This is a genomic window from Pseudomonas sp. R1-15 (assembly GCF_051132085.1).
Classification (GTDB): Bacteria; Pseudomonadota; Gammaproteobacteria; order Pseudomonadales; family Pseudomonadaceae; genus Aquipseudomonas.
The window spans coordinates 4,535,783-4,591,702 of the sequence record NZ_CP071660.1 but is presented as its reverse complement, the minus strand read 5'-3'; the positions used below and the strand labels follow the sequence as shown (position 1 = coordinate 4,591,702).

The following is a 55,920-nucleotide window of genomic DNA, read 5'->3' as shown; positions in this document are numbered from 1 at the left end:
TTTGCCGAGAGATCGACTCCATGTTTTTACAGAAATCCCTGAAAGCCCAGATTCTGGCGTTGCTGAGCGGCAGCTTGCTGGCAATGCTGCTGATCGCCCTGGCGTCCTTCCATTTCCTTTCCGATGGCATCCAGAATTATCGCAACCTGATCGACGGGCCGTTGCGTGCGTCGCAATTGATCGACGAGGCCAACCTGCAATTCAAGGTCCAAGTCCAGGAATGGAAAAACGTGCTGCTGCGTGGCAAGCAGCCGGCGGATCTGGAGAAATACTGGAAGCAATTCGAAGACCGTCAACGCGATGTCCAGGGCATCCTTGGCGACCTGATCAAACATGAGGGTGTTCCGGCGCAGATCAAGACGCGCATCGAACGCCTGCGAGGCGAACATGCTCAACTGGGCGCGGCCTATCAAAAGGGTCGTGATGCGTTTGTAACGGCCGGCGGCGACGCGGCGGCAGGTGATGCCGCGGTCAAGGGCGTGGACCGTGCGACCAGCGAGCAGATGAGCGAGCTGGTGGTCGAGCTGCATAAACTGGGCGATGAGCAGTCGGCGCTGATCAGTGCCGGTGCCGATCGCACGATCCTACTGGGGACGGTGATCATGCTCGTCTCGGGCGTGTTGATCGGATTGCTGAGTCTGTGGCTGGTCAACCGCAACCTGGTGCAGCCGATCCGTAAGCTGATCGAGTACGTGACGCAACTGAGCCGCGGGCGTTTCGCCGAGCGTGTCACCAGCACGCGCCAGGATGAACTGGGCGACCTGGCCCTGGCGGCCAACACGTTGCGCGATTTCCTTGCCGAAACCTTCACCCGCCTGCAACGCAGCGCCACCGAGCTGGACAGTGCCAGCGGCGAGTTGAATGCCATTGCCAGCCTGATGAGCCAGGGCACCAGCGAGCAATTCGAGCGTACCGATCAGGTGGCGACGGCGATGAACGAGATGTCCGCCACCGCCCAGGAAGTTGCCCGCCATGCCGCTGATGCGGCGCGCGCTGCCGATGACGCCGATCATTCGGCGCAGCAGGGCGAGAAAGTGATGCAAGGCACTATCCACACCATCACGCAGATGCGTGGCGAAATTGCCAACACGGCCACGGTGATTCGTCGTCTGGAAGCTGATAGCGGGCGCATCGGCAAGGTATTGGAAGTGATCCGCGGGATCGCCGAACAGACCAACCTGCTGGCCCTAAACGCCGCTATCGAAGCCGCACGGGCCGGTGAGGCGGGGCGTGGTTTTGCGGTAGTGGCCGATGAGGTGCGCAGCCTGGCTCAACGCACGGCGTCGTCGATCATCGAGATCAATCAGATCATCCAGACCGTCCAGACCGGGGCGGTGGACGCGGCCCAGGCCATCGAAAGCGGGCAGTCGCGCAGTGAGGAAAGTGTCGAGCAGGTGACCCAGGCCGGCGAGATGCTCGAACGCATCACCCAGGCAGTCGAAGCGATTCGCGACATGAACCGCCAAATCGCCACGGCGGCGGAAGAGCAGACCTCGGTGGCCGAGGACATCTCGCGCAACCTGACGGAAATCACCTGCATCGCCAGCACCAACCTGGACAACGTGCAGCGCACCGAAGCGGCGAGTCGGGATCTGCACGGGTTGTCCGGGCAGTTGAATGAAGTGACGGCACGGTTGAGTGCTTGAGTGCATTGACCGTTTGGAATAGGGCCTGATTGACACCTGTGGCGAGGGAGCTTGCTCCCGCTGGGCTGCGTAGCAGCCCTTTAGCCATTCAATGCGGTGCATCAGGAAAAAACTTACTGCTGCGCAGCCGAGCGGGAGCAAGCTCCCTCGCCACAAAAGCTCATACGAGCGGCAAACAGGGATCGATTCAATAATCACGGCGCTTGCGGAACGCCCAGCGTCCGGCGATCAGCGTGAACGTCGCCACCAGTGCAACGAGAATCCAGAAGCCGTGCGCATCATCGGCCAGCGGCACGCCGCCGACATTCATGCCAAAAAAACCGGCAATAATGTTGATGGGCAAGGCCAGCACCGTGACCACGGTCAGGGTGAACAGCGTGCGGTTGCTCTGTTCATTGAGGTTGGCGGCGATTTCTTCCTGCAGCAATTTGATCCGCTCGCCCAACGCGGTGAGGTCGTTGATGATCAGGGCGAATTCCTCGGTGGATTTGCGCAGCTCCTTGACGTCTTCTTTCTGCAACCACTGTGGCGGGCGATTGAGCAGACGCAGCAACGAACCCGGCTCCAATGCCAGCAGGCGTTGCAGGCGCACCAGTATCCGCCGTTGGCTGCCCAGTTCGGCGCGGTTGTTGGACACCCGCGAGGACAGCAACTGGTCTTCGATCTGGTCAACGCTGAGGCTGGTCTTGCGCACGATCTGGGTCAGCACTTCGCCCTGGTCGCGCAGCAAGTGCACGAGCAGTTCCAGCGGCGAACGGAAGCACTCGCCAGCCTTGACCGACGAACGCAGCTTGTCCACCGAGTGCAATGGCTGCAGGCGTGCGCTGATTATCAGCCGACTATGAACGCAAACCCACAACGTGGACACGTCCGAAGACACCAGGTTGCTGAGGTTGAATACCACATCGTTGACCACGGCCAGCAAGGCCGAGTCGACGTGCTCGATGCGGGTCGAGCGCGAGCCTTCGTGCAGGGCTTCGAAAAACTCCTCGGGCAAGGCCAGATGGTTTTTCATCCAGCGCTCGCAAGCGGCATGAGCCAGGTTCAGATGCAGCCAGAGGAATTCGTCGGCGTCCTCCGGTTGCTGCAGGCATCGCAGCGCCTGGGCCGAATCGATCTCTTGCCCGCGCTCGCCGGGGCGGAAGCGAAACCCGTAGAGCAGGCCGAACAGATCCGGATCGCGGTGGCTTTGATCGATGCTGTGATTCATGCGGGCTCGCTGGCGGGAGTGCCTGCCGTGGTGACGGCAGGTTCACTTGAGCGGCATCATTGCAGGGTTGTTTGAAGGTTTTGTGACGGTTGGACTGGGTTGGCGGGTCAGCAGCGATTTATTTTCGGATGCAAAAAAGCCGCGCAACCTGGAAGTTGCGCGGCTTCTTTGTACGACTGATTAAGTATCTTGTTTGTTGCTCAGGACTTTGCCGGTTGTTGCATCGAAGTCAACGTCGAACTCTTTGCCATCGGCAGTTTTCAGTTCCACTTCATATTCGTACCCGTTGAAGTGATTGTCCAGGTCGGTATCGGTGATGGTAGCGCCTGGGTGCAACTTCAGGGCTTCGGCATTCATCGATTCCAGCGACTTGATCTTGCCGTCCTTGACCAACTGAGGAACCTGGTCGATTCGTACATCAGCATGGACCAGGCCGGCGGTGAGGGTCAGGGCGGCAGCGGTGAACAGGGCAGTCAAAGTTTTCATATTGTCTTTCCTTGGTGTCGTTAAGGTTGATTCGTTTAAGTGGGTTCAGATTATCTCTGGCAACTTAACTCACCCTTAATTCGGAAAACTTGCAGCGAATGCGCCGATCCGCTGCTGTCCGTCAGTAACCGTTCTTCTGCAGAAGTTGCGTCACGCTGCCTGTTTCAGGACGTTTGAAGTACTTGAGCAATTCGCTGGCCCGGTTGGTGAAAATGCCGTCCACACCGGCATCCATGACTTTCTTGAAGTCTACCGGCTCATCCACCGTATAGACATGTACCAGCAAACCCTGATCGTGGGTGTACTGGTTCATCCAGGGTTTCACCAGATCCGCATAACTCTGGCTGCCGCCGTGGGTCAATGCTGCCGAAGGGCCGGTGCCGATGGCGCCCTGGGCCTTGGCGTACTGGACCCATTTTTCGAATTCGGCCTTGTCCTTGGGCTCCTGTTTCGCGTAGTAAACCGCCTTGTCGGTCTCGCCGGACTCGGCAAACGGCACCTTGGACTTGGGCTCGATATTGCCTTCGCCGACCCACAGCAACAGGATTTTCGGCACCTTGGGCATTTCCTTGTGCAGCAGTTCCAGGCTGCCCTTTTCGAAGGTCTGCAATACCACCTTGCCTTTGCCCTGGCCCACACCGAGGGCGCGCTTGGCCAGCTTGGAACCGGACGGGCTCAGCCAGCCACGGTCCTGGAGCTTGTCCTTCAGGTCGCGCTCGATGCCCGGGAACAGCTTCGGTTCCTTGGTTTCGATGTAAAGCCCGGGCTTCTGTTGCGGGTTGCCCTCGGCGATATTGATGACCTCATCCAGGGTCAGGATCTTCAGGCCGACAAAGGCAGGACGCGCACGCTCCGGGTAGGCCGCGTTGAACCAGCTGCCGGCATCCAGCGTCTTGAGTTCGGCCATGGTGAATTCGTTGGCGGTGCTGTCCTTGCGCTCGGGAAACTTGGTGGCGACATCGGTGGTGCGCAGCAGGCTATCGTCGTGCAGGACGAACAGCACGCCATCCTTGCTGCGTTGCAGGTCGAGCTCAAGGTAATCAGCGCCCAGGTCACGGGCCAGCTTGTAGGCCGCGGCGGTGGACTCCGGCGCATCGAACGAGGCGCCGCGATGGGCGATGACCGCGGGATGGGGGATGCCCTGCTGGGTTGCCAGGGCCTTCGGACTTGGCACTTCGGCGGCGTGTGCCGGGCCGAAACCGAGCATCAGGCTCAACATCAACGCGCTACGGGTAAAGGTGACGGGCATGCTCGAGTTCCTTTCGTGGGTTCTGTAAAACCTCTCTTTTAACAATTGAACGCTGCGGACGCTATCGCCATACCGACATTGACCTATGCAAGAGGAATTTTCCCACGCATTTTCGAGCCGCTTTGAAGTACCCTTGGTCACACCAGTTTCCCCGGTAGAGGGAAACCTCACTGTTCGCCTGCCTTGCGTGTAAACCATCGATCAGACGTCTCTCGGGACGCATCCATGAGGTTTACCATGCGCACCACTTCGACACTCATCTGCCAGGCCGCGGACCAGCTCAGGGGCTTCGTTGGCCTGAATCGCAAGACCAGCCATTACATCGTGCGTTTCAGCGAAGACTCCTTTGGCATGGACGTGGCCGCCAGCGGCATCATCCCCACTTGCGAATTCGTCTGGACCCCTGCGGCAGATGGCGCCATGGCGCTCAAGCGCGAGCGAATCCAACTGCTGCTGGACCAGAACATCGACGACCGGATCAACCTTACCGAACCGCTGCGGGTGTACATGGCCCGCCAAGACTTGCCGGAAATCGTAGCGGTGCGGCAGATGGTGGGAGGTTGAGCTACAAAACCTGAACTGAACCGAGAACCGTGTGGGAGCGAGCCTGCTCGCGAAGGCGTTGGATCAGTCAACATCGCGGTGGCTGACATACCGCCTTCGCGAGCAAGCTCGCTCCCACAGGGGGGGGGGCGAGCCCGATATCTGGGTTCAATGCGGACCAATGTGGGAGCGAGCCTGCTCGCGATGGCGTTGGGTCAGTCAACATCGCGGTGGCTGACATACCGCCTTCGCGAGCAGGCTCGCTCCCACAGGTTTTGTGTTTTGTTTCCTGGCATCAGGTTTAGCGTTGGAAGGCATAGTCCCGTTCGACCTTGCACACCCGCGTATGGCATTGGCTGTACCAGGTGGAGCGCCCACGCTCACGGATCGCGCGGTGTTCCGGATGCTGCTTCCAGGCCAGGATCGCTGCTTCATCGCTCCAGTAGGACACGGTGATTCCCATACCATCATCGCCACGGGCCGATTCGACGCCCAGGAATCCGGGCTGCTCTCGGGCAAGGTTCAGCATGCGTTCGGCGGCTTCGGCGTAGCCTTGGTCCCCTTCGGTACGCAGGGAGGTGAAGATCACTGCGTAATAATGGCCGTTCATGGCATTTTCTTCGCGCAGGCTTCGACAAACGCTTTGACCAGCGGCGGCACCCGGCCTTCCAACGCGGCACGTTCAGGCTGGAACAGCGTTGCGACAAAAAACGGATGATCGCGCAGCTCTACGGCCCGCAGGTCCCCGGCCGAATCTCGGGCCACGGCGTGCAAGTGTCCATTCAGCAAATCCTTTTCAAAATGCGGATTGACCCCGAAGCGGCAACGGTAACCTTCGAACGCTGTCGCGCAGCCATAAGCCTTGGCGATCAGCGAATCCACTTCGAGCTGAAGGCTGTCGATGGTTTCGATCAAGGCGCAGCTCAGCGGCGTCAGCAGCGCCCGTTCCGCCTCTGGAGAGGTTTCGCCATGGGCGGCGTTGGTCCAACCCAACACATTGCGGGCATATTCCAGTACGGCATGCTGAAAACCACCGCAGGTGCCGAGGAACGGGCGCCGCTGTTCGCGGGCAAAACGGATGGCTTGCAAGGCCCCGCTTTCGTTCCGGTAAGGACTGCCGGGCACGCACCAGATGCCATCGAAGTCATAAAGCAGCGTGTCATCGACGATGAGATCGGTGGCCAGCCATTGGAATCCGATGTCATGGCTGGTTTGCTTGCCAGCCAGCTCAAGTGCGAGGGGGATCGCTTGGTGAGCGGTGATTTGCGGGTCATGATCGCCGATCAGGGCGATGTGGATGGGACGCTTTTTTTCCATGAGAGTCTGGCCGCTTGTTGATTCCTGGTCGCCACTATAGATTGGCGTTCACGCAATCAATATTGGCGTTTACCCAAGTGTTCAATGCAGCGACGCAATATCGACTGGGATATCCCGACCTGTGCCTGATCCTGGCGCTGGTCCGTGGCGGCTCGCTGGCCCGGGCCGGGCGGCTGCTGGAGGTGGATGTGTCGACGGTTTTCCGCTCGGTGCGCCGTTTGGAAGCGGCCCTGGGCCAGCCCTTGTTCGAGAAAAGCCGTTCCGGATATTTACCCACGAGCCTCGCGCAGGCATTGGCCGAGCAGGCCGAGCGCGCTGAGCAGGCGCTGGAAGCCGCGCGTGTCGGGGTGGAGCAGGGCGGCAACGTGGTGAGCGGCACAGTACGCCTGACCTGTACCGACTCGGTGCTGCAGGCATTGCTCCTGCCCGCGTTGGCGCGGTTCATGCCCGCCTATCCGGCGTTGACCCTGGAACTGAGCACCACGAACGACTTCGCCAACCTGAGCCGTCGCGATGCGGATATTGCCTTGCGGCTGACCCGCACGCCGCCGGAGCATCTGGTGGGTCGAAACCTGGGCCCCGTGGTTTACCGGGTATGTGCCGGCGCCACGTATTTGTCCTCGGCCAATGCGGATGACCTGGCCGCCATGACCTGGATCGCGCCGGACGATTTCCTGCCGGATCACCCCACCGTGACCTGGCGCCGCCAGCACTTGCCTGGCGTGGTGCCTGCCTATCGCTGCAACAGCATGCTTTCTGTGACTGAACTGGTGCGAGCCGGTCTGGGCGTTGCGGCGCTGCCGGATTTCCTGATCGATGGCAATCAGGGCCTGACGCCCATTGGCGAGCCCTTGGCCGGGTATGACACGGCGCTCTGGTTGCTGACCCGGCCGGATTGCCGCGCGTTGCGCTCGGTGGTGACGCTGTTCGACGAGCTGGGGCGCAACCTGCGGCTGAACTGAGGTTTAGAGCTGGTAGCAGGCGAGGAACATATCCAGTGCCGATTCGATCACCTGCGCCTGTTCATGGGGCGCCAGGCTTGGTTGGCCCATGGAAATCTGCGGCCAGAAAGCGAACGTCTTGATCAGCCCGTGCATCTGCTGGGCCGCAAATGCCGGGTCGACGGGTTTCAGCCGGCCATCGGCCTGGGCCATGCGAACCCAGACGGTCAGGCCTTCTTCACGCTCGCCCATGCGCGCAACCATGTCCTGGGCCCGCTCGGGGGAATGAATCGTAGCGGCGATGGCGATGCGCGCCAGGTCGAGGAAATTCTCGTCGGCCAGCATCTGCAGTTTGGCGTGGAGCAGCGTTCGCAGCTGATCGCGCAGTGGTGTCTGCGAATCGTAGGGCGTGAGCTGTTCCGCCGTGATGCTGTTCCACAACCGATTGAGAATCTCGGCGAACAGCTCTTCCTTGCTTGGAAAGTGGTTATACACCGTGCGCTTGGACACCCCCGCGGTCGCCGCGATCTTGTCCATGCTGGTGATCTCGAAGCCGCTGCTGCGGAATTCGGCAATCGCGGCCTGGAGAATAGCTTCGCGTTTTCGCTCGGTAAGGCGTTGCGGTACGGTCATGGGCACTCGTCGGCTGGAAAGGGAGAACTTACACTCGGCAGTTTACTTGCTCCCGGGATTCATGCAATCTAGAAACTACACCGTCCGGTGTAATTTTTGCCAAGCGGCTGAGCGTGCATGCAACGGCCATCCAGCGTCCCACGACGGCGAAGCGCATCTGCGTTGACGCCCTTGGAGTTATCGCACCATGACCACTCCCTCGTTTCGCACCGACAACCCCTCATCACGGCATGAGCAAGGCAAGTTTCGCAATCATGCCTTCACTCCGCGCGAAGGATTCGGTACGACCCTGCGCGTCATCTGGAACATGATTTTTCACAAGCCGCGAACCACACGGCCCGCAGGCACCATCGAGGTCAAGCCGCTGACCCGGGACGCTCTGCTGGCCGCACCGAACCACAGCGTCTTCCGCCTCGGCCATTCCACGGTGCTGCTCAAGCTGCGAGACAAGTTCTGGCTGACCGATCCGGTGTTCGCCGAGCGTGCCTCACCCGTGCAGTGGGCCGGTCCGAAGCGTTTTCATCAGCCGCCCATCAGCCTGGAAGAATTGCCGCCGATCGAAGCGGTGATCCTGTCCCACGATCATTACGACCACCTCGATTATCAGGCCATCCTCAAGCTGGCGGCCAAGACTAGCCACTTCCTGGCGCCTCTTGGCGTCGGCGACACCCTGATCAAATGGGGCGTCGATGCCAGCAAGGTGCGTCAGCTGGATTGGTGGCAAGGCACCGAGGTGGACGATATCGAGTTCATCGCTACGCCATCCCAGCACTTTTCCGGACGTGGCCTGTTCGACAGCAACAGCACCTTATGGTCGTCCTGGGTCATGATCGACGGCGCCACGCGGATCTTCTTCAGTGGCGACACCGGTTACTTCGACGGTTTCAAACGCATCGGCGAGCAATACGGCCCCTTTGACCTGACGCTGATGGAAACCGGCGCCTATAACGTCGACTGGCCCCACGTCCACATGCAGCCGGAGCAGACGCTGCAAGCACATATCGACCTGAAGGGCCGCTGGCTGCTGCCGATCCACAACGGCACGTTCGACCTGGCGATGCACGCTTGGTATGAGCCTTTCGACCGCATCCTGGCCCTGGCCTGGGAGCGCAACGTCAGCATCACCACGCCACAAATGGGCGAGGCCTTCAACCTGGCGCAACCGCAACGGGGTCGCGCCTGGTGGCTGGACGTGGAGCCCTCGGTTTATCAGAACCAGACCGGCGTGGCTTGATAGCGGGCCGCTACTCGATCATGGCGTAGTCCGCCCGCTCCATCGGGTTGGGCGTCGCGCCCTTGATATTCATGCCGCGCCCAGGAGTGAAGCCGGGGAAAAACACCAGGCCTTCGGCCTCGAATCGAAACGCCAGGGCCAGGCGGGTGACATCGAGCAACTCGCCGCCCGCCTCGAAACGTCGGATGGCCTGGACCGAGACCCCGGATTCACGGGACAGCTCGTCGACACTCCACCCCAGCATGGCTCGGGCCTGTGCGCTGTGGGCAGGGGTGAATTGATAGACGGCGATGCGTTCCAGGGTGGTTTTGATTGCGAGAGAGGCCATGGGGGTACTCCAAAGCTGTGGATTCAAAAATACTGTGTTTTTGTACAGTTGTTTTGATCCCGCTTCAATCTCATTTTCTTGATCAATGACCAGCGGTCATTTCCGGCCGGGTGATCGGTGCGTGACCTAGTACCCGACGAAACTCTTTGAGATTGCTGGTTGCATATGATCTGCTGAGCGATCAGGAACTGGCGGTTCTGAACGAGGAGCTACGTGAGAGGATTTCTGACGCTATTCGCCAACCCTTCGAGATTGAATGGGCCGAAGACGCCTAATATTTCCAGCATTTCCGAGAGCCAAAATGTTGATCTTCAACTGCACCGAAGCAGCCAGCAACTTTTTCAGCCGTGTGAGCAAAGGCAAGAAAATCACCCCGGTGGAAAGACCACCATCGCCTGTTATCGAGGACGATGAGCTGGGTGAATTTGCCGAACAATGGCTCGTTCATGCGATCACTGTGCAACGAAAACACGTGTTGTTCGTCATCCACGTACGAACCCGCTACTGCATGATTTTCGCCGATGCTAAAAAGGCTGACATCGAAGGTTTTATCCGGCGGTTTTCCGAACGATGGATAGAAGGCCTGATGCGTCAGGCGGGGCTGCACGATCTTCTTGACTGGGTTGACGACGAACTGATGATGGAGCGTTTCCAGGAGAGCTGTCGCGAATACGTTTTTTACAGGGGCGGTCATCGCGGTGCGCAAAAGCACATCAGCGAGATTTCCTGGACGTTCGAGGACTGCGCCGCTGAATGGGGCACGTTACCCTCTAATGAGGTCTCTGCCGGCCGCTTTGATGGCAGCATGAACGACGTCCCCAGAGGCAGTAAGGAATACAAGGGCTATCAGTACCCGGATGAAGAGATGATTGTTCACTGGTTACGACGTTATGGCGGCCTGGATGAATCAGCGGCCCAGGCAGCACATGAGCGGCACATTGAAGTGAAACAGGAGATCTGGGCGTACGAACGCGAACTTGCCCGGGAAACGCAATGAACTGAAGGTCGGGAATTTGCTGCCCGAATCAAGGCCCTGGCTTTTTTAAAGCGACTCAGTCAGTCCGGGCGCCTCCCGAATAATGAAGTGATCCAGGTTCTCGATATTGGCACTGAACACGCCGAACGTCTGCTCGGGGTTCTTCTTGCTCGGCACCTGCTGCAACTCCGGCGTCACGCCATAAAAGAAGCAATACAACGGCGCGTCACTGTCGATGGCGTGTTTGATCTCTTCCAGGAACGCCTTGCGCTTGCGGTAGTTATCGATCAGCTTCTTGCTCAGGTAGACGTTGACCGAGTAAGGCTTCTTCTTCGCCTCGTCCGGCTGTTTGAACCAGACCTTCGCTTCGAAATCGATGCGAAAGCTTTGTGTGTAATCCTTGATCTGCTTGATCTTGCCCCAGTAGATCAGTCCCTTGTTATCCAGCAAAAAGTCGATCTTCTTGAAAAAGGAACTGTAGGGCGCGGTGTGCTCGCCAATCTTCAGCGGCATGCGCTTGAGCAGATCCTTGTTGTCGAAATTCGAGACGAAACATTCCACCGGATGGGCGAAGACGCTGGTCTTGTCGGGCGTCGAGTCCTGAGCGGAATGGGCGTTGTCACCGTGGGACGATGGAAGGTTCGACGTGGGCCGAGTCGCATCAACATTCTTCGGCTGATCCGGCGGCTTGCGAATGTACTCACGCCGAGTCAGTAACAGCTCCGACGGGAAATGCTCTTCACGGCCGTCATCCGTTTCTGCCTCGCCACTCCCCACCCCCAACCCCGGCGTCTTCGGACTGACATACGGGCAACCCTCGATATGCCGGGTAGTTGGCTGATTCTTGAAATGTGGCGTGCGGATGTAATTGACGTTCTTGGCGTTGAACGTCGTCAGCCGATTCTCCTCATCAAACGCCGCCCGACACACATCGTTGGGGCACTGAAAGCGCTCCTTGGCCGAGTCGAATGCCATGGTCTCGTCGAAATTAAGATCCCGAACGTCATAGATCGAAAGCTTGGCATCGAGGCTGAGGCAGTAGGCAGTGTCGAATTTCATCGGGGCTCGGGTCCGTGAGAGGAAGTGTATTAATACCGAAGGACGCGGCGGGCTGCACCCAAAGTTTCAGACACACCACAAAACTCTGTAGGAGCGAGCCTGCTCGCGATGCCCAAAACCAACCCGACCATCAAGCCTGCCCTCTACTTGCGCCCTGACAGCAACCCGTGGCGAGGAGATTTATCCCCGTTGGGCTGCGAAGCAGCCCCCGTTCTGCAGTTCCTTACACGGAGCAATCGGAACTATAGTGCCGGTTATAGCCCGATCTCTCATATAGTCGGCAATAAAATGCCGGAAACAGCGACTAGGAAACTTCGATGAAAGAGACAACCGTCGAACAACGCAGGGAGATTATTGCCGACATCGTCATGCAGCATGTGACGGGAATTGAAACCCTGGGAACCGCTATCCGCCGACTACGGCTTGAAGTGACCGGGCTGGATCAGGAAACCTTTGCTGTCATGTGCAAGATGTCGACCAAGGCCCTGTACCAGATCGAGAAGGACAAGGGTAACCCGACCATCAACACGCTCGAATGTATTCTGAGAAAGTTCGGGCTGCGACTGGGGCTGACGAAGGCTGCAACATCCATCTACGCACCGCCTCCACAGAAACGAAAAGCGGATCCTGAAACGCCTGTTCGCGGCGCTAATCCCCGACGCAAAACCGCAGCGCAGTTCGGTAGCGTTGTTACGAAGACCAAGGATGGGGGCAAGGGTGCGACCGATTAAGTGACATTTCCTCAGGACAGCGACTAGAAGCGTCAGCTAGAACCTATCGAGCACTCAAGCTTGGTCCACCTAAATCAATGGAGCGGTGTATGAGCGAGCAACTGCGAGTAACCCTACACGAGGCAAAGTCCCAGCTCTTTCAACTGGGTGCACGTGCATGGTAGGGCGACAGGGTGGTAATCACCAAGGCCGGCACGCCTTATCTGGATTTGCTGCCCCATACTGTTACACCGTTGGCGCGCAAGCCTGGGCGGTTGAAGGGGAAGATTTGGATGTCGACAGAGTTTGACCGCTCCTCCAAAGAAATCATTGATGATTTTGAGGGTGACCAGCTCTGAGTTCAGACGAGTCTTCTTGCTCTAAGACTTCAGCAGACACCTCGGCTATGCAGGCCTCATCGAACTCCCGCATAGTGGCCATGTCGATAGCGCCGATTTTCAGCAGCGCTTCGGCCGAGCTGTGAATCGACTCGAAGGCCTCAGTTCTTATTTTTTTCGTCATTACATGTCTCCTTGGGTCTTTTGTCCAACAAGCTGGACTGGCACTGGTGCTCTCAAAATTACGGAGCTTGCCGGGTAGCCGCCTCAACTCCCGTGGCGAGGGAGCTTGCTCCCGCTGGGCTGCGCAGCAGCCCCAATTCCATCCCCAAACAAACACCGCCGCCCGAACACGGACGACGGCTTCTGCTTGAACGCTCAAAACCCTCGCATAATCCGAGAGGCTTTCCGCCACCAAGATTCATGCTGGCTAAACGGATCATCCACCAACACCGCTGGCATATCCCGCAAGCGAATCCATGGCTCATCCTGCCAGTGCAGCATGCAGAGCGACATCTTCGGCCAATCCAGCACACTCAACATCGGCCGCTCCACCTTATGCGAGTAGCGCTCATCCCGCAGGGTTGGCACCACCTGATGCGTGATCCATTCACGCAGCAACCGATACTCAGGACAGTAGTGATAAACCAGCAAGGCATAGACGCCCGACTCGCTCAGCATCAGACGCTCTTCGGTCAAGCCGTGGATGTGCATGAGCATCATCCTGCGCTGGTCAGGATCAAGCTTGCGGGTCATTCGTTCATCGAGGTGCTTACTCATCAAACGCCCCAAATCGCACGCGCTGAACCAAGCTTGGTTTTCAACCAGAAGGGCATGCAGATGAATATTGTGTCGAATAAATTGAGTAGGAATCAGCGGATCAGGCATGACAGACCTCCAGAAGCGGCTGTGCATGAGCTGACGAGCGGGTAGGGCCGGTTACCTTCGTCGTGAAGGTCAGGTTTGTAGGCATATCCTTTACCTCTGGCTGCTTTCTTAGGGCATTCGTTATGGGTGTCGGGAGCTAAGAAACCCACCAGAGACGGGCCGGACATATTCCCCTTTCGGGTCTTGTATTCGCCCACTCCCGACCTAACGGGGGATTTTTTCGTAGGCGTTGGAAATCCGCAGACGAAAAAAAGCCGCATGACTGTCGGGTGCGGAGAACCGCTCTGGTTTTCGAGTTTCTTAGGCTCAGAGCGAAGGCTAGAGAAATACACTACGATGGTCAAGGGAATAGCATTGTGAAATGCTTAAATTGGTTGTAGGGTTGGCTTGGCAAGCCTTGATGGCACTATGATTATCTTACAATTTTTTACTCGTTTCGATAATAGTTATGGTTATGCGTAATAGTAGAAGTCGGTAGTGGTTAACAGCTTTTCTATTTTTAAGATTTGAGTGGGAAACATGAGAGTCGAATCATATACAAGCTTTGATAGGCTAAAAGCATGGTTTCTTCGGAAAACTCCTTTAGGCGGAGTTCGACGCTTGTCAGCTATAGCAGGAGCCATTGCATCAGATATAGGAACTTCTAGAGAGGAGAATCAAGACCGTGCAGCAATAATGCGCGTTACTGATTTCAGCGGAGAAACGTATACGCTCGTTGCGGTTAGTGATGGTATGGGAGGGATGCAGTCTGGAGGCATCTGTGCCGCAACGACCCTTGCTGCCTTCTTCACATCATTTATGGTGCGAAGTAGGGAAGGTATAAGGTTCGATGAGGGTATTATTGAGTCTGCTCTGGATGCAAATAGAGCAGTTTATGATTTGTATGGTGGTAGGGGCGGGGCGACACTTTCTGCTTTACTCATTAATGCGAGTGGGAACTGCATCTGGTTGAATGTTGGGGATAGTAGAATATATGGAGTGCGGGACAGTGGTATCTTGCAGTTTACAACTGACGATACTATCTCTGGGCAGTTAGGCGACAAGTTTGGCGGCTTGAAAAATCGATCAGAGCTTTTGCAGTTTGTCGGAATGGGGGAGGAGTTAGAGCCGCATTATTCACTTTTTGGTTTTAGTGATGCTAATCATTTTCTTGTGACCACGGATGGGATTCATTATCTTGATGAAAAAATCTTGCAAGATATTACTCTCAACGCTCCCGATGCGGGCGCTTGTTTAAAGCGATTGGTAGATGTTTCTAAATGGTGCGGGGGAAAAGATAACTGTAGCGCCGTAATGTTTGCTATGAGCGAAAGCTTATTTTTTCAAGATGAATTTGCAGGGCGGGGTGTCTGCGAAATTTGGGACTCATTTGGGGATCTGCAGTTTTTCTTCGAAGAGAAGCTTTTTGAAAAAAAATATAGTCGTGTAGGTGAGGTTGAAGCGAAGGATGTAAAAGAAAGTAAGTCAAAGATTCGAGCCAAAACAAAGGCAAAGAACTTAAGTGTAGGTAAAAAAACAATTCCTTCTTCTTGGGATAAGGTTTTAAAGGAAAGGTATGTAGAAGTTGAATCTGATGCCGGCTCTCGCGAAAGCAAAAATAATCCTGAAAAAAATATTGAGAAGACACCGCCGCAGCTAAAAATTTCTTTTCCAGGTAAGGACTAGCCTATGCTTCATCTGCCGGAGCGTTATAAAGAGTTAGGGGACTCCTCAGAGGGAGGGATGGGTACAGTAATTTTTTGTAATGACTTGGTGCTGGAAAGAACTGTAGCTATTAAAATTATCAACAATAAATCCGATCATAGAAGAATGCTGGATGAACTGGCGGCGTTAATGCAGGTTCGCTCAAAGCATGTTGTTCAAGTATATGATTTTCTGGAGGTCAATGGGCGCGGATTGGGAATAGTCCAAGAGTATATTGATGGGATGGATTTATTTGAGTCTTTGGAAGGTAAAAGGCAGTCAACAAATAGTTTCTACAAGGATGTATGGCAGATTGCCTCTGGCATTAGTGATATTCATAACGTTGGAGTTATTCATCGGGATATCAAGCCGAATAATATAAAAACTGATCCTGAGGGTGTAATAAAAATTTTTGATTTTGGCTTGGCGAGAAACGACGGGCCAGAGGCGTGCACTTTAGGATTCATTGGTACTCATGGATTTGCCGCGCCAGAGCTTTATCATCATTCTGCTGAGTTTACAAGTGCGGTGGATGTCTACGCGTTTGGTGCGACAGCGCTTTTTCTAGGACTTGGAAGATTGCCAAAAGAATTGGTGCACTCATATAGTCGTGTTGAGAATTCTGATTTTTTTTCAAGCTTGTCTTTTTATATAGCTCCGGCACTCGTTGATGTGCTGAATCAATGTTTGCACCCTGATCCGACTGCAAGGCCGCCTATTACAGTGGTGCGTGATGAGCTGGCCAGACACATACTATATGATATGCATCAGGCATTGGTTGTTTATAAAGGTCAGGCTAAGTATCTTGGGGCAAGGCAGCGGACGATTACGCTTAAATTAAATGAGAGGGGAGCGATTAATAATATTGGAAATGTAATGATTGAGTATGATGGTCTGCAGTTTAAGGTGGTTAAAGTTTCTGGTGAGGTTTTTATAAATAACGCCGCTGTAACCATAGGTGATGAGCTACCTGGAAGCTGTGTCGTTGGGTTGGGGAATTCTCAGCGAGAGAGTTTTAATCGTGCGTTTATAACGTTTGATCTTTCACATCCGGAGATAGTTTTATGATTGGTCCTCACCGTCAGGGAGATGTAATTGGTGGGCGATACGAGATTACAGGATTTATAGGGCAGGGAGGCATGCAATACGTTTATAAGGCGACCGATTTGGTCATGCTTCGTGATGTTGCCTTAAAGACTCCTAAGAATAGTTCTGCTACTAAAAGGTTTAAGCGTAGCGCAGTTGTTGCGGCCAAAGTAAATCATCATAACGTAGCGAAGACTCTAGACTATATCCGTGATGGAGATAATAGGTATTTAATTGAAGAGTATGTCGCAGGGGCTGATCTACAGGTAGCATTGCTGACCAATAACTCCTTTATCGATCCTTATCTTGCTGCGAGGATATTTCATTATTTGGCTAAGGGGTTGGCAGCTGCTCATCATGCGAATGTAGTGCACCGGGATCTAAAGCCTACGAACATAATGATAGGCGGGGGATATTCTTTAACTGATATTAAAATTACCGATTTTGGCATTGCTAAAATGGCCGACGAGGAGCTTATTGACGCTGCCGAAGGTGGGGATTCGACCCTAACAACCTCACAAACAGCGGTAGGTGCTTTACCTTACATGGCGCCTGAAGCAATCGAAAGGCCTAGAGAAGTGGGGCCGTCAGCTGATGTTTGGTCAATCGGCGCGATGATTTTTCAGCTCGTTACGGGGCAATTACCGTTCGGTAGCGGATTAAAGGCGGTAATGCGTATTCTTCGGGATCCTCCATCGGCGATTCCGGTGTTTGTTTTGAATAACCCACAATTCAGCCCTCTTGCGAATGATTTGTTAACTATTGCAAATGCATGCATGAATAAAGATCCAGCCGCAAGGCCTACGGCGGACGACCTAGTAATGTCATGTGGTCAACTATGCTATGCAAGGAGTACTCGTGTCGAGGGCGTTATTGGTGAGTTCAACTATCAAGCTTGGGGCTATATTAACTCTAATCGCCAAAGAGTTTTTTTTCATAAGTCAAGTGTGTATGGGCCTAAGCCAATCGTGGATGGTTCGAGAGTTTTGTTTTCCTCATACGCTGGCGGTGGGGCGGATAGAGCTCATCCAGTGGTAATTGTAGATAGTTAGTTTGTGTAGAGGTAGGAGGTGTCGAACTTCATTCGTTTTTTCTGCTTACATATTATGCTTTGTGAGTGTGGGTGAGTTGGTAATTGTTATAATTTTTTTTGTCCAAATAAAAAGCCCTGAATATCTCAGGGCTTTTTATTTGTGTTTACAACGTCTGTGAGTTTAGCTGGCTGATCAATCCCAGCTCAAAGCCCCACCCGTCTGATACTCAATCACCCGCGTCTCAAAGAAATTCTTCTCTTTCTTCAAGTCCATGATCTCGCTCATCCAAGGGAACGGGTTGGTCGTCCCTGGGTACTCTTCCTTCAAACCAATCTGCGACAGGCGACGGTTGGCGATGAACTTGAGGTAGTCCTCCATCATCGCCGCGTTCATGCCCAGCACGCCGCGAGGCATGGTGTCGCGGGCGTATTCGATTTCCAGTTGGGTCCCTTGCAGGATCATCTGGGTTGCTTCTTCCTTCATTTCGGCGTCCCACAGGTGTGGGTTTTCGATCTTGATCTGGTTGATCACGTCGATGCCGAAGTTCAGGTGCATGGATTCGTCGCGCAGGATGTACTGGAACTGCTCGGCGACGCCGGTCATTTTGTTGCGGCGGCCCATGGAGAGGATCTGGGTGAAGCCGCAGTAGAAGAAGATGCCTTCCAGGACGCAGTAGTACGCGATCAGGTTGCGCAGCAACTCTTTGTCGGTTTCCGGGGTGCCGGTTTCGAACTTCGGATCGGAGATCGAACGGGTGTATTTCAGGCCCCAGGCGGCTTTTTTCGCGACCGATGGGATCTCGTGGTACATGTTGAAGATTTCACCTTCATCCATGGCCAGCGATTCGATGCAGTACTGGTAGGCGTGGGTGTGGATCGCCTCTTCGAAGGCCTGGCGCAGGATGTACTGGCGGCACTCCGGGTTGGTGATCAGGCGGTACACGGCCAGGACCAGGTTGTTGGCAACCAGGGAGTCGGCGGTGGAGAAGAAGCCCAGGTTGCGCATGACGATGCGGCGTTCGTCGTCGGTCAGGCCTTCCGGGTTTTTCCAGAGGGCGATGTCGGCGGTCATGTTGACTTCTTGCGGCATCCAGTGGTTTGCGCAGCCGTCCAGGTACTTCTGCCAGGCCCAGTCGTATTTGAAAGGCACGAGCTGGTTGAGGTCGGCGCGGCAGTTGATCATGCGCTTTTCATCGACGGCGACACGGGCGGAGGCGCCTTCGAGTTCGGCGAGGCCTTCGGCGACGTCGAGTTTGTCGAGGGCGGCCTTGGCGCGAATGATCGCGGCCGAGTCGCTGGCCGTCACGGCGCGGGCTTCGAGCGCGGCGGCACCGCCGGCGCTGTCGAGGCGGTCCATGTTGGCTTCAGAAGCGTGGCCGGCGTTGGCGCCTTTTACCGCGACTTCGCCGTCGTCTTCTTTGTCGAATTCGTCCCAGCTCAGCATGACGTGTCGTCTCCTGCGTGAGGGCCAGATGCCCATTGAAAGGCCTACTGGCCGCGGTGGATCTTGGAAAGTCGTTTGTTGCAGCAGCTGACGCAGGCAATAAACAGAAAAATGTACGGGTTGTACTGAAGCGGCTTGCACGCATCGGCATGGTCGGCCGTTACGCAGGCTTCAGGTTGGCTTTGATCCCTGTAAGGGGATATTGCAGGCCCGTTTAAGGCGGCATTATAAGGACTTTTTTGCCTACGTGGTGCGGCGAAATAGCTCACAGAAGAGGTCGCGGGGGGCATACCCGCATGGGAGCGAGGGTTTACAAGGCTTTGACCGTTGAAGATTTTTTTTGCATGGATCGGATGGCGGGCTTTTTTGATCAGAAAGTGATCGATTTTTGCCGTTTTGCACTACATGTTGTGTTTGCTGGCGGTTTTTGGTGGCTCCAGACACAACCAGGCCCGATCGAAATCGGGCCATGGAAACTGCCAGTTGTGATCAGCCGTTGGAGCAGCCGGTGCCCATGACGCTGTAGCGCATGATGTGGCGCTGGCCCTTGGAATCTTCATATTCCATTTTTGCCGGGACCACTTCGCAGACATTCGGGATGGTGCTCATGGAAATGACTTTGGCGATGTCCAGGTGGGTGGAATAGGTGTACTCCTCAATCGCCGGTTTTTGCTGTGCGACATCGGTCGGGGCCTCATCCGCCATGGCGGTGGCGCAAAGGCTGCCAAGGACCAGAACCCATAAAGCTTTCATCTGTATTTCACCTTTCTTGAGGTCGAGTGGGGTCACGCAGCCTTTTTGGGGCTGCGTGTGGAGCAAGTGTTGGAAGTTGGATCAACGGCCTTCGTGGGGGCTGTGTTGCGTCAATCGGGTTTGCCGGTTGGCGGGGTTGATTTTAGGAGGCGAGGGGAGGGGTAAACAGACTTGGTTTTGATAAACACTGTTGGTTGATCTGGTAATAATCGGCGTTCGGGCCTGTTAACAAATCCATTGATTTGATGTCGGCCGAACTGGCGCCTTCGCGAGCAGGCTCGCTCCCACAGATATCTTCCACATGAAGATATCTTCAGGCGGATTTGCAGGTTAGTACCGACATTTTGTAGGGACTTGTTACTACCATCGTCGAATGGTTCTATAGGCCCGCCCCAAGCTACAACGGAACCATACAAAAACAACTATTGTCACCGAGGTAAGAAAGATGAGTGCGGCTTCTGTGTATCCCGTTCGTCCCGAGGTTGCGGCCAGTACGCTGACTGACGAGGCGACCTATAAGGCCATGTACCAGCAGTCGGTCGTCAACCCCGATGGCTTCTGGCGCGAGCAGGCCAAGCGCCTCGACTGGATCAAGCCTTTCACCACGGTGAAACAGACCTCGTTCGACGATCACCATGTCGACATCAAGTGGTTTGCCGATGGCACCTTGAACGTTTCCTACAACTGCCTCGACCGTCATCTGGAAGAGCGCGGGGATCAGGTTGCGATCATCTGGGAGGGCGATGACCCGTCCGAGAGCCGCAACATCACTTATCGCGAACTGCATGAAGAAGTCTGCAAGTTCGCCAACGCCCTGCGCGGCCAGGACGTGCACCGCGGCGACGTGGTGACGATCTACATGCCGATGATTCCCGAGGCCGTGGTCGCCATGCTGGCCTGCACCCGGATCGGTGCAATCCACTCGGTGGTGTTCGGCGGCTTCTCGCCGGAAGCCCTGGCCGGCCGCATCATCGACTGCAAATCCAAGGTGGTGATCACCGCCGACGAAGGCATCCGTGCCGGCAAGAAGATCCCGCTCAAGGCCAACGTCGATGACGCGCTGACCAACCCGGAAACCAGCAGCATCCAGAAAGTCATCGTGTGCAAGCGCACGTCGGGCAACATCAAGTGGAACCAGCATCGTGACATCTGGTACGAAGACCTGATGAAAGTGGCTGGCACCGTTTGCGCGCCGAAGGAGATGGGCGCCGAGGAAGCGCTGTTCATCCTCTACACCTCCGGTTCCACCGGCAAGCCCAAGGGCGTGCAGCACACCACCGCCGGTTACTTGCTGTACGCGGCGCTGACCCATGAACGCGTATTCGACTACAAGCCCGGTGACATCTACTGGTGCACCGCTGACGTGGGCTGGGTTACCGGCCACAGCTATATCGTCTACGGCCCGTTGGCCAATGGCGCGACCACGCTGCTGTTCGAAGGCGTGCCGAACTACCCGGACGTCACCCGAGTGGCCAAGGTGATCGACAAGCACAAAGTCAATATTCTCTACACCGCGCCGACCGCGATCCGCGCGATGATGGCCTCGGGCACCGCCGCTGTCGAAGGCGCCGATGGCAGCAGCCTGCGCCTGCTGGGTTCGGTGGGCGAGCCGATCAACCCGGAAGCCTGGGATTGGTACTACAAGAACGTCGGCAAGGAGCGTTGCCCGATCGTCGACACTTGGTGGCAGACCGAAACCGGCGGCGTGCTGATCAGCCCGCTGCCAGGCGCCACAGCGTTGAAGCCGGGTTCGGCCACGCGTCCGTTCTTTGGCGTCGTGCCGGCGCTGGTGGACAACCTCGGCAACCTGATCGAAGGCGCCGCCGAAGGCAACCTGGTGATCCTCGATTCGTGGCCGGGCCAGGCTCGTACGCTGTACGGCGACCATGACCGTTTTGTCGACACTTACTTCAAGACCTTCAGCGGGATGTACTTCACCGGTGACGGCGCTCGTCGCGATGAGGACGGCTACTACTGGATCACCGGTCGGGTGGACGACGTGCTCAACGTTTCCGGCCACCGCATGGGCACCGCCGAGATCGAGAGCGCCATGGTTGCTCACCCGAAAGTCGCCGAGGCGGCGGTGGTGGGTGTGCCACACGACATCAAGGGGCAGGGCATCTACGTCTACGTCACCTTGAATGCCGGCGAAGAAACCAGCGAAGCCCTGCGCCTGGAGTTGAAGAACTGGGTGCGCAAGGAGATCGGCCCGATTGCTTCGCCGGACGTGATCCAGTGGGCGCCGGGGCTGCCGAAAACCCGTTCGGGCAAGATCATGCGCCGCATCCTGCGCAAGATCGCCACGGCGGAATACGACGGCTTGGGTGATATCTCCACTCTGGCCGATCCGGGTGTGGTGGCGCACCTGATCGAGACGCACAAGACCATGAACGTCGCCTGACGCTCATTGCAACACACAAAAAGCCCCGCCTGGCGTTTGCCGGGTGGGGCTTTTTTATGCGCGCCCGCCGGGCGATGTAGCTCGGGAACAAGCGCCTTTGTGGCGAGGGAGCTTGCTCCCGCTCGGCTGCGCAGCAGTCGTCAACCGGCCGGCGCGATATGCCTGAATGACCGCGGTGCCTGGTTTGGGGGCCGCTGCGCAGCCCAGCGGGAGCAAGCTCCCTCGCCACGGGTTCGGTGTTTGAATGGATAGGGTGGTCGGCCGATGGGGTGTAGCTCAGTAGCCGCGGTGCCTGGGTTTGGGGCGCCTTTGTGGCGAGGGAGCTTGCTCCCGCTCGGCTGCGCAGCAGTCGTAAACCGGTCAATGCGGTATGCCTGAACAAGCGCGGTGCCTGGCTTTTGGGGCTGCTTCGCAGCCCAGCGGGAGCAAGCTCCCTCGCCACGGGAGGTGTTTGAATAAATATCGGGCTTCAAAGTAAGAGGTGTCTGAACGTTACCGACGTTTCGAAATGTGTAACCAAAGGCGCCATAACGGGGCGATGTGAAACGCGAAGCCCCGTCATAGGGCGGTTCCAGGCGTATCCGAAAACAAGCCGACACGCTGTGCTTGCCGGATTAGAAGGGTTTGCGAATAATGGGCCCGCTATTTGCAGCGTGGATCGGTTCCCTATCTTTTGCTCTCGCATGAATTTGCGGAGCTGTCAATGTGCTCGAACAGCTTTCTCGGTGCTTCTGTAATTAGTTGTCGCATTGAAGAAATATCGGCTTCGGGCCTGTCGTTAGAATGCCGATCACTCGCTCGTCGTGGCTCGCGTTGAATAAATCGTGAGCTTCCTAGGACGCAAGTTCGTTTCACCCATTCGCATATTGGGCTGTTGCTCACTCTGCCGTTTTCGCCCTTTACCGATGGAGTCCCAAGATGAAGAAACTTGTGCTGCTTGGCGCCCTGGCACTGTCCGTGCTGTCCCTGCCGACTTTCGCCGATGAGAAACCCCTGAAGATCGGTATCGAAGCGGCTTACCCTCCGTTCGCCTCGAAAGCCCCGGATGGCAGCATCGTCGGCTTCGACTACGACATCGGCAATGCGCTGTGCGAAGAGATGAAGGTCAAGTGCGTGTGGGTCGAGCAAGAGTTCGACGGCCTGATCCCTGCGCTGAAAGTGCGCAAGATCGATGCGATCCTGTCGTCCATGTCGATCACTGAAGATCGCAAGAAGTCCGTCGACTTCACCAACAAGTACTACAACACCCCGGCCCGCCTGGTGATGAAGGCCGGTACCCAGGTGAGCGACGGCCTGGCCGAGCTCAAGGGCAAGAACATCGGCGTACAGCGTGGTTCGATCCACGAGCGTTTCGCCCGTGAAGTCCTGGCCCCGCTGGGTGCCGAGATCAAGCCGTACGGTTCGCAGAACGAAATCTACCTGGATGTTTCCGCCGGTCGTCTCGATGGCACCGTGGCCGACGCCACGCTGCTGGATGACGGCTTCCTGAAGACTGACGCGGGCAAGGGCTTTGCCTTCGTCGGCCCGGCCTTCACCGACGAGAAATACTTCGGCGACGGCATCGGTATCGCGGTTCGCAAGGGCGATGCGCTGAAAGACAAGATCAACAGCGCGATCACCGCCATTCGCGAGAACGGCAAGTACAAGCAAATCCAGGACAAATACTTCGCCTTCGATATCTACGGCAAATAACCACGTCCCGCCACTGCGGCGAAATGGCGCAAGCAACAGGATCTCTGCGGTTTGCGCCATTTTTTCATCCCACTTTCGAGGACCTGAATCATGTTGAAAGGCTACGGGGCTGTCATCCTCGATGGCGCATGGTTGACGCTTCAGCTCGCCTTGTCGTCCATGGCCCTGGCCATCGTCCTGGGGCTGATCGGTGTCGCGTTGCGCCTCTCGCCGGTGCGTTGGCTGGCGTGGCTGGGCGACCTGTATTCCACGGTCATCCGCGGCATTCCCGACCTGGTGCTGATCCTGCTGATTTTCTACGGCGGCCAGGACTTGCTCAACCGCGTCGCGCCGATGCTCGGCTATGACGACTACATCGACCTGAACCCGCTGGCGGCCGGTATCGGCACCCTGGGTTTCATCTTCGGTGCGTACCTGTCCGAGACCTTTCGCGGCGCCTTCATGGCAATCCCCAAGGGGCAGGCCGAGGCGGGCATGGCGTATGGCATGAACGGCTTCCAGGTGTTTTTCCGGGTGATGGTGCCGCAGATGATCCGCCTGGCGATTCCGGGCTTCACCAACAACTGGCTGGTACTGACCAAGGCCACCGCGCTGATTTCGGTAGTGGGCCTGCAAGACATGATGTTCAAGGCCAAGCAGGCGGCGGACGCCACCCGCGAGCCTTTCACCTTCTTCCTCGCAGTGGCGGCGATGTACCTGGTGATCACCAGTGTCTCGTTGCTGGCATTGCGTCACCTTGAGAAGCGCTACTCGGTAGGCGTAAGGGCGGCTGATCTATGATCTTCGACTACAACGTCATCTATGAAGCCTTGCCGCTGTACTTCAGTGGCCTGCTGACCACCTTGAAGCTGCTGGCCCTGTCGCTGTTCTTCGGCCTGTTGGCGGCGTTGCCCCTGGGGCTGATGCGTGTGTCCAAGCAGCCGATCGTCAACATGACGGCCTGGCTCTACACCTACGTGATCCGCGGCACGCCGATGCTGGTGCAGCTGTTCCTGATCTACTACGGGCTGGCGCAGTTCCAGGTGGTGCGCGAGAGCTTCCTCTGGCCATGGCTGTCCAGCGCGACGTTCTGTGCGTGCCTGGCGTTCGCCATCAACACCAGCGCCTACACCGCCGAAATCATCGCCGGCAGCCTGCGGGCCACGCCTAACGGCGAGATCGAGGCGGCCAAGGCCATGGGCATGTCGCGCTACAAGCTGTACCGCCGGATCCTGCTGCCGTCGGCGTTGCGCCGGGCACTGCCGCAATACAGCAACGAAGTGATCATGATGCTGCAGACCACCAGCCTGGCGTCCATCGTCACCCTGATCGACATCACGGGTGCGGCGCGCACGGTGAATGCTCAGTATTACTTGCCGTTCGAGGCCTACATCACGGCCGGCGTTTTCTACCTGTGCCTGACCTTCATCCTGGTGCGCCTGTTCAAACTGGCCGAGCGCCGCTGGCTGGGTTACCTGGCCCCGCGCAAGCACTGATAACGCATCGATCCGATCGACTGCTCAACGACTGACGTTTTGTGAGAACCGACCGCATGTACAAGCTTGAAGTCCAAGACCTGCATAAACGCTATGGCAGTCATGAAGTGCTCAAGGGCGTGTCCCTGAAAGCCGCCGCCGGTGATGTGATCAGCATCATCGGTTCCAGTGGCTCCGGCAAGAGCACGTTCCTGCGTTGCATCAACCTGCTTGAGCAACCCCACGCCGGCAAGATTTTGCTCAACAACGAAGAACTGAGGCTGGTGGCAGGCAAGGACGGCGCCATGAAGGCTTCGGATCCCAAGCAACTACAACGCATGCGTTCGCGATTGTCGATGGTGTTCCAGCATTTCAACCTGTGGTCGCACATGACCGCGCTGGAAAACATCATCGAAGCGCCAGTGCATGTGCTGGGCGTGGCCAAGGCCGAGGCGCGGGAGAAGGCCGAGCATTACCTGAACAAGGTCGGCGTGGCCCACCGCAAGGATGCCTACCCGGGCCACATGTCCGGCGGCGAACAGCAGCGCGTGGCGATTGCCCGGGCGCTGGCGATGGAACCTGAAGTGATGCTGTTCGACGAGCCGACCTCGGCGCTGGACCCGGAGCTGGTCGGCGACGTGCTCAAGGTGATGCAGGCCCTGGCCCTGGAAGGCCGGACCATGGTGGTGGTGACTCACGAGATGGGCTTCGCCCGCGAGGTGTCGAACCAATTGGTGTTCCTGCACAAAGGCATCGTCGAAGAAAGCGGCAACCCGCGCGAAGTGCTGGTCAATCCGCAATCGGAGCGCTTGCAACAATTCCTGTCGGGCAGCCTGAAGTAATCGCTCCCGTACGCACCTGATTTGGGTCATGCTGCGCACCGCGCGCCAGATGGTCTAATTTGGTTGCAGCCGCTTTTGGCTTTAACACTGTTTTCGCTTCGGATCGCTCGCCATGACTGCCCATCGAATAGGTTTCCTGATTTGGCCCAGCACTAAAGCGTTGACGCTGGCGCTGGCCGAGGAGGCCTTGCGTGTTGCGCAGCGAGTGCATCCGGACGTGGTCTACGAGCTGTCGTTTTTGCACGCCGAGCCGCCGGCCGAGGGTGCCTGGCAGCTGCCGGGCGAACCCTGGGCCGGCAAGCTCGAAGGCCTGCAGAAACTGTTCCTGCTGGCCGACGAGCCGCCGACGTCGCTGGCCTCGCCGCTGAGCAGCGCGCTCAAGCAACTGGTGCGCGCCGGATGCGTCATTGGTGGCTTGTCCGCCGGTGTCTATCCGCTGGCGCAGTTGGGTTTGCTTGATGGTTACCGGGCCGCCGTGCACTGGCGCTGGCAGGACGATTTCTCCGAGCGTTTTCCCAAGGTTATCGCCACCAGCCATTTGTTCGACTGGGACCGCGATCGCCTGAGCGCCTGCGGCGGCATGTCGGTGCTCGACCTGTTGTTGGCGGTGCTGGCGCGCGATCACGGCGCCGAGCTGGCCGGTGCGGTCTCGGAGGAACTGGTGGTCGAGCGCATTCGCGAAGGCGGCGAGCGCCAGCGCATCCCGTTGCAGAACCGCCTCGGCTCCAGTCATCCGAAGCTCACCCAGGCGGTGTTGCTGATGGAGGCCAACATCGAAGAGCCGCTGACCACCGACGAAATCGCCCAGCATGTGTGCGTGTCCCGTCGGCAGCTGGAGCGGATCTTCAAGCAATACCTCAACCGCGTGCCCAGCCAGTACTACCTGGAGCTGCGCCTGAACAAGGCCCGGCAGATGCTGATGCAGACCAGCAAATCGATCATCCAGATCGGCCTGTCCTGCGGTTTCTCCTCCGGGCCGCATTTCTCCAGCGCCTACCGCAACTTCTTCGGCGCCACGCCGCGGGAAGATCGCAACCAGCGGCGCAGCAGCAGCCCGTTCGAATTGTCGTCGGTGCCGTCCGAACGGGGTTAGGGCAGATAAGGCGCCTGTGGTAAGGCAACTTACCTGTGGCGAGGGAGCTTGCTCCCGCTGGGCCGCGAAGCGGACCCAAACGGTAACCCCGGTGTGTCAGATTGATTGGGGGCCTTTCTGGGGGACGCTGCGCGCCCCAGCGGGAGCAAGCTCCCTCGCCACAGATAACGCCTCTCAAACGACAGTTGTGGCTGGGCAGGGAAATGTAGATGCCGCTGCCTCAAACCCGGCGGCAACGTTTAAACTGCGCCTTTGCGATGCTATTTGTCGCATTGGCGTAAACCCGCGAAAATCGTGGGTTGGCGCTATAAGAAGTTGTCGCTTGGCGGCAAGGCCGGGCCGAAAACTGTCCTTACAATCCTCACCAAGCTCGCCAGTTCCAGGCGGGTGTTCCTCTTCAGGAGACTCCGATGTCCGTTGAGCAAGCCGCGGTCCAACGCGCCGATTTCGACCAAGTAATGGTTCCCAACTATGCACCTGCTGCCTTTATCCCTGTGCGTGGTGCCGGTTCCCGCGTGTGGGACCAGTCCGGTCGCGAGCTGATCGATTTTGCTGGCGGTATCGCAGTCAACGTACTGGGCCATGCCCACCCGGCCCTGGTCGGAGCCCTGACCGAGCAGGCCAACAAGCTGTGGCATGTGTCGAACGTATTCACCAACGAACCGGCCTTGCGCCTGGCCCACAAGCTGGTCGACGCAACCTTTGCCGAGCGCGCGTTCTTCTGCAACTCCGGCGCCGAAGCCAACGAGGCCGCATTCAAGCTGGCCCGTCGCGTCGGCTTTGATCGGTTTGGCAGCGAGAAATACGAGATCATCGCTGCGCTCAACAGCTTCCACGGGCGCACCCTGTTCACCGTCAACGTTGGCGGGCAGTCGAAGTACTCCGACGGTTTCGGTCCTAAAATCACCGGCATCACCCACGTTCCTTATAACGACCTTGCAGCTTTGCAAGCAGCAGTCTCGAACAAGACCTGCGCCGTGGTGCTGGAGCCGATCCAGGGCGAGGGCGGCGTGCTGCCGGGCGATCTGGCTTACCTGCAAGGCGCCCGCGAGCTGTGCGATGCGCACAACGCGCTGTTGGTATTCGACGAAGTGCAGACCGGCATGGGCCGCAGTGGCGAGTTGTTCGCCTACATGCACTACGGCGTGGTCCCGGACATCCTCACCAGCGCCAAGAGCCTGGGCGGCGGTTTCCCGATCGCGGCGATGCTCACCACCGAAGCGCTGGCCAAGCACCTGGTGGTCGGCACCCACGGCACCACCTATGGCGGTAACCCGCTGGCCTGCGCGGTGGCCGAAGCGGTGATCGACGTGGTCAACACGCCTGAAGTGCTCGGTGGCGTCAAAGCCAAGCATCAGAAATTCAAGGCGCGCCTGGAGCAGATCGGCGAGAAGTACGGCCTGTTTACCCAAGTGCGTGGTCTTGGCCTGTTGATCGGCTGCGTGCTGAACGACGCCTGGAAAGGCAAGGCCAAGGACATTTTCAACGCCGCCGAGCAGGAAGGCCTGATGATTCTGCAAGCCGGCCCGGACGTGATTCGTTTCGCCCCGAGCCTGGTGGTGGAAGACGCCGACATCGACGCCGGCCTGGACCGCTTCGAGCGGGCTGCGGCGAAGCTGACGCAAGCCTGATCCAGACTTGACCGGCCCTGGTGTGGGTCGGGCTTTTGTGGGAGCGAGCCTGCTCGCGAATGGAGTCGCCTCGGTCCGCCAGGCAGATCGAGTCGTCTGCTTCGCGAGCAGGCTCGCTCCCACAGGAGGTTCACTTCAGTGTCCGGTTTTTATTCTCTGTGTATCGGCCTCACGGTCGAACCGTTTATTTCAAGTTAAGGAGTGACACCATGCTGGTGATGCGCCCCGCGCAAATGGCTGACCTGGGCGAGGTACAGCGGCTGGCTGCGGACAGTCCGATCGGTGTCACTTCCTTGCCGGACGACGTGGAACGCCTGAGCGACAAGATCGCTGCAAGCGAAGCCTCGTTCGCCGCCGAAGTCAGTTTCAACGGCGAGGAAAGCTATTTCTTCGTCCTCGAAGACACCACCACCGGCAAGCTGGTGGGCTGTTCGGCCATCGTCGCGTCGGCGGGCTATTCCGAGCCGTTCTACAGCTTTCGCAACGAGACGTTCGTCCATGCCTCCCGCGAGCTGAAGATCCACAACAAGATTCACGTCCTGTCCCAGTGCCACGACCTGACCGGCAACAGCCTGTTGACCAGTTTCTACGTGGTCCCGGAACTGGTCGGCTCGCCCTGGGCGGAGCTCAACTCCCGCGGGCGCCTGCTGTTCGTGGCCAGCCATCCGGAGCGCTTCGCCGATTCGGTGGTGACCGAGATCGTCGGCTACAGCGACGAGAATGGCGATTCACCGTTCTGGGACGCCATCGGTCGCAACTTCTTCGACCTCAATTACGCCGCCGCCGAGCGCCTGTGCGGGCTGAAAAGCCGGACCTTCCTCGCCGAGCTGATGCCGCATTACCCGATCTACGTGCCGCTGTTGCCGGACGCCGCCCAGGAAGCCATGGGCCAGGTCCACCCGCGTGCACAGATCACCTTCGATATCCTGATGCGCGAAGGTTTCGAGACCGATCACTACATCGACATCTTCGACGGCGGTCCGACCTTGCATGCGCGTGTCTCGGGGATCCGCTCGATCGCCCAGAGCCGCGTGGTGCCGGTCAAGATCGGTGAAACGGTCAAGGGCGTGGGCCGTCAGTACCTGGTGGCCAATGCCCAACTGCAGGATTACCGCGCCGTGCTGCTCGAACTCGATTACGCGCCGGGCAAGCCCGTGACACTGGATATGGAAGCGGCCGAAGCCCTGGGCGTCGGCGAGGGTGCCAGCGTGCGCCTGGTAGCCGTATAACGCTTTACAGACGAGTTTTTCGCGGGTGGCTTGAGCGGCCCGTTTGAGGAGATAGCATGATCGTTCGTCCCGTACGCAGCAGCGATTTACCCGCGCTGATCGCCCTGGCCCGCAGCACCGGCACCGGCCTGACCACCCTGCCGGCCAACGAAGAGCGCCTGGCCCATCGGGTCGGCTGGGCCGAGAAGACCTTTCGCGGCGAAGCCGGGCGTGGTGACGCGGACTATCTGTTCGTGCTCGAAGACGACGATGGTCGCGTGGTGGGCATTTCCGCCATTGCCGGTGCCGTGGGGCTGCGTGAGCCCTGGTACAACTTCCGCGTCGGCCTGACGGTCAGCGCTTCCCAGGAGTTGAACATCTACCGGGAAATCCCGACGCTGTTCCTGGCCAACGACCTGACCGGCAACTCCGAGCTGTGCTCGCTGTTCCTGCACGCCGACTACCGCAACGGCCTGAACGGTCGCATGCTGGCCAAGGCGCGGCTGCTGTTTATCGCCGAATTCTCCCAGCTGTTCGGCAACAAGATCATCGCCGAGATGCGCGGCATGTCCGACGAAAACGGCCGTTCGCCGTTCTGGGAAAGCCTCGGCCGGCACTTCTTCAAGATGGAATTCAGTCAGGCCGATTACCTGACCGGCGTGGGCAACAAGGCCTTCATTGCCGAATTGATGCCCAAGTTCCCGCTGTACACCTGCTTCCTGTCCGAGGATGCCCGGGCCGTGATCGGCCAGGTTCATCCCGACACCGAACCGGCGCTGTCGATGCTCAAGAGCGAAGGCTTCAGTTATCAAGGCTACGTCGACATCTTCGACGCCGGTCCGGCCGTTGAATGCGAAACCAGCAAGATCCGCGCGATTCGCGACAGCCAGGCGCTGGTACTCGCCATCGGCACGCCGGGCGATGACGCCACGCCGTTCCTCATCCATAACCGCAAGTGCCAGGACTGCCGCATCACGGCGGCGCCTGCGCGCTTCGCCGCGGGCACTCTGGTGGTCGATCCGCTGACCGCCAAACGTCTTCAACTCAACGCCGGCGACCAGGTGCGTGCCGTGGCGTTGTCCGCCGCTCGGGAGTCGAAATAATGAAATCGCTGTACATCGCGGGAAGCTGGCTGGAAGGCCAGGGCGACGTCTTTGAGTCGTTGAACCCGGTCACCCAGCAAGTGCTGTGGACGGGCAAGGGCGCCACGGCGGCGCAGGTCGAGTCGGCCGTGCAGGCGGCGCGCCAGGCGTTCCCGGAGTGGGCGCGGCGCTCGCTGGATGAACGCATCCAGGTGCTCGAAGCCTTCGCCGGCACCTTGAAGACGCAGGCTGATGAATTGGCCCGTTGCATCGGTGAGGAAACCGGCAAGCCGCTGTGGGAAGCCGCCACCGAAGTCACCAGCATGATCAACAAGGTGGCGATTTCGGTACAGAGCTACCGCGAGCGCACCGGCGAAAAGAGCGGCCCCCTGGGCGACGCCACCGCCGTGCTGCGGCACAAGCCCCACGGTGTGGTGGCGGTATTCGGCCCTTACAACTTCCCCGGTCATCTGCCCAACGGGCACATCGTGCCGGCGCTGCTGGCGGGTAACTGCGTGTTGTTCAAACCGAGCGAGCTGACCCCGAAAGTCGCCGAGCTGACGGTCCAGTGCTGGGTCGAGGCCGGCCTGCCGGCGGGCGTGCTGAACCTGCTGCAAGGTGCGCGGGAAACCGGTATCGCCCTGGCGGCGGATCCGGGCATCGACGGGCTGTTCTTCACGGGTTCCAGTCGCACCGGCAACCTGTTGCATCAGCAATTCTCCGGTCGTCCGGACAAGATCCTCGCGCTGGAAATGGGCGGCAACAACCCACTGGTGGTGGATGAAGTGGCCGACGTCGATGCGGCGGTGTACACGATCATCCAGTCGGCGTTCATTTCCGCCGGCCAGCGTTGCACCTGCGCGCGCCGCCTGTTGGTGCCGGAGGGTGCCTGGGGCGATGCCTTGCTGGCGCGCCTGGTGCAGGTCAGCTCGACTATCGAAGTCGGCGCCTTTGACCAGCAACCGGCGCCGTTCATGGGCTCGGTGGTTTCCTTAGGCGCGGCGAAGGCGCTGATGGACGCGCAGAATCATTTGCTGGGCAAGGGCGCCGTGCCGCTGCTCGCCATGACCCAGCCACAGCCCCAGGCCGCATTGCTGACCCCGGGGATCCTCGACGTGACCGCCGTGACCGAGCGCCCGGACGAAGAGTTGTTCGGGCCGCTGCTGCAGGTGATCCGCTACCAGGATTTCGCCGCCGCGATCAGCGAGGCCAACAATACCCAATATGGCTTGGCCGCCGGTTTGCTCTCGGACTCGCAAGAACGTTACGACCAGTTCTGGCTGCAAAGCCGCGCCGGCATCGTCAACTGGAACAAACAGCTGACCGGCGCCGCCAGCAGCGCGCCGTTCGGCGGCATCGGCGCCTCGGGCAACCACCGCGCCAGTGCTTATTACGCGGCGGATTACTGCGCGTACCCGGTTGCGTCGTTGGAGACACCGAGCCTGGTCATGCCGGCTGCCCTCACTCCCGGCGTGACAATGGTGTGAGCCCCAATCGCGAGCAAGCTCGCTCCCACAAGGACAGTGCAAGACCCTGTGGGAGCGAGCTTGCTCGCGATCGGCGCGCCGCAGTCGTTATTGAATGCCTATAAAAAACAGATTCTCGTGGAGCCTCGCTGATGAAATCCTATGAAGTCAACTTTGACGGTCTAGTGGGGCCGACCCATAACTACGGCGGGCTCTCGTACGGCAACGTCGCGTCCCAGAGCAATAGCCAGCAATCCTCCAACCCCAAGGAGGCGGCGCTGCAAGGCCTGGCGAAAATGAAGGCGCTGATGGACATGGGGTTCCAGCAGGGCGTGCTGGCGCCGCAGGAGCGTCCGGACGTGGCGGCCTTGCGTCGGCTGGGCTTTGCCGGCAGCGATGCGCAGGTCATCCAGCGCGCCGCGAAAGAAGCGATGCCGCTGCTGGTCGCCAGTTGCTCGGCCTCGAGCATGTGGGTGGCGAACGCCGCTACCGTCAGCCCGAGCGCCGACACCGCTGACGGCCGGGTGCATTTCACCGCCGCCAACCTCAATTGCAAGTACCACCGCAGCATCGAGCACCCGACCACCAGCCGTGTGTTGGGCGCGATGTTCGCCGACCAGCAGCACTTCGCCCATCACGCCGCGTTGCCCGCGGTGGCGCAGTTCGGCGATGAAGGCGCGGCCAACCACACGCGATTCTGCCGTGCCTATGGCGAGGCCGGCGTCGAGTTTTTTGTCTTCGGCCGCAGCGCCTTCGACAGCCGCTACCCGTCGCCACAGAAATACCCGGCGCGCCAGACCCTCGAAGCGTCCCGCGCCGTTGCCCGCCTGCACGGCCTGAGCGAGGAGGGCGTGGTGTACGCCCAACAGAACCCGGCGGTGATCGACCAGGGCGTCTTCCACAACGACGTGATCGCGGTCGGTAACGGCGAAGTATTGTTCTATCACGAGGATGCCTTCCTCGACACGGACCGGATGCTGGCCGAGCTGAGCGATAAAATCGCCAAGGTCGGTGGGAAATTTCAGCCAGTGTGCGTACCGCGTTCGGCGGTCACCGTGGATGATGCGGTACGTTCCTACCTGTTCAATAGCCAATTGCTGTCCCGTGCCGACGGCTCGATGCTGTTGATCGTCCCGGAAGAATGCCGTGGCAACGAACGCGTCTGGAACTACCTGCAAGGCCTGACGGGGTCTGGCGGGGTGATTCGCGAAGTGAAGGTCTTCGATCTCAAGCAAAGCATGCAGAACGGCGGCGGCCCCGCTTGCCTGAGGTTGCGCGTGGCGCTTAACGAAACCGAACTGGCGGCCGTCAACCCAGGGGTTATCATGACCGCGCCGCTGTATGAGTCGTTGACCCAATGGGTCGAGCGCCATTACCGCGACCGCATGACCGAAAACGACCTGGCGGACCCGCAATTGTTGCTTGAATGCCGGTCGGCACTGGATGAACTGACACAAATCCTTAAACTTGGCGCGGTTTATCCTTTCCAGATCAATTGAAAGCGCGCGCGTCCTGACTACAGTCAAAGCAGGGCGCGTTGCCTTATCCCCCGACGAGAATGTAAAGACATGAGCGATACCCTGCAGCTGATCCTAGAAGACACCGACGGCACGCAACTGGAAACCTCCTGCACCCGCGTCGCGGTGATGTGGCAGGGCAAGGAGCTGTGGATCCAGCAGGACGGTCGCGGCCAGCTGTTGATCGGCGTCGACGTCGAGGAAGGGGACGCGGAATACGCCAACCTCTTGCTGCGTCCATTGGCGACCAACCTGGTCAGCCTGCAACTGGAAATGGAACCGGCCGACATCGGCGATGACGACCACGTCCATGGCCCTGACTGCGGCCACGATCACTAAGGAAACCGCGCTATGCTCGCCCTCGGCAAACTGCTTGAACTGACCCTCGCCGGCCGCGAACCGGCGGAGAAGACTCAACTGACTGTCGAAGGCGTACGGATGCGCTGGTTGAGCGAGGGCGCGCTGGAGGTCAAGCCGCCCGAAGCCCGGGACAACGGCCTGGACCTGCTGCTGTCGGCCGGTATCCATGGCAATGAAACCGCGCCGATCGAGTTGCTCGATCGCCTGCTGCACGACATTGCCCGTGGCGACCTGAAGCCGCGGGCACGCATTCTTTTTCTGTTCGGCAACCCCGAGGCGATTCGTCGCGGCGAGCGTTTTGTCGAGCAGGACGTCAACCGGCTGTTCAACGGCCGCCACGAACTGAGCGGCGGCCCCGAGGCGTTGCGCGCCTGTGAGCTGGAACGGCTGGCCGCGAGTTTCTTCAGCGTGCCGGACCGCAGCCGTCTGCACTACGACTTGCACACCGCCATTCGCGGTTCGAAGATCGAGCAGTTCGCCCTGTACCCCTGGAAGGAAGGTCGCCAACATTCACGTCGCGAGCTGGCGCGCCTGCGCGCGGCGGGCATGGAAGCGGTATTGCTGCAGAACAAACCGTCCATCGTCTTCAGCGCGTACACCTACGATCAGCTGGGCGCCGAGTCCTTCACCCTGGAACTGGGCAAGGCCCGGCCGTTCGGGCAGAACGGTGGCGTCAACGTCAACCAGCTGGAAACCCGCCTGCACCAAATCATCGAAGGCAACGAGCCGGAGCTGGAAGAGAGCCTGGATGGTCTGCAACTGTTCAGCGTGGCGCGGGAAATCATCAAGCACAGCGACAGCTTCCGCCTGAACCTGCCGGCGGACATCGAGAACTTCTCTAAGCTTGAAAAAGGTTACGTCCTGGCCGAGGACATCGCCCAGACCCGCTGGGTGATCGAAGAAGAGGGCGCCCGGATCATCTTCCCGAACCCCAAGGTCAAGAATGGCTTGCGCGCGGGCATCCTGATCGTGCCGGCGACTGAAGCGAACCTGATCTGACCCGAGTCTCAGACTCAACACATACCCCTGTGGGAGCGAGCCTGCTCGCGAAAGCGATGTATCGGCCGACATCGATGGCGGCTGACACTCCGTCATTCGCGAGCAGGCTCGCTCCCACAGGGGAAACTGTGTCCAGGTTTAGACCGCTACCGCCCGCTGTTCACTGCGACGCAACGCCCGGGTCTTGTGCAGCGTATCGGCGCAGGTCTTCGCCGCTTCCTGGCCCTTGTGCACGAAGTGCTCGAAGAAGAATTTCTGATGTTCTTCGCCAGCGTGGAAGTGATGCGGCGTCAACACGACCGAAAATACCGGCACTTCGGTTTCCAGCTGGACCTGCATCAGACCGCTGATCACCGATTGGGCGACGAACTCGTGGCGATAGATGCCACCGTCCACCACCAGGCCGGCGGCGACGATGCCAGCGTAACGACCTGACTTGGCCAGCAGCTTGGCGTGCAGCGGGATTTCGAACGCGCCGCCGACTTCGAAGAAGTCGATGTCACTTTCCTGATAACCCTGGCTGATCATCTCAGCGACGAAGCCTTTACGGCTCTGGTCGACGATTTCCTTGTGCCAGCAGGCCTGGATGAACGCGACGCGCTCGCCCGGATGGGTTTTGGTCTTGCTGTCGATTGCGGTGGGTTGCATGTTCTGGTTCCTGTTTGTGTGAAAAACAGGGCGTCATGAATCGAAGGGGATTCGAGGGTACGCCGCGCACAAGACAGTCGCAGGCGGCCCTTGGGTGTCAATCCCGTTCTCTCTTCATCCGGACTATGACCGTCGGCCCCGGAATCACACCGGGTCTGCTGACCTTGTCGCTGCACTGTAAAGACCGTGTAGCACCAAGCGCTCGCGGGCTATGCGCATTGCGCGCAATTACCGCCGGTGGGGAGTTGCACCCCGCCCTGAGAACGTTTTGCCGTCACGTTTTGTGACGGCGGAGGATTTTTAACACATAACCCCCTGTGGGAGCGAGCCTGCTCGCGAATACGGTGTGTCAGCTGAATAAATGTCGCTGACCCAACGCGTTCGCGAGCAGGCTCGCTCCCACAGGGAACTGATCAATGTTCAGGCCAGGTGTTCTTTTCCTTTCACCGGGCTTGATTATTCCTGCCCATGCCCGCAGTAATTGCCCTCCGAAAGGGAATTCCCCCACCAGAACCCGAGGCCAGATTCATGAGCGTTATCGATCTTCGCAGCGACACGGTCACCCAACCCTCCGCCGGCATGCTGGATGCCATGGCCAGCGCGCCGACCGGCGACGATGTGTATGGCGAAGACCCGACCGTCAATCGCCTCGAAGCCGAACTGGCCGCGCGCCTGGGGTTCGCGGCGGCGTTGTTCGTGCCCACGGGCACCATGAGCAACCTGCTGGGGTTGATGGCCCACTGCGAGCGCGGCGATGAATACATCGTCGGCCAGCAGGCCCACACCTACAAATACGAGGGTGGCGGTGCGGCGGTGCTCGGTTCGATCCAGCCCCAGCCCCTGGAAGTGCAGGCGGACGGCTCGCTGGACTTGGCGCAAGTGGCTGCCGCAATCAAGCCCGACGATTTCCATTTTGCCCGCACCCGGCTGCTGGCCCTGGAAAACACCATGCAGGGCAAGGTCTTGCCGCTGGAATACCTCGCGCAAGCCCGGCGTTTCACTCGGCAACATGGCCTGGCGCTGCACCTGGACGGCGCGCGGCTGTACAACGCCGCCGTCAAGCTGAATGTGGACGCCCGGGAGATTACCCAGCATTTCGATTCGGTGTCGGTGTGCCTGTCCAAGGGGCTCGGTGCTCCGGTGGGCTCGGTGCTGTGCGGCACTGACGAGTTGATCGGCAAGGCCCGTCGGCTGCGCAAGATGGTTGGTGGCGGCATGCGCCAGGCCGGGATCCTCGCGGCGGCGGGGCTGTATGCCCTGGAACATAACGTCCAGCGCCTGGCCGACGATCACGCCAACGCCCAGCGGCTTGCCGAGGGCTTGCGTGCGGCGGGTTATGCTGTCGAGCCGGTGCAGACCAACATGGTCTACGTGCAGATCGGCGAGCGGGCCGAGGCGATCAAGGCCTATGCCGCCGAGCGAGGCATCCAGCTCAGTGCCGCGCCCCGTCTGCGCATGGTCACCCACATGGATGTCGGCGCCGGGAAAATCGACCAGGTGATCGGCACTTTCGTCGAATTTTCCCGCAACTGATCCTTTCAGCGGTCCGATTGACGGTTTCTATCGCATAACACACTGTACCCCACGCAAAGGGCCGATATAATGCGGCCCTTTGCCGTTGCTTCGTCTGTTGACGTTTTGCACAGGCCTTTGGCCGCAGCCTCCGTGGAAGAACCTAATGAAAAGCGCAGAAATCCGTGAAGCCTTCCTTCGCTTCTTCGAAGAGCAAGGCCACACCCGAGTAGCCTCCAGCTCTTTGATTCCGGGCAACGACCCGACCCTGCTGTTCACCAACGCGGGGATGAACCAGTTCAAGGACTGCTTCCTGGGCCAGGAAAAACGTGCCTACACCCGCGCGGTGAGCAGCCAGAAATGCGTGCGTGCCGGTGGCAAGCACAACGACCTGGAAAACGTCGGTTATACCGCTCGTCACCACACCTTCTTCGAAATGCTGGGTAACTTCAGCTTCGGTGACTATTTCAAGCGCGACGCCATCACGTTCGCCTGGACCTTCCTGACCTCCGAAAAGTGGCTGAACCTGCCGAAGGAAAAGCTCTGGGTCACGGTATATGCCACCGACGACGAAGCCTACGACATCTGGACCAAAGAGGTCGGTGTCCCGGCTGAACGCATGGTGCGCATCGGCGACAACAAAGGCGCGCCTTACGCTTCCGACAACTTCTGGACCATGGGTGATACCGGCCCGTGCGGCCCTTGCACCGAGATCTTCTACGATCACGGCGCCGACATCTGGGGCGGCCCACCCGGCTCGCCGGAAGAAGACGGCGACCGCTACATCGAGATCTGGAACAACGTGTTCATGCAGTTCAACCGCACCGCCGACGGCGTGCTGCATCCGCTGCCGGCGCCGTCGGTAGACACCGGCATGGGCCTGGAGCGGATCAGTGCGGTGTTGCAGCACGTCCACTCCAACTACGAGATCGACCTGTTCCAGAGCCTGCTGGCCGCTTCGGCCAAGGCCATCGGTTGCACCAACGACAACCAGGCCTCGCTGAAAGTGGTGGCCGACCATATCCGTTCCTGCGGCTTCCTGATCGCCGACGGCGTGCTGCCTTCCAACGAAGGTCGCGGCTATGTGCTGCGCCGGATCATTCGTCGCGCCTGCCGTCACGGCAACAAGCTGGGCGCCAAGGGCAGCTTCTTCTATCAGATCGTCGCGGCGCTCGTGGCCGAGATGGGCGAGGCCTTCCCGGAGCTCAAGACTCAGCAGGCGCACATCGAACGTGTCCTCAAGGGTGAAGAAGAGCAGTTCGCCAAGACCCTGGAGCAGGGTCTGAAGATTCTCGAGCAGGATCTGGCCGAGCTCAAGGGCAACGTGGTTCCCGGTGACGTGGTGTTCAAGCTGTACGACACCTATGGCTTCCCGATGGACCTGACCGGCGACATCGCCCGCGAACGCAACCTGACCCTCGACGAGGAAGGTTTCGAGCGCGAGATGGAAGCCCAGCGCGTGCGTGCGCGCTCCGCCAGTTCCTTCGGCATGGACTACAACAGCCTGGTCAAGGTTGACGTGGCCACCGAATTTACCGGTTACGCCGCGACCACCGGCTCGGCCAAGATCGTGGCGATCTACAAGGACGGGCAATCGGTCGACATCCTGAGCGAAGGCCAGGAAGGCGTGATCGTGCTGGACAAGACTCCTTTCTACGCCGAGTCCGGCGGCCAGATCGGCGACAGCGGCTACTTGCAGGCCGGCAACTCGCGCTTCGATGTGCGCGACACCACGAAGACCGGCGGCGCGTTCCTGCACCACGGCGTGCTGGCCTCCGGCAGCCTGATGGTCGCAGCGCCCGTGGCCGCCCATGTCGACGCCGAGGTCCGTCACGCGACTGCGTTGAACCACTCCGCGACACACTTGCTGCACGCAGCGTTGCGCCAGGTGCTGGGCGAACACGTTCAGCAGAAGGGCTCGTTGGTGGACAGCCAGCGCCTGCGCTTCGACTTCAGCCATTTCGAGGCGATCAAGCCTGAGCAACTCAAGGCGCTGGAAGACATCGTCAACGCCGAGATCCGCAAGAACTCCCCGGTAGAGACCGAGGAAACCGACATCGAGACCGCCAAGCGCAAAGGCGCGATGGCGCTGTTCGGCGAGAAGTACGGCGACAACGTGCGCGTGCTGAGCATGGGCGATTTCTCGGTGGAGCTGTGCGGTGGCATCCACGCCAATCGTACCGGCGACATCGGCCTGCTGAAGATCATCAGCGAAGGCGGCGTGGCCTCCGGTGTGCGGCGTATCGAGGCGGTCACTGGCGCTGCTGCGCTGGCCTACCTCAACGCGGCTGAAGAACAACTCAAGGAAGCGGCGAGCCTGATCAAGGGCAGCCGTGACAACCTGATCGACAAGTTGTCGGCTGTGCTGGAGCGCAACCGCCTGCTGGAAAAGCAGCTCGAACAGCTGCAGGCCAAGGCTGCCAGTGCCGCGGGCGACGATCTGTCGGTCCAGGCGGTGGACGTCAAGGGCGTGAAGGTGCTGGCTGTGCGTCTCGACGGCCAGGACGGCAAGGCGCTGCTGGCGCTGGTCGATCAACTGAAAAACAAACTCGGCCGCGCAGTGATCCTGCTCGGCGGTGTCCATGAGGAAAAGGTCGTTCTCGTCGCAGGCGTGACCAAAGACCTGACTGGCCAACTCAAAGCCGGTGATTTGATGAAGCAGGCCGCTGCGGCAGTGGGCGGGAAGGGCGGTGGTCGTCCGGACATGGCGCAAGGCGGCGGTACCGACGCCAGCGCCCTGGACGCGGCACTGGCCCAGACCGTTGCATTTGTAGAGCAGGGCATTTAAGGCAGCGCCCCGGGTTCGCCAAGGCGGGCCCGGGCGCTGTTGAGATTATTTGGGCGCCCTTCATGGGCAGAGGCGGCTTTGAAATGGCTTTGATCGTACAGAAATTTGGAGGCACCTCGGTCGGCACCGTCGAGAGAATCGAACAAGTCGCCGACAAGGTTAAGAAATTCCGTGACGCTGGCGATGACCTGGTGGTCGTGCTGTCGGCAATGAGCGGCGAGACCAACCGTCTGATCGATCTGGCCAAGCAAATCAGCGGCGACCAGCAACCGGTCCCCCGTGAGCTGGACGTAATCGTTTCCACTGGCGAGCAGGTGACCATCGCCTTGCTGGCCATGGCGCTGATCAAGCGTGGCGTACCGGCGGTGTCCTACACCGGCAACCAGGTGCGTATCCTGACCGACAGTGCGCATAACAAAGCGCGTATCCTGCAGATCGACGACCAGAAGATTCGCGGCGACCTGAAGGCTGGCCGCGTCGTGGTTGTCGCCGGTTTCCAGGGCGTGGACGAGCACGGCAACATCACCACCCTCGGCCGTGGCGGTTCCGATACCACTGGCGTGGCCCTGGCGGCAGCCCTCAAGGCTGACGAGTGCCAGATCTACACCGATGTGGACGGCGTCTACACCACCGATCCGCGGGTCGTGCCCGTGGCTCAGCGCCTGGACAAGATCACCTTCGAAGAGATGCTGGAAATGGCCAGCCTCGGTTCCAAGGTGTTGCAGATCCGCGCGGTGGAGTTCGCCGGCAAGTACAACGTTCCGCTGCGCGTTCTGCACAGCTTCAAGGAGGGTCCGGGCACCCTCATTACTATCGATGAAGAGGAATCCATGGAACAGCCGATCATTTCCGGCATCGCTTTCAACCGCGATGAAGCCAAGCTGACCATCCGTGGCGTGCCAGACACTCCCGGCGTGGCGTTCAAGATTCTCGGCCCGATCAGCGCGGCCAACATTGAAGTCGACATGATCGTGCAGAACGTCGCGCACGATAACACCACCGACTTCACCTTCACCGTGCACCGCAACGATTACCAGGCCGCTGAAACCGTGCTGAAAAAGACCGCTGGCGAGATTGGCGCCCGGGAAGTGGTGGGCGACACCAAGATCGCCAAGGTCTCGATCGTCGGCGTCGGCATGCGCTCCCACGCAGGCGTGGCCAGCCGCATGTTCGAATCGCTGGCCAAGGAAAGCATCAACATCCAGATGATCTCCACCTCGGAAATCAAGGTGTCGGTGGTGATCGAAGAGAAGTACCTGGAACTGGCCGTGCGCGCCCTGCACACGGCTTTTGAACTCGACGCTGCGGCCCGACAGGGCGAGTAAGGCGTTACCTTGAGGGCGCGGTTTCGACCGCGCCCTTTGTTTTTCCGGATGGCATGTCCCAAAACTGTTCTTTTGCGCCCGCTGGTCAATACTAGGCCTGTGGGCTGCGACCGTTTCGCTTGTAGGTGTCATGCCCTTATTTTGCAGACTGTTGTTCCTGAACTGAATCGCGTGAGGAGAAAGGTATGCTGATTCTGACCCGTCGGTGCGCAGAGAGCCTGATTATTGGCGATGGCGAAATCACCGTGACCGTGCTCGGCGTCAAAGGAAACCAAGTGCGTATCGGCGTCAACGCGCCGAAAGAGGTCGCTGTGCACCGGGAGGAAATTTACCTGCGTATCAAGAAAGAGAAGGACGACGAACCAAGCCATTAATTTTTATCGATTTTTATGTTTGCAAACGGGGATGAAGGTGGTTAATATACGCCCCGTGTTGCGGAGAGCTGGCCGAGTGGCCGAAGGCGCTCCCCTGCTAAGGGAGTACACCTCAAAAGGGTGTCGGGGGTTCGAATCCCCCGTTCTCCGCCATTATTCGTTTAGTGCGCTGTCTCTGGCTTGATCGGTAAGTGTTTGAAATTACTGAAAAAAGCGCTTTACAAAAAGATTCGGCGACCTATAATGCGCGGCAACAAATGCACTCGTAGCTCAGCTGGATAGAGTACTCGGCTACGAACCGAGCGGTCACAGGTTCGAATCCTGTCGAGTGCACCATTTAAGAGTTGCTTGCAGCGATGCAAATAACTTGGCTACAACCAGTTGTGATCTGGTATAAAACCACAACTTGCACTCGTAGCTCAGCTGGATAGAGTACTCGGCTACGAACCGAGCGGTCACAGGTTCGAATCCTGTCGAGTGCACCAAACACCAAAAAGCCTGCGTTCAACGCGGGCTTTTTGCTGTCTGGGATTTAACGTTTCACGCAGCCTTTCCCATCGAACGCGACCTCGGTGCTGCGGCCGTTCCTCTTTTTGTAGGTATAGCGCGTGTTCGAATTCCGCACCTTGATCGTGTCGGGCCTGCCGAGTGCGCTCTCCACGTCTTGCTGGTTCATGCCAGCGATTACCCGCCGACTCATGATTGCCTCCCGGCGCTGACTGGCGTCGATCAGATTCCCGCAGTCGTCCTCCCGCTGGCCAACGATGGTCGGTGCCTTGCGTCTGTTTGTGTTGCCGGATGTTTTCAGCGGCTGCGCTTCCGGCAGCAGCGGTGCGACGTGGCCTGGGTTGAATGAGTTTATCTGCTGCACGGACAGGATCTCCCCGGACGGGCAGCTCAGGCTCGTGAACGTCACCTGCCCGGCGCCGTTTTCGCAGCGATGCACGGTTTGTGCGGCGCTCCAGAGAGGCAGGCAGGCTAAGGCGGCGATTGGAAACAGACAGCGGTTTGCGGGCATCCGGACTTCCTCCTTGACCGTTGGTAGAGAAGGGTAGCCGCTACATCTGCGCCGCAGCGTGTGTTTTCTTTTCAGAATAAGTCGTCGTAAATGCAGAGGTTCAGCCTGTGTTCAGGTTTGTCTCGCAAGCGCTTGTTCTTGCCACGATTTTTTAACGTTCTAGAGCGTCAAGCGGTGTATGATTGCGGCCGTCAGCCCCGCCGGGGCTTTGGAATATCTTCATGGACTTACCCAGTAGTTACTCAATATCGCGTTTTACCAATCATGAATTGACTGATTGATCCTTCCGGCGTGCTCCACTGCTGGGAGTGGAGTTCGCCTATGACCGAAGTAGAAGTAAAAAAAACGCAGGAAAGCCTTCAGGATCGCCTCGCTCAAGTCGTTGAGCTGCTGCATCGTCAGCGGGTCGTGGAAGACCTGACGCATCGCCAGGAAGGCCCTCATTCCGACCGGGTCGGGAACCTGGTCCACCGGCAGAATCTCGTCGAGTTGCAGCGCAAGCTCGATGACCTGCACTCGGCCGACGTCGCCTACATCCTTGAAGCCTTGCCACTGGAAGAACGTCTGACGGTCTGGCAACTGGTCCAGGCCGATCGCGACGGTGACATCCTGCTGGAAGTGTCCGACTCGGTTCGTGAAACCCTGATCGCCGACATGGATGATCACGAGCTGTTGGCGGCGGCCAAGGAGATGGACGCCGACGAACTCGCCGACCTCGCCCCCGAACTGCCGCGCGACGTTGTCCATGAGCTGATGGAGGCGCTTGATGGGCAACAGCGCGAGCGTGTCCGCTCGGCGTTGTCCTACGACGAGGAGCAGGTCGGTGCGCTGATGGACTTCGAGATGGTGACGATCCGCGAGGACGTCAGCCTTGAAGTGGTCTTGCGTTACCTGCGTCGCCTCAAGGAGCTGCCGGGGCATACCGACAAACTCTTCGTGGTTGATTACGACGGCGTGCTCAAGGGCGTGCTGCCGATCAAGCGGCTGCTCGTCAATGACCCGGAGAAGCAGGTTGCCGAGGTCATGGCCAGCGACACTGTGAGCTTCCATCCCGACGAAAATGCCTACGACGCGGCCCAGGCATTCGAGCGTTATGACTTGATTTCCGCGCCGGTGGTGGACAAGAACGGCAAACTGATCGGCCGTCTCACCATCGACGAAATGGTTGACCTGATTCGTGAGGAAAGCGAAAGCGAAGTCCTCAGCATGGCCGGTCTGCGAGAAGAGGAAGACATCTTCGCTTCGGTCTGGAGATCCCTGCGCAACCGTTGGGCCTGGCTGGCGGTCAATCTGGTTACGGCGTTTGTCGCTTCTCGCGTCATCGGCCTGTTCGAAGGCTCCATCGAGAAACTGGTAGCGCTGGCGGCGTTGATGCCTATCGTAGCCGGTATCGGCGGCAACTCTGGCAACCAGACCATCACCATGATCGTTCGCGCCATGGCGCTGGACCAGGTCAGCACCGGCAATACGTCGCGATTGATGCGCAAGGAGCTGGCTGTGGCGTTGATCAATGGCGTGATCTGGGGCGGCGTGATCGGCGTGGTGGCGTACCTGCTATATGGCAGTTGGTCGCTGGGTGTGGTGATGACTGCGGCGATGACGCTCAATCTGCTGCTGGCGGCGTTGATGGGGGTATTGATCCCGATGACCCTGGCCCGCCTGGGGCGCGACCCGGCAATGGGCGCCAGCGTGATGATTACCGCCATGACGGACAGTGGAGGGTTCTTCATCTTCCTGGGCCTGGCGACGATTTTCCTGCTCTGAATGGCTCCTCAAGAAGCCCGCTTGATTGGCGTAGTGCTGTTCACTTAAGGCAACCGACGAACCCGTGGCGAGGGAGCTTGCTCCCGCTGGGCTGCGAAGCGGCCCCAAAACCTGCCAATGCGGAGTATCAGACACACCGCACCCGCCGGTTTGCGACTGCTTCGCAGCCGAGCGGGAGCAAGCTCCCTCGCCACGGGTACTTCATTTTTCTCAAGTGAATTGCATTAGCCTGTTTGGCGGGCTTTTTTGTGCGCGATGGTTTTTGCCAGGAGCCGGATTCCAGGCAAAAAAAAAGCCAGCACAAGGCTGGCTTTAATAACTGGGTGGCGATCAGGACGCGTCTGCGGCCATTTCTGCGTCGTGGGCAATCAGCGAAACGAGGGCGTTCTGCTGACGATGGGAAAGTTGTCGGAAGCGTTGAAGCAATTCGCGCTCGTGCAACGACAGCTCAGGGCTGTCCAGGCGCATGCTCAACTCTTCACCCAGTGCCCCTTCCTGAATCAGGCTTTGCTCAAGGCGCGCGATGATTTCGGAGTTCATGCTGCGGTGATGATTACGAGCCACCTCGGCAATGCGTTCCCGCATTCCGTCTGGCAGACGCACGACGAACTTGTCAGCCGTACGGCTGGAATAAATTGCCTGTTTCATTGGGCGCATATTTATTTAACCGGTTAGTTCAGGGGAGCGGTTCTCGGGATTGGCCGCAGGATGTCGATAGGACAAGGTCCGCAGCCAAATGTTCAACCTGAATTGTTAAGAGGCCCGCATGATGCCTCAAAATTGCCAGATCATTGGCGCCAATTCTGTGACAAATTCTGATCCGGGTAAAGGCGTTATGCCAGCACCCTTCGTCAAAAAATGCGGACTGGTTTGAAAAAACATACAGGTTCCGCATTTGTGACCACTGCATCGTGTCGTTGTGCCATACCGTTTGGCGGATAACCGCTACGGAGCACAATGGCGACTGTCCTTGCTTTGTATAGGATAGTGGCAAAATGCCGATTTACTAGGCCGACAAGCCGGGGATGGATGAATGGTGGCTGAATTCGCCAGGTCTGTGCTCTGCGCAGCGGTCCAGCCGCACCATTTGCCTACACTTATCAGGCAACGACGACATGACAAACGCGATAGCGGCCGTTAACATGCACGCCGTCCAACGCACCGCGTTTCTCGCGGTCGACCCGTGTCTCAGTAGCTCAATTGGATAGAGCATCCCCCTCCTAAGGGGAAGGTTGGCAGTTCGAACCTGCCCTGGGACACCATTTTTCGCACCAGCCCCCCAACGCCGATCTACTCTCCCTTAACGGAACGCCATCTGCTGCCGATAACCCGATGAGTCTCCTTTCCTGACGTCCCGGCGTTGTGGAGCGGTGTTTCGTTTGTTTCGCCATTGAGTTCATTTTTTCTTATTTGCCTGGACATCCTCGATGCTGGCGTACCACCAAAAAAGTTTTCTGATCGTCGATGATTTCTCGGATTTCCGCAGTTCCGTCCGGTCCATGTTGCGGGAGCTGGGCGTCAAGGACGTGGATACCGCCGATACCGGTGAAGTGGCCCTGCGCATGTGCTCGCAGAAGCGCTATGACTTTATCCTGCAGGATTATCACCTGGGCGACGGGCGCAAGAATGGCCAGCAGGTGCTGGAAGACCTGATGGTCGAGAAGCTGATCAGCCATGAAAGCGTGTTCCTCATGGTGACCGCCGAGACCAGCCAGGCGATGGTGCTCAGTGCCCTGGAACATGAGCCGGATGCGTACCTGACCAAGCCGTTCAATCGCTCCGGCCTGGCCCAGCGGTTGGAGCGGCTCGAGCAGCGCAAGACCTTGCTCAAGCCGATCCTGCAAGCCCTTGACCGTGGCAAGCCGATGGAGGTGCTCAATGCCTGTATCGCCCTTTGCAAGCAGGACCCTCGCTACGGGCCGCTGTGCCTGCGTTATCGCGCCGATGCGTTACGCGACCTGAATCAGAACGAGGCCCTTGAGCGGTTGTACAACTCCATCATCGCGGATCGTCCGTTGCCTTGGGCGTACGCGGGGCTGGGGAAGTTGCTGTTCAAGCGCGGGCAGGTGGGCGAGGCCAAGGCTGTCTATGAAAAAGCCTTGAAAGCTTTTCCGATGATGCCCGCCCTGTACGACGGCATGGCCGATGTGCTGGTGGCCGAAGGTGATACGAAGCAGGCGCAAAACGTGCTGGAAGAGGCGGTGCGCCTGTCGCCCCTGGCGGTGCGCCGGCAAGCGCTGCTGGGCAAGCTGGCAATGACCAACGAAGATTACGACACCGCGTCGAGAGCCTACCGCCAGGCGGTGGGGCAGGGCGCGCAGTCGCGCTTCAAGGACCCGGAAACCAACCTCGGCCTGGCCCATGCGCTGATCAGCAAGGGCAGCGAGAAAGGCCTGGATACCCGCACTCGCCTGGAAATCAACACGACGCTCAGCGCCGTGGCCAAGGAGAACCCCAGCGATCCGGGGCTGCAAGTCCGGGCGCGGCTGATGAAGGCCACGAGCCTGTTGCTCAACGATGCCGAAACCGCCGAGAAGCTCACCGAGCAGGCGTTGCAGCGCCTCGACGGCATGGAGCAATTCATGAGCGCCGAAGCCGCCTTGCTGGTGGCCAAGCAGTTGCAGATGCTTGGGCAGACCAGCGCCGGCGAGTCGATGCTGAAGAACTGCGCTGAAATCTACGGCGATGACCCGACGGTGATGCAAGGCATCGCCAAGCTCACCGATGACCCCAACATTCTCAATCAGGGCAATGCCGCTGCCGAGCTGAACCGTGAAGGTGTGCGCGTCTACAAGACCGGCGCCTTGCCTGAGGCGCGAGAGCTGTTCCGGCGCGCCCTGAAGCTGCAACCAAAAAACATCAGTATTGCCCTGAACATGGCGCAATCCCTGCTACACGGCACCGATACCAGCGTCGAATCGGAGCTGCTCCAGGAATGTCGCGCCTGCCTGAAACTGGTGGGCATGATGCCCGATACCGATGCGCGTTTTGCGCGCTATCAGAAACTGCGAAGCAAGGCATTTGGCGATGAATGACAGCGAACAGGCTCTCGATTTTTCCACGGTGATTGCATCTACCGTGCACGACATGAAGAACTCCCTGACCTTGCTCATGCAGGCTCATACGCAATGGCTCGAGCGTTTGCCGGAGTCCGAGCGACAGACTTCGGAGCAGGGCGTGATGGACTTCGAGTTCGCCCACCTCAACGGGCTGCTGGTGCAACTGCTGGGGCTGTACAAGCTGGGGGTCAACCAGTTGCCATTGCATCCGGCCTATCATGAGCTGGATGACTTCATCGAAGCGCAGCTGGCCGGCCATCAGGACGTGTTCCGCAGCCGCGGAATCATGGCCACCTACGAAGTCGACCCGCTGAGTCCTCTGGGCTTTTTTGATCGTGAGTTGATTGCCTCGGTGCTCGACAACATGATCAACAACGCGATTCGCCATGCTCGGCAGATGCTCTTGATCAGTGTGAGCGACGAGGCCGGGCAGTTGGTATTGACCATCAATGACGACGGCGAAGGCTATCCAGCTGCGATGATCGAGCGTCAGGCCGAGTATGTGCAGGGCATCAACCACAGCACCGGCAGCACCGGCCTGGGCCTGTATTTCGCCGCGAGGATCGCCGGTCTGCATCAGCGGGGTGGCTTGAGCGGGCGTACCGAGATTGCCAATGGCGGCGTGCTGGGCGGCGGGGTGTTCAGGCTTTATCTGCCCTGAGCAAAACCTCTCGCAACATTTCCCTCACCTGTGGGAGCGAGCCCGCTCGCGAAGGCGTCCGCCCATTCGATACTGAGTTGGCTGATCCGCCACCTTCGCGAGCAGGCTCGCTCCCACAGTTGTTTCAGTAGCAGCTGTTTATTTTTGTAGCTGCTTGATATTCCGAACAGCCGGAGCCTATTTTGTACGAGTTGCCGTTCGCGGCTCGCACATAACAAGGATTGCGTCATGACGACCGATGGCCAGCGTTCACTCGCACAGCGACTGACGGGCATTGATGAGATTGAATGTGTCACGCCGGATTTGAATGGCGTGCCGCGAGGCAAGGTGATGACCGCCGAGGGCTTCCTCGAAGGCCGGCGGTTGCAGATGGCGCGGGGCGTGCTGCTGCAATGCATCATGGGCGGTTACCCGCCGTCGCGTTTTTATGGCAGCGATGATGGCGACCTGGCGCTGGTGGCCGATCCGAAACAGATCCATCGCTTGCCATGGAGTCATCCGCCCCGTGCCCTGGCGATTTGCGACGCCGACGAGCTCAGCGGGGAGAGCTCGCCGCTGTCAACCCGTGGTCAGCTCAAGGCTGTGATAGCGCGCTATGCGGCGCTTGGGCTGGCGCCGGTCGTCGCGACGGAACTGGAGTTTTTTGTCTTCGCAGCCAATCCGGATCCGACCCAGCCGTTCCGACCGCCGGTTGGCCTGGACGGACGCCGCGAAGACGGCCAGTCGGCGTTCAGCGTCAGCTCCAATAATGGCTTGCGACCGTTCTTTACTGAAGTCTACGAATGCATGGCGGCGTTGGGTTTGCCGCGCGATACGTTCATGCATGAAATGGGCGTGAGCCAGTTCGAAATCAATCTGCTGCATGGCGACCCTCTGTTGCTGGCCGACCAGACGTTCCTGTTCAAGCACTTGCTCAAGGAAGTGGCGCTCAAGCACGGCCTGACGGTGGTCTGCATGGCCAAGCCCCTGGCGCAGACGCCAGGCAGTTCGATGCATATTCACCAGAGCGTCGTCGAGCTGGACAGTGGGCGGAATGTATTCAGCGACGAGGCGGGCGAGCCGACGGCTGTTTTCCGTCACTTCATCGGTGGGCAGCAGGCCGGCATGGCGGATTTCACCGCACTGTTCGCGCCGAACGTGAATTCCTACCACCGCTTGTGCCACCCGTTTGCTTCGCCAAACAACGCCTGTTGGTCCCATGACAATCGTTCGGCCGGGTTGCGCATTCCGGCCAGTTCGCCGGCGGCCCGACGGGTCGAGAACCGCTTGCCGGGGGCTGACGCCAACCCGTACCTGGCGATCGCGGCGAGCCTGGCGGCCGGGCTGTATGGCATCGAAAACCGGCTGGAACCAAGCGCCGCAATCCAGGGCGAATTCGAAGTGCCGGAGAATCTCTCCCTGCCATGTACCTTGCATGCGGCCCTTGAGCGTCTCAAGCGTAGCCACTTGGCGAAGGAACTGTTCGGCAGCGAGTTCATCGAAGGTTACATCGCTTCGAAGAGCCTGGAACTGACCAGTTTCTTTGACGAGATCACGCCTTGGGAGCGGCGCGTCCTGGCGGCCCAGGCATAACCAACCGTCGCATTCGGGCTATCTTCAGAAGGTAGCCCTCACTCACCTCAAGGAGCCGCTCGGAACGCCGATGCGCCAAATCTGGAAACCTTTTCGAGCGCTTTATTTCGCCTCGCTGATGATGCTCATCGGCTCGGGCCTCCTGAGTACGTACCTGGCCTTGCGTCTGGCTGCCGACAACGTCGACAGCCTGTGGGTCGGTGCGCTGATGGCCGCCAACTATTTCGGCCTGGTACTGGGCGGCAAGATCGGCCATCGGCTGATCGCCCGCGTCGGGCATATTCGGGCCTATTCGGCCTGCGCCGGGATCGTCGGCGCGGCGGTATTGGGCCACGGCCTGGTGAACTGGCTGCCGGCCTGGATCGTGCTGCGGATGATTGTCGGCCTCGGCATGATGTGCCAGTACATGGTTATCGAGAGCTGGCTCAACGAGCAGGCCGAGGCCAAGCAGCGCGGGGTGGTGTTCAGCGGCTACATGATCGCCTCGTACCTGGGGCTGGTGCTGGGCCAGCTGATCCTGGTCATGCACCCGGCCCTGGGCCTGGAGCTGCTGATGCTGGTGGCGTTGTGTTTCGCCCTGTGCCTGGTCCCCGTGGCGCTGACTCGGCGGATTCACCCGGCGCCGCTGCATCCGGCACCGATGGAGCCGCGCTTCTTTATCAAACGCGTGCCGCAATCGTTGACCACGGTGCTCGGCTCGGGGCTGATCGTCGGTTCCTTCTACGGCCTGGCGCCGCTGTACGCTTCCCAGCAGGGGCTTACTACTGAGCAGGTCGGTCTGTTCATGGGTAGCTGCATCTTTGCCGGCCTGCTGGTGCAGTGGCCGCTGGGTTGGCTGTCGGATCGTTACGATCGTGCGCTGCTGATCCGCTGCTTCGCGCTGATCCTGGTGGTGTGCGCGTTGCCGCTGGCCATCCTGCCGAAGGTACCGGTGGAAGTCCTGTTCATCGCCGGATTCTGCTGTTCGCTGGTGCAGTTCTGTTTGTATCCGTTGGCGGTGGCGTTTTCCAACGACCACGTCGAAGGCGATCGCCGAGTGTCGCTTACGGCCATGTTGCTGGTGACTTACGGCGTGGGCGCCAGTATCGGTCCGTTGGCGGCCGGGGTGCTGATGAAGCTGTTCGGTAGCCAGATGTTGTACGGATTTTTCGCCTTGTTCGCTTTGGTGCTGGTGTGGCGGATCCGGCCGAAAGCGGTCACCAACCTGCATCAGGTCGATGATGCGCCGCTGCACCACGTGGCCATGCCGGACAACATGACCAGCTCACCGTTGGTGGCGTGCCTCGACCCTCGGGTAGACGAGCAGGTCGTCCAGGATCAGATGCAGACCTCGCCCAACCCCGACGTGGAGCCTGAGCCTGAGCCGGAATTGGAGCCGGTCACTGAAGGCGCGGACGACGAACCGCCAGCCTCCGATTTCACCCAGGCCAGGCCTTGAAGCGGCGTTAAAAAAAACGGGCAATCCTTGCAAGGGATTGCCCGTTTTTTATCGCCCGCGAAAAATCAGAAATCGTCTTTGTCGAACCGACGGGCTTCACGCTGCAATTGATACACGAAGCGTTCGACCTGGCGCTGCACCAGGCCGCTGATGTTGTGAAAGCGCACACCGGCGAAGGTGGTATTGATACGCTCTTCAAAATGCAGGTAGCGCAGTTCGACCGGCGCGGTCATGTTGCCGAAGGGCAGGGCTGCGACAAAGCGTTCGTAGACCTGGCCCAGTTGCAGGCGTGCGGTAATGTCGCCATCGAAGCGCAGCTTGCAGCCGGTTGCGGAAATATCCAGCAGTTTGCCGTTCACCGGTGACTTCAGCTTGTCGCCACCCAGTTCAACATTCACCAGTTGCGCCAGTTTCAGTGCGGCCCGGAAGGCGTTGCGGCGTTGGTGGTAAACCACTTCTTCAGGCAGGGCGCCGCGGTAGCAGCGGCCGTCCTTCGAGTCCTGGATAGTCAGGGGCCCGTTGCCTTCCCACGCGATGCGCACGCCGTCATGAAAACCCTCGACCCGAAACGGCTCGCCTGCCAGCAGGAAACGCTCGCCGTCCCGTGGGATCATTTCGTCCAGGGCGATGGTGTTGGTCTCGCGATCGACATCCACCAGGTAGCTCTGGAAACGCTGGGTGCGCTCATGAAAGGTAATGATCAGGGGGTCGTGGCTCTCTTGCAGCATCCGCAGGTTGCCGGAGATTTCCAGGGGAGTGGTGAGGACCATGGGCGGCTGCGGAGCATCATCCGCGTTTGTGGCATTGAACACGGTGGGTCAATCTCCAGGCAAAATACGACTACAAAGAGCCAGCATTTTGCCAGCATGTATCGCGCGTTGATAGTGCGCAGGCATCGTTCATTTCACGCCTGGCTGAGCGGACGGTGCTTGACCATTTTAGCGGTCGAACCGCGAGCGTCGTAGAGCGTAGGGATTTCGCCGCCATTGAGGATCCGCAACTGGTTGGCGGTAGCGACTTGCTGCATCTGGATGGATTGACCGTTGCGGGCGTTGGCGGCCTGACACTGGCTGAGCAGGTCATTGAGCACCGCGCTTTGCGACAACAGCTGATCGCCAACCGACGACTGGCTGGCCAGTTGCGCGAGGCCGTTGTTGTCAGCGGGCAGGTTGAGGCTGGCGAGAATCTCGCTGCGCTTGCGGCCATGCTGATCGAGCAAAATGATCAATGCCTGTTTCTGCGCCAGAAGATTTTCCAGCAGAGGCATATCCCGCCCGTGCAATGCCAGGGCTTCGGTCTGCAACAGCTCCAGCAATTGTTGCGCCGGGGCAAAGTCGTCGATGATCAATTGCAACAAATTAGTATCGTGCATGGCTGGCCTTGGGTCTTAAGCGTCCAAAAGCCTGGCGCTGGCATCAGCCTAGCGCTGGGCTTCGAAGTTGAGCAGTTTGCTGGCTACACGGTTGCTGTCGACTTTATAGCTGCCATCGGCGATTGCTGCTTTCAACTGCGCCACGCGGGCGTCGTCGACGACAGGTTGATCGCGCAGCTTGTCAGTGACCTTCTGCAACTGCTGAGCCTCATTGCTGAGGTGTACCGATTCCCCGTTGTTGACAGTGGCGGCCTTGTCGGCTGGCTTGGACTTGTCGGTTTCGACGGTTTCCTTGCTGGCGCCGGTGCGCGTTGTGCCTGTCAGCGGCGAGGAGCTGTTTAAACGATTGAAATCGATGACCATGGTAAAAAACCTCTGGGTATTTGGACGCTTGCCATGTTTTCGGCCATTCCCAAAATAACTTTAGGCTCATTTATCAAATGAACGTGCGCACGTCTGCGCTTGCCTTTGCGTAAGGCACAGTCTAGGGAACACCGAGGTCAAGCGCCAGCCTGTCTACCCCCTTACATGGCCACTTCCACGTGGCCGGGCGCTATCACCTGCGCCTTGATTACCCGTTTCGAATTGAGGTTTTTTACCCGAATCTGCTCGCGTACGCCGCCATTGGCCAGCGCTTCGCCGGGCATCCGCACGGCCAGGGCGCCGCTGCGGGCGGTAATGACGACCTGGTCGCCCTTGCGGATCACTTCGGCCTGTTCCAGGTGCACGAGGGTGACGACCTGATCGGCGACCATTGGTCGGACAAGTTTCTGCCCGATGGCCTGATCGACGGACGTCAGGAAACCCTGGCTGATCTGGCTGATGTCGCGTTCACGCAGCACCACGTCCTGGGGCTCGACAATCCCAGCGCGCTTGAGCGGACGGGTGGTCGTGACGATCTCGCGGAACAGCCGCACTTGAGCGGGCACAAAAACCGTCCAGGGCGCGGCGCTGTCGCAACGTACCTTCACCGTGACCCGACCCAGGGGCCTGGCCGGGCTTTCCAGCGAGGCAGTCAATTCCTTGTCGCACATCGGCATGCGCAGGCGCGGATCGAGCTGGTTGACTTCGATCTCGTAGCGACCTTCGGTTTGACTGGTTGCCAGATAGTCTTCTACGGTGAATTCAAGAAAGCCCTGCGTGACGCCGATAAGGAGATCAGGCAAGGTAACCGGCACATCAGCGACGGCGCGTCCGCCGACCGCGAACAGGCAGACGGCCAACAGTGCACCGAGCCAATGGCGGCAGTGAGTGGTCAGGCGTCGAGAAAATGTCGTTTGTGCGTTCATGCCGGTTCAATAGCAAGCCCCGTGCCGTTTAGTGATGAATGCGCGTCGGACACATTAGCGTTAGGTAGGAGTCAGGGCATGGCGGGAGTGATGGATTCGGTAAACCAGCGCACACAGCTGGTCGGTCAGAATCGCCTGGAGCTGTTGTTGTTCCGTCTCGATGGCCAACAACTGTATGGGATCAACGTATTCAAGGTCCGCGAGGTGCTGCAATGCCCTAAGCTGACCCTGATGCCGAAATCCAGTCCCGTCGTGTGCGGTGTGGCGAATATCCGGGGTGCGACCATCCCGATTCTCGACCTGGCAATGGCGACCGGTTCCGGTCGGCTGCTGGATCAGAGCAATCCGTTTGTGATCATCACCGAGTACAACACCAAGACCCAAGGGTTCCTGGTGCGGTCGGTGGAGCGCATCGTCAACATGAACTGGGAAGAGATCCATCCACCACCCAAGGGCACCGGCCGCGATCACTACCTGACGGCGGTGACCCGGGTCGACAACCAGCTGGTTGAAATCATCGACGTGGAGAAGATCCTCGCCGAAGTGGCGCCGACCCCGGAGACGATTTCCGTCGGCGTGGTGGATGCCGAGACGCAGCACAAGGCGGTTTCGCTGCGGGTCCTGACCGTCGACGATTCTTCGGTGGCACGCAAGCAGGTCACGCGTTGTCTACAAACGGTCGGCGTCGAAGTGATCGCCCTGAACGACGGACGGCAAGCGCTGGATTACCTGCGCCAGTTGGTCGATGAGGGCAAGAAGCCGGAAGAAGAGTTCCTGATGATGATTTCCGACATCGAGATGCCGGAGATGGATGGCTACACGCTGACATCGGAGATTCGCAGCGACCCGCGCATGCAGAAGCTGCACATCATCTTGCATACTTCGTTGTCCGGGGTTTTCAACCAGGCGATGGTCAAGAAAGTCGGCGCCGATGATTTTCTGGCCAAGTTCCGGCCCGATGACCTGGCGTCGCGTGTGGTCGAGCGAATCAAGGCAGCAGAATAAAGGTCGGGCGCGTTGTGCGCCCGGCAAGTCAACACAGTGAAAAGAGGCGGTATCTTGTCTACGGGTAATTTGGATTTCGAACAGTTCCGGGTCTTCCTGGAAAAAGCCTGTGGCATCTTGCTTGGTGAAAACAAGCAGTACCTGGTGTCGAGCCGTCTCAACAAATTGATGGAACAACAGGGGCTCAAGTCGCTGGGCGAACTGGTGCAGCGCATCCAGACCCAGCCACGCAGCGGTTTGCGCGAGATGGTGGTGGATGCGATGACCACCAACGAAACCCTGTGGTTTCGTGATACCTATCCCTTCGAGGTATTGAAGAACCGGGTGTTGCCGGCGGCCATCAAGGCCAGTCCGGGGCAACGCCTGCGCATCTGGTCGGCGGCCTGCTCGTCGGGACAGGAACCGTATTCGCTGTCGATGTCCATCGATGAGTTCGAGCGCTCCAACCTCGGCCAGCTGAAGATGGGCGTGCAAATTGTCGCCACCGACCTGTCCGGGACCATGCTCAACAACTGCAAGACCGGTGAGTACGACAGCCTGGCGATCGGCCGTGGCCTGTCGCCTGATCGCCTGCAACGCTATTTCGATCCGAAAGGGCCGGGCAAGTGGGTGGTCAAGGCGCCGATCAAGAGCCGCGTGGAGTTCCGCTCGTTCAACTTGCTGGACAGCTATGCCAGCCTGGGCAAGTTCGACATCGTGTTCTGCCGCAACGTGCTGATCTACTTCTCCGCCGAGGTGAAGAAAGACATCCTGCTGCGTATCCACAGCACCCTGAAGCCGGGCGGCTACCTGT

53 protein-coding genes, 4 tRNA genes and 1 riboswitch (1 of these 58 running past the window's edge) are annotated in these 55,920 nt (G+C 59.0%); of the genes, 38 read left to right on the top strand and 19 right to left on the bottom strand.

Annotated features, from left to right (window positions below):
- The first annotated feature begins 20 nt into the window (after positions 1-20).
- Positions 21-1,646, top strand: a complete 1,626-nt coding sequence (locus J3P97_RS20600; RefSeq protein ID WP_434672664.1) for a methyl-accepting chemotaxis protein — start codon at positions 21-23, stop codon at positions 1,644-1,646.
- Between the two features lie 187 nt (positions 1,647-1,833).
- On the opposite strand, the gene J3P97_RS20595 is transcribed toward J3P97_RS20600, so the two are convergent.
- Positions 1,834-2,856 carry a transporter gene (locus tag J3P97_RS20595; protein WP_434672663.1) on the bottom strand — a complete coding sequence of 341 codons (1,023 nt, stop codon included), beginning with the start codon at positions 2,854-2,856 and terminating at the stop codon, positions 1,834-1,836.
- Between the two features lie 46 nt (positions 2,857-2,902).
- Here J3P97_RS20595 and J3P97_RS20590 point away from each other — a divergent pair, with 46 nt between their 5' ends.
- The gene (locus J3P97_RS20590; RefSeq protein ID WP_434672662.1) at positions 2,903-3,040 is read left to right on the top strand and encodes a hypothetical protein; all 138 of its coding nucleotides are present in this window, start codon (positions 2,903-2,905) and stop codon (positions 3,038-3,040) included.
- On the opposite strand, the gene J3P97_RS20585 is transcribed toward J3P97_RS20590, so the two are convergent.
- The gene (locus J3P97_RS20585) at positions 3,037-3,342 is read right to left on the bottom strand and encodes a PepSY domain-containing protein (protein WP_434672661.1); all 306 of its coding nucleotides are present in this window, start codon (positions 3,340-3,342) and stop codon (positions 3,037-3,039) included. The genes J3P97_RS20590 and J3P97_RS20585 overlap by 4 nt on opposite strands.
- Positions 3,343-3,463: 121 nt before the next feature.
- On the bottom strand, positions 3,464-4,591 hold the full coding sequence (locus J3P97_RS20580) for a glycerophosphodiester phosphodiesterase (RefSeq protein ID WP_434672660.1): 1,128 nt from the start codon (positions 4,589-4,591) through the stop codon (positions 3,464-3,466).
- Positions 4,592-4,828: 237 nt separating this feature from the next.
- Between J3P97_RS20580 and J3P97_RS20575 the strand changes: the two genes are divergently transcribed.
- Positions 4,829-5,155, top strand: a complete 327-nt coding sequence (locus tag J3P97_RS20575) for a DUF2025 family protein (protein ID WP_434672659.1) — start codon at positions 4,829-4,831, stop codon at positions 5,153-5,155.
- A gap of 280 nt (positions 5,156-5,435) precedes the next feature.
- Here the strand turns inward: J3P97_RS20575 and J3P97_RS20570 are convergent, their stop codons facing one another.
- Both J3P97_RS20570 and J3P97_RS20565 read right to left on the bottom strand, forming a co-directional pair.
- Positions 5,436-5,744, bottom strand: a complete 309-nt coding sequence (locus tag J3P97_RS20570; protein ID WP_434672658.1) for an antibiotic biosynthesis monooxygenase family protein — start codon at positions 5,742-5,744, stop codon at positions 5,436-5,438.
- Positions 5,741-6,451 carry a CTP synthase C-terminal region-related (seleno)protein gene (locus J3P97_RS20565; protein ID WP_434672657.1) on the bottom strand — a complete coding sequence of 237 codons (711 nt, stop codon included), beginning with the start codon at positions 6,449-6,451 and terminating at the stop codon, positions 5,741-5,743. Before J3P97_RS20565 ends, J3P97_RS20570 begins: the two co-directional genes overlap by 4 nt.
- A gap of 14 nt (positions 6,452-6,465) precedes the next feature.
- On the opposite strand from J3P97_RS20565, the gene J3P97_RS20560 reads away from it, so the two are divergent.
- Complete coding sequence (locus J3P97_RS20560) at positions 6,466-7,413, top strand: LysR family transcriptional regulator (protein WP_434672656.1); 948 nt, start codon at positions 6,466-6,468, stop codon at positions 7,411-7,413.
- 3 nt (positions 7,414-7,416) lie between these two features.
- On the opposite strand, the gene J3P97_RS20555 is transcribed toward J3P97_RS20560, so the two are convergent.
- Positions 7,417-8,025: a TetR/AcrR family transcriptional regulator gene (locus J3P97_RS20555; protein WP_434672655.1), complete on the bottom strand. Its 609-nt coding sequence runs from the start codon at positions 8,023-8,025 to the stop codon at positions 7,417-7,419.
- A gap of 187 nt (positions 8,026-8,212) precedes the next feature.
- On the opposite strand from J3P97_RS20555, the gene J3P97_RS20550 reads away from it, so the two are divergent.
- The gene (locus tag J3P97_RS20550; protein WP_434672654.1) at positions 8,213-9,259 is read left to right on the top strand and encodes an MBL fold metallo-hydrolase; all 1,047 of its coding nucleotides are present in this window, start codon (positions 8,213-8,215) and stop codon (positions 9,257-9,259) included.
- A gap of 10 nt (positions 9,260-9,269) precedes the next feature.
- Here the strand turns inward: J3P97_RS20550 and J3P97_RS20545 are convergent, their stop codons facing one another.
- Positions 9,270-9,587, bottom strand: a complete 318-nt coding sequence (locus J3P97_RS20545) for a helix-turn-helix domain-containing protein (RefSeq protein ID WP_434672653.1) — start codon at positions 9,585-9,587, stop codon at positions 9,270-9,272.
- A 301-nt stretch (positions 9,588-9,888) separates the two neighbouring features.
- Here J3P97_RS20545 and J3P97_RS20540 point away from each other — a divergent pair, with 301 nt between their 5' ends.
- Positions 9,889-10,584 carry a DUF6933 domain-containing protein gene (locus tag J3P97_RS20540; RefSeq protein WP_434672652.1) on the top strand — a complete coding sequence of 232 codons (696 nt, stop codon included), beginning with the start codon at positions 9,889-9,891 and terminating at the stop codon, positions 10,582-10,584.
- A gap of 45 nt (positions 10,585-10,629) precedes the next feature.
- Here the strand turns inward: J3P97_RS20540 and J3P97_RS20535 are convergent, their stop codons facing one another.
- Positions 10,630-11,622, bottom strand: a complete 993-nt coding sequence (locus J3P97_RS20535) for a hypothetical protein (protein ID WP_434672651.1) — start codon at positions 11,620-11,622, stop codon at positions 10,630-10,632.
- Between the two features lie 317 nt (positions 11,623-11,939).
- On the opposite strand from J3P97_RS20535, the gene J3P97_RS20530 reads away from it, so the two are divergent.
- Positions 11,940-12,353 (top strand): helix-turn-helix domain-containing protein, encoded by a 414-nt coding sequence (locus J3P97_RS20530; RefSeq protein WP_434672650.1) that lies wholly within the window; start codon positions 11,940-11,942, stop codon positions 12,351-12,353.
- Between the two features lie 306 nt (positions 12,354-12,659).
- Here the strand turns inward: J3P97_RS20530 and J3P97_RS20525 are convergent, their stop codons facing one another.
- The gene (locus tag J3P97_RS20525) at positions 12,660-12,854 is read right to left on the bottom strand and encodes a DNA-binding protein (RefSeq protein WP_434672649.1); all 195 of its coding nucleotides are present in this window, start codon (positions 12,852-12,854) and stop codon (positions 12,660-12,662) included.
- A 194-nt stretch (positions 12,855-13,048) separates the two neighbouring features.
- Positions 13,049-13,558, bottom strand: a complete 510-nt coding sequence (locus tag J3P97_RS20520; protein ID WP_434672648.1) for a BRO-N domain-containing protein — start codon at positions 13,556-13,558, stop codon at positions 13,049-13,051.
- A 600-nt stretch (positions 13,559-14,158) separates the two neighbouring features.
- Between J3P97_RS20520 and J3P97_RS20515 the strand changes: the two genes are divergently transcribed.
- The 3 genes from J3P97_RS20515 to J3P97_RS20505 are packed head-to-tail and all read left to right on the top strand — an operon-like array spanning position 14,159 to position 17,379.
- On the top strand, positions 14,159-15,223 hold the full coding sequence (locus tag J3P97_RS20515; RefSeq protein WP_434672647.1) for a PP2C family protein-serine/threonine phosphatase: 1,065 nt from the start codon (positions 14,159-14,161) through the stop codon (positions 15,221-15,223).
- Between the two features lie 3 nt (positions 15,224-15,226).
- Positions 15,227-16,309: a serine/threonine-protein kinase gene (locus tag J3P97_RS20510; protein ID WP_434672646.1), complete on the top strand. Its 1,083-nt coding sequence runs from the start codon at positions 15,227-15,229 to the stop codon at positions 16,307-16,309.
- On the top strand, positions 16,306-17,379 hold the full coding sequence (locus tag J3P97_RS20505) for a serine/threonine-protein kinase (protein WP_434672645.1): 1,074 nt from the start codon (positions 16,306-16,308) through the stop codon (positions 17,377-17,379). The genes J3P97_RS20510 and J3P97_RS20505 overlap by 4 nt, the downstream gene beginning before the upstream one ends.
- Before the next feature lie 174 nt (positions 17,380-17,553).
- On the opposite strand, the gene J3P97_RS20500 is transcribed toward J3P97_RS20505, so the two are convergent.
- Positions 17,554-18,804 (bottom strand): ribonucleotide-diphosphate reductase subunit beta, encoded by a 1,251-nt coding sequence (locus J3P97_RS20500; RefSeq protein WP_305499322.1) that lies wholly within the window; start codon positions 18,802-18,804, stop codon positions 17,554-17,556.
- A gap of 489 nt (positions 18,805-19,293) precedes the next feature.
- Positions 19,294-19,557 carry a DUF2790 domain-containing protein gene (locus J3P97_RS20495; RefSeq protein ID WP_305499325.1) on the bottom strand — a complete coding sequence of 88 codons (264 nt, stop codon included), beginning with the start codon at positions 19,555-19,557 and terminating at the stop codon, positions 19,294-19,296.
- 445 nt (positions 19,558-20,002) lie between these two features.
- Between J3P97_RS20495 and acs the strand changes: the two genes are divergently transcribed.
- From acs to astE, 13 genes are all read left to right on the top strand, one after another.
- Positions 20,003-21,958, top strand: coding sequence for an acetate--CoA ligase (gene acs, locus J3P97_RS20490; RefSeq protein ID WP_434601607.1), 1,956 nt, complete (start codon positions 20,003-20,005; stop codon positions 21,956-21,958).
- Positions 21,959-22,876: 918 nt separating this feature from the next.
- The gene (locus tag J3P97_RS20485) at positions 22,877-23,650 is read left to right on the top strand and encodes an ABC transporter substrate-binding protein (protein WP_305499327.1); all 774 of its coding nucleotides are present in this window, start codon (positions 22,877-22,879) and stop codon (positions 23,648-23,650) included.
- Between the two features lie 90 nt (positions 23,651-23,740).
- Positions 23,741-24,430: an ABC transporter permease gene (locus J3P97_RS20480; RefSeq protein WP_215008046.1), complete on the top strand. Its 690-nt coding sequence runs from the start codon at positions 23,741-23,743 to the stop codon at positions 24,428-24,430.
- Positions 24,427-25,125 carry an ABC transporter permease gene (locus J3P97_RS20475; RefSeq protein ID WP_434572342.1) on the top strand — a complete coding sequence of 233 codons (699 nt, stop codon included), beginning with the start codon at positions 24,427-24,429 and terminating at the stop codon, positions 25,123-25,125. The genes J3P97_RS20480 and J3P97_RS20475 overlap by 4 nt, the downstream gene beginning before the upstream one ends.
- A gap of 56 nt (positions 25,126-25,181) precedes the next feature.
- Positions 25,182-25,946 carry an ABC transporter ATP-binding protein gene (locus J3P97_RS20470; protein WP_434656278.1) on the top strand — a complete coding sequence of 255 codons (765 nt, stop codon included), beginning with the start codon at positions 25,182-25,184 and terminating at the stop codon, positions 25,944-25,946.
- Positions 25,947-26,058: 112 nt separating this feature from the next.
- Positions 26,059-27,039, top strand: coding sequence for a GlxA family transcriptional regulator (locus tag J3P97_RS20465; protein WP_305499333.1), 981 nt, complete (start codon positions 26,059-26,061; stop codon positions 27,037-27,039).
- A gap of 410 nt (positions 27,040-27,449) precedes the next feature.
- The gene (locus J3P97_RS20460; RefSeq protein ID WP_434672644.1) at positions 27,450-28,670 is read left to right on the top strand and encodes an aspartate aminotransferase family protein; all 1,221 of its coding nucleotides are present in this window, start codon (positions 27,450-27,452) and stop codon (positions 28,668-28,670) included.
- A gap of 209 nt (positions 28,671-28,879) precedes the next feature.
- Positions 28,880-29,899 (top strand): arginine/ornithine succinyltransferase subunit alpha, encoded by a 1,020-nt coding sequence (aruF, locus tag J3P97_RS20455; RefSeq protein WP_434572348.1) that lies wholly within the window; start codon positions 28,880-28,882, stop codon positions 29,897-29,899.
- A gap of 56 nt (positions 29,900-29,955) precedes the next feature.
- Positions 29,956-30,981, top strand: coding sequence for an arginine N-succinyltransferase (astA, locus tag J3P97_RS20450; protein WP_434572350.1), 1,026 nt, complete (start codon positions 29,956-29,958; stop codon positions 30,979-30,981).
- Entirely contained in the window at positions 30,978-32,447 is a 1,470-nt protein-coding gene (gene astD, locus J3P97_RS20445; RefSeq protein WP_434674577.1) for a succinylglutamate-semialdehyde dehydrogenase, read from the top strand. The genes astA and astD overlap by 4 nt, the downstream gene beginning before the upstream one ends.
- Positions 32,448-32,578: 131 nt before the next feature.
- Positions 32,579-33,925, top strand: coding sequence for an N-succinylarginine dihydrolase (gene astB, locus J3P97_RS20440; RefSeq protein ID WP_434628957.1), 1,347 nt, complete (start codon positions 32,579-32,581; stop codon positions 33,923-33,925).
- Between the two features lie 69 nt (positions 33,926-33,994).
- Positions 33,995-34,282, top strand: a complete 288-nt coding sequence (locus J3P97_RS20435) for a topoisomerase II (RefSeq protein WP_305499345.1) — start codon at positions 33,995-33,997, stop codon at positions 34,280-34,282.
- Positions 34,283-34,294: 12 nt separating this feature from the next.
- Positions 34,295-35,302, top strand: a complete 1,008-nt coding sequence (gene astE, locus J3P97_RS20430; RefSeq protein WP_434672643.1) for a succinylglutamate desuccinylase — start codon at positions 34,295-34,297, stop codon at positions 35,300-35,302.
- Positions 35,303-35,440: 138 nt separating this feature from the next.
- On the opposite strand, the gene J3P97_RS20425 is transcribed toward astE, so the two are convergent.
- Complete coding sequence (locus J3P97_RS20425) at positions 35,441-35,950, bottom strand: 6,7-dimethyl-8-ribityllumazine synthase (protein WP_420767496.1); 510 nt, start codon at positions 35,948-35,950, stop codon at positions 35,441-35,443.
- A gap of 101 nt (positions 35,951-36,051) precedes the next feature.
- Positions 36,052-36,219: riboswitch (FMN riboswitch) on the bottom strand.
- Between the two features lie 259 nt (positions 36,220-36,478).
- Here J3P97_RS20425 and ltaE point away from each other — a divergent pair.
- The 7 genes from ltaE to J3P97_RS20390 all read left to right on the top strand — a co-directional run bounded on the left by ltaE (position 36,479) and on the right by J3P97_RS20390 (position 42,434).
- On the top strand, positions 36,479-37,483 hold the full coding sequence (gene ltaE / locus J3P97_RS20420; protein WP_434672642.1) for a low-specificity L-threonine aldolase: 1,005 nt from the start codon (positions 36,479-36,481) through the stop codon (positions 37,481-37,483).
- Positions 37,484-37,628: 145 nt separating this feature from the next.
- Positions 37,629-40,250 (top strand): alanine--tRNA ligase, encoded by a 2,622-nt coding sequence (gene alaS / locus J3P97_RS20415; protein WP_434672641.1) that lies wholly within the window; start codon positions 37,629-37,631, stop codon positions 40,248-40,250.
- Between the two features lie 83 nt (positions 40,251-40,333).
- On the top strand, positions 40,334-41,575 hold the full coding sequence (locus tag J3P97_RS20410; protein ID WP_305499355.1) for an aspartate kinase: 1,242 nt from the start codon (positions 40,334-40,336) through the stop codon (positions 41,573-41,575).
- Positions 41,576-41,760: 185 nt separating this feature from the next.
- The gene (csrA, locus tag J3P97_RS20405) at positions 41,761-41,949 is read left to right on the top strand and encodes a carbon storage regulator CsrA (RefSeq protein WP_003178872.1); all 189 of its coding nucleotides are present in this window, start codon (positions 41,761-41,763) and stop codon (positions 41,947-41,949) included.
- A gap of 62 nt (positions 41,950-42,011) precedes the next feature.
- Positions 42,012-42,102 (top strand) — tRNA-Ser (locus tag J3P97_RS20400).
- Positions 42,103-42,208: 106 nt separating this feature from the next.
- A tRNA-Arg gene (locus J3P97_RS20395) sits at positions 42,209-42,285 on the top strand.
- Between the two features lie 72 nt (positions 42,286-42,357).
- Positions 42,358-42,434: transfer RNA gene (locus J3P97_RS20390), tRNA-Arg, on the top strand.
- Between the two features lie 47 nt (positions 42,435-42,481).
- Here J3P97_RS20390 and J3P97_RS20385 read toward each other — a convergent pair.
- Positions 42,482-42,967, bottom strand: a complete 486-nt coding sequence (locus tag J3P97_RS20385; RefSeq protein WP_434672640.1) for a cell envelope protein SmpA — start codon at positions 42,965-42,967, stop codon at positions 42,482-42,484.
- 321 nt (positions 42,968-43,288) lie between these two features.
- Here J3P97_RS20385 and mgtE point away from each other — a divergent pair, with 321 nt between their 5' ends.
- Positions 43,289-44,731: a magnesium transporter gene (gene mgtE, locus J3P97_RS20380; RefSeq protein WP_434572363.1), complete on the top strand. Its 1,443-nt coding sequence runs from the start codon at positions 43,289-43,291 to the stop codon at positions 44,729-44,731.
- A gap of 330 nt (positions 44,732-45,061) precedes the next feature.
- Here mgtE and J3P97_RS20375 read toward each other — a convergent pair whose 3' ends face one another.
- Positions 45,062-45,388: an Arc family DNA-binding protein gene (locus tag J3P97_RS20375; RefSeq protein WP_010226671.1), complete on the bottom strand. Its 327-nt coding sequence runs from the start codon at positions 45,386-45,388 to the stop codon at positions 45,062-45,064.
- Between the two features lie 528 nt (positions 45,389-45,916).
- On the opposite strand from J3P97_RS20375, the gene J3P97_RS20370 reads away from it, so the two are divergent.
- From J3P97_RS20370 to J3P97_RS20350, 5 genes are all read left to right on the top strand, one after another.
- Positions 45,917-45,993: transfer RNA gene (locus J3P97_RS20370), tRNA-Arg, on the top strand.
- Between the two features lie 165 nt (positions 45,994-46,158).
- Positions 46,159-47,766 (top strand): response regulator, encoded by a 1,608-nt coding sequence (locus tag J3P97_RS20365; protein ID WP_434656293.1) that lies wholly within the window; start codon positions 46,159-46,161, stop codon positions 47,764-47,766.
- On the top strand, positions 47,759-48,451 hold the full coding sequence (locus J3P97_RS20360; protein ID WP_434672639.1) for a sensor histidine kinase: 693 nt from the start codon (positions 47,759-47,761) through the stop codon (positions 48,449-48,451). The genes J3P97_RS20365 and J3P97_RS20360 overlap by 8 nt, the downstream gene beginning before the upstream one ends.
- A 330-nt stretch (positions 48,452-48,781) precedes the next feature.
- Positions 48,782-50,023: a glutamine synthetase family protein gene (locus J3P97_RS20355; RefSeq protein ID WP_434605194.1), complete on the top strand. Its 1,242-nt coding sequence runs from the start codon at positions 48,782-48,784 to the stop codon at positions 50,021-50,023.
- Positions 50,024-50,093: 70 nt separating this feature from the next.
- Positions 50,094-51,461 (top strand): MFS transporter, encoded by a 1,368-nt coding sequence (locus tag J3P97_RS20350; RefSeq protein WP_434572368.1) that lies wholly within the window; start codon positions 50,094-50,096, stop codon positions 51,459-51,461.
- 65 nt (positions 51,462-51,526) lie between these two features.
- Here the strand turns inward: J3P97_RS20350 and J3P97_RS20345 are convergent, their stop codons facing one another.
- From J3P97_RS20345 to flgA, 4 genes are all read right to left on the bottom strand, one after another.
- Positions 51,527-52,273: a flagellar brake protein gene (locus tag J3P97_RS20345; RefSeq protein WP_434601597.1), complete on the bottom strand. Its 747-nt coding sequence runs from the start codon at positions 52,271-52,273 to the stop codon at positions 51,527-51,529.
- A 92-nt stretch (positions 52,274-52,365) separates the two neighbouring features.
- Complete coding sequence (locus tag J3P97_RS20340; protein WP_434572372.1) at positions 52,366-52,833, bottom strand: flagella synthesis protein FlgN; 468 nt, start codon at positions 52,831-52,833, stop codon at positions 52,366-52,368.
- Between the two features lie 48 nt (positions 52,834-52,881).
- Positions 52,882-53,196, bottom strand: a complete 315-nt coding sequence (gene flgM, locus J3P97_RS20335; protein ID WP_305499366.1) for a flagellar biosynthesis anti-sigma factor FlgM — start codon at positions 53,194-53,196, stop codon at positions 52,882-52,884.
- Positions 53,197-53,357: 161 nt separating this feature from the next.
- Positions 53,358-54,122 (bottom strand): flagellar basal body P-ring formation chaperone FlgA, encoded by a 765-nt coding sequence (gene flgA / locus J3P97_RS20330; RefSeq protein ID WP_434672638.1) that lies wholly within the window; start codon positions 54,120-54,122, stop codon positions 53,358-53,360.
- A gap of 78 nt (positions 54,123-54,200) precedes the next feature.
- On the opposite strand from flgA, the gene J3P97_RS20325 reads away from it, so the two are divergent.
- Both J3P97_RS20325 and cheR read left to right on the top strand, forming a co-directional pair.
- Positions 54,201-55,127: a chemotaxis protein CheV gene (locus J3P97_RS20325; RefSeq protein WP_434572376.1), complete on the top strand. Its 927-nt coding sequence runs from the start codon at positions 54,201-54,203 to the stop codon at positions 55,125-55,127.
- Positions 55,128-55,181: 54 nt separating this feature from the next.
- Positions 55,182-55,920 carry the 5' portion of a protein-glutamate O-methyltransferase CheR gene (gene cheR, locus J3P97_RS20320; protein ID WP_305499372.1) on the top strand. 89 nt of this gene lie beyond the right edge of the window, so the window shows 739 of its 828 coding nt (coding positions 1-739); it begins with the start codon at positions 55,182-55,184; its stop codon lies beyond the right edge, outside the window.

Bases quoted from the DNA above. Each gene is read 5' to 3' on its own strand.
- J3P97_RS20600 (WP_434672664.1), top strand. From the start codon at position 21: ATGTTTTTACAGAAATCCCTGAAAGCCCAGATTCTGGCGTTGCTGAGC.
- J3P97_RS20595 (WP_434672663.1), bottom strand. From the start codon at position 2,856: ATGAATCACAGCATCGATCAAAGCCACCGCGATCCGGATCTGTTCGGC.
- J3P97_RS20585 (WP_434672661.1), bottom strand. From the start codon at position 3,342: ATGAAAACTTTGACTGCCCTGTTCACCGCTGCCGCCCTGACCCTCACC.
- J3P97_RS20580 (WP_434672660.1), bottom strand. From the start codon at position 4,591: ATGCCCGTCACCTTTACCCGTAGCGCGTTGATGTTGAGCCTGATGCTC.
- J3P97_RS20575 (WP_434672659.1), top strand. From the start codon at position 4,829: ATGCGCACCACTTCGACACTCATCTGCCAGGCCGCGGACCAGCTCAGG.
- J3P97_RS20570 (WP_434672658.1), bottom strand. From the start codon at position 5,744: ATGAACGGCCATTATTACGCAGTGATCTTCACCTCCCTGCGTACCGAA.
- J3P97_RS20565 (WP_434672657.1), bottom strand. From the start codon at position 6,451: ATGGAAAAAAAGCGTCCCATCCACATCGCCCTGATCGGCGATCATGAC.
- J3P97_RS20555 (WP_434672655.1), bottom strand. From the start codon at position 8,025: ATGACCGTACCGCAACGCCTTACCGAGCGAAAACGCGAAGCTATTCTC.
- J3P97_RS20550 (WP_434672654.1), top strand. From the start codon at position 8,213: ATGACCACTCCCTCGTTTCGCACCGACAACCCCTCATCACGGCATGAG.
- J3P97_RS20545 (WP_434672653.1), bottom strand. From the start codon at position 9,587: ATGGCCTCTCTCGCAATCAAAACCACCCTGGAACGCATCGCCGTCTAT.
- J3P97_RS20540 (WP_434672652.1), top strand. From the start codon at position 9,889: ATGTTGATCTTCAACTGCACCGAAGCAGCCAGCAACTTTTTCAGCCGT.
- J3P97_RS20535 (WP_434672651.1), bottom strand. From the start codon at position 11,622: ATGAAATTCGACACTGCCTACTGCCTCAGCCTCGATGCCAAGCTTTCG.
- J3P97_RS20530 (WP_434672650.1), top strand. From the start codon at position 11,940: ATGAAAGAGACAACCGTCGAACAACGCAGGGAGATTATTGCCGACATC.
- J3P97_RS20525 (WP_434672649.1), bottom strand. From the start codon at position 12,854: ATGACGAAAAAAATAAGAACTGAGGCCTTCGAGTCGATTCACAGCTCG.
- J3P97_RS20520 (WP_434672648.1), bottom strand. From the start codon at position 13,558: ATGCCTGATCCGCTGATTCCTACTCAATTTATTCGACACAATATTCAT.
- J3P97_RS20510 (WP_434672646.1), top strand. From the start codon at position 15,227: ATGCTTCATCTGCCGGAGCGTTATAAAGAGTTAGGGGACTCCTCAGAG.
- J3P97_RS20505 (WP_434672645.1), top strand. From the start codon at position 16,306: ATGATTGGTCCTCACCGTCAGGGAGATGTAATTGGTGGGCGATACGAG.
- J3P97_RS20500 (WP_305499322.1), bottom strand. From the start codon at position 18,804: ATGCTGAGCTGGGACGAATTCGACAAAGAAGACGACGGCGAAGTCGCG.
- J3P97_RS20495 (WP_305499325.1), bottom strand. From the start codon at position 19,557: ATGAAAGCTTTATGGGTTCTGGTCCTTGGCAGCCTTTGCGCCACCGCC.
- acs (WP_434601607.1), top strand. From the start codon at position 20,003: ATGAGTGCGGCTTCTGTGTATCCCGTTCGTCCCGAGGTTGCGGCCAGT.
- J3P97_RS20485 (WP_305499327.1), top strand. From the start codon at position 22,877: ATGAAGAAACTTGTGCTGCTTGGCGCCCTGGCACTGTCCGTGCTGTCC.
- J3P97_RS20480 (WP_215008046.1), top strand. From the start codon at position 23,741: ATGTTGAAAGGCTACGGGGCTGTCATCCTCGATGGCGCATGGTTGACG.
- J3P97_RS20475 (WP_434572342.1), top strand. From the start codon at position 24,427: ATGATCTTCGACTACAACGTCATCTATGAAGCCTTGCCGCTGTACTTC.
- J3P97_RS20470 (WP_434656278.1), top strand. From the start codon at position 25,182: ATGTACAAGCTTGAAGTCCAAGACCTGCATAAACGCTATGGCAGTCAT.
- J3P97_RS20465 (WP_305499333.1), top strand. From the start codon at position 26,059: ATGACTGCCCATCGAATAGGTTTCCTGATTTGGCCCAGCACTAAAGCG.
- J3P97_RS20460 (WP_434672644.1), top strand. From the start codon at position 27,450: ATGTCCGTTGAGCAAGCCGCGGTCCAACGCGCCGATTTCGACCAAGTA.
- aruF (WP_434572348.1), top strand. From the start codon at position 28,880: ATGCTGGTGATGCGCCCCGCGCAAATGGCTGACCTGGGCGAGGTACAG.
- astA (WP_434572350.1), top strand. From the start codon at position 29,956: ATGATCGTTCGTCCCGTACGCAGCAGCGATTTACCCGCGCTGATCGCC.
- astB (WP_434628957.1), top strand. From the start codon at position 32,579: ATGAAATCCTATGAAGTCAACTTTGACGGTCTAGTGGGGCCGACCCAT.
- J3P97_RS20435 (WP_305499345.1), top strand. From the start codon at position 33,995: ATGAGCGATACCCTGCAGCTGATCCTAGAAGACACCGACGGCACGCAA.
- astE (WP_434672643.1), top strand. From the start codon at position 34,295: ATGCTCGCCCTCGGCAAACTGCTTGAACTGACCCTCGCCGGCCGCGAA.
- J3P97_RS20425 (WP_420767496.1), bottom strand. From the start codon at position 35,950: ATGCAACCCACCGCAATCGACAGCAAGACCAAAACCCATCCGGGCGAG.
- ltaE (WP_434672642.1), top strand. From the start codon at position 36,479: ATGAGCGTTATCGATCTTCGCAGCGACACGGTCACCCAACCCTCCGCC.
- alaS (WP_434672641.1), top strand. From the start codon at position 37,629: ATGAAAAGCGCAGAAATCCGTGAAGCCTTCCTTCGCTTCTTCGAAGAG.
- J3P97_RS20410 (WP_305499355.1), top strand. From the start codon at position 40,334: ATGGCTTTGATCGTACAGAAATTTGGAGGCACCTCGGTCGGCACCGTC.
- csrA (WP_003178872.1), top strand. From the start codon at position 41,761: ATGCTGATTCTGACCCGTCGGTGCGCAGAGAGCCTGATTATTGGCGAT.
- J3P97_RS20385 (WP_434672640.1), bottom strand. From the start codon at position 42,967: ATGCCCGCAAACCGCTGTCTGTTTCCAATCGCCGCCTTAGCCTGCCTG.
- mgtE (WP_434572363.1), top strand. From the start codon at position 43,289: ATGACCGAAGTAGAAGTAAAAAAAACGCAGGAAAGCCTTCAGGATCGC.
- J3P97_RS20375 (WP_010226671.1), bottom strand. From the start codon at position 45,388: ATGCGCCCAATGAAACAGGCAATTTATTCCAGCCGTACGGCTGACAAG.
- J3P97_RS20365 (WP_434656293.1), top strand. From the start codon at position 46,159: ATGCTGGCGTACCACCAAAAAAGTTTTCTGATCGTCGATGATTTCTCG.
- J3P97_RS20360 (WP_434672639.1), top strand. From the start codon at position 47,759: ATGAATGACAGCGAACAGGCTCTCGATTTTTCCACGGTGATTGCATCT.
- J3P97_RS20355 (WP_434605194.1), top strand. From the start codon at position 48,782: ATGACCGCCGAGGGCTTCCTCGAAGGCCGGCGGTTGCAGATGGCGCGG.
- J3P97_RS20350 (WP_434572368.1), top strand. From the start codon at position 50,094: ATGCGCCAAATCTGGAAACCTTTTCGAGCGCTTTATTTCGCCTCGCTG.
- J3P97_RS20340 (WP_434572372.1), bottom strand. From the start codon at position 52,833: ATGCACGATACTAATTTGTTGCAATTGATCATCGACGACTTTGCCCCG.
- flgM (WP_305499366.1), bottom strand. From the start codon at position 53,196: ATGGTCATCGATTTCAATCGTTTAAACAGCTCCTCGCCGCTGACAGGC.
- flgA (WP_434672638.1), bottom strand. From the start codon at position 54,122: ATGAACGCACAAACGACATTTTCTCGACGCCTGACCACTCACTGCCGC.
- J3P97_RS20325 (WP_434572376.1), top strand. From the start codon at position 54,201: ATGGCGGGAGTGATGGATTCGGTAAACCAGCGCACACAGCTGGTCGGT.